At 38.4% G+C, this 57,671-nt stretch carries 49 protein-coding genes and 1 pseudogene (2 of these 50 cut by a window edge); 42 read left to right on the plus strand and 8 right to left on the minus strand.

The window, feature by feature from the left end; all coding sequences use genetic code 11:
* The 6 genes from FQV30_RS04105 to FQV30_RS04130 all read left to right on the plus strand — a co-directional run.
* Positions 1 to 256, plus strand: the 3' end of a protein-coding gene (locus FQV30_RS04105) for a S8 family serine peptidase (RefSeq protein ID WP_146498856.1). The gene continues 2,783 nt to the left of window position 1, outside the view; only the last 256 of its 3,039 coding nucleotides appear in the window; the start codon falls outside the window, past its left edge; the stop codon is at positions 254 to 256.
* A gap of 529 nt (positions 257 to 785) precedes the next feature.
* Positions 786 to 3,833, plus strand: coding sequence for a S8 family serine peptidase (locus FQV30_RS04110; protein WP_146498857.1), 3,048 nt, complete (start codon positions 786 to 788; stop codon positions 3,831 to 3,833).
* A 289-nt stretch (positions 3,834 to 4,122) separates the two neighbouring features.
* Entirely contained in the window at positions 4,123 to 6,081 is a 1,959-nt protein-coding gene (locus FQV30_RS04115) for a bifunctional 2',3'-cyclic-nucleotide 2'-phosphodiesterase/3'-nucleotidase (protein WP_146498858.1), read from the plus strand.
* Positions 6,082 to 6,665: 584 nt separating this feature from the next.
* Positions 6,666 to 9,656, plus strand: coding sequence for a S8 family serine peptidase (locus FQV30_RS04120; RefSeq protein ID WP_483312750.1), 2,991 nt, complete (start codon positions 6,666 to 6,668; stop codon positions 9,654 to 9,656).
* Between the two features lie 331 nt (positions 9,657 to 9,987).
* Positions 9,988 to 10,929: a trypsin-like peptidase domain-containing protein gene (locus FQV30_RS04125; RefSeq protein WP_146499565.1), complete on the plus strand. Its 942-nt coding sequence runs from the start codon at positions 9,988 to 9,990 to the stop codon at positions 10,927 to 10,929.
* A gap of 255 nt (positions 10,930 to 11,184) precedes the next feature.
* Positions 11,185 to 11,400, plus strand: a complete 216-nt coding sequence (locus FQV30_RS04130; protein ID WP_146498860.1) for a hypothetical protein — start codon at positions 11,185 to 11,187, stop codon at positions 11,398 to 11,400.
* Positions 11,401 to 11,474: 74 nt separating this feature from the next.
* Here the strand turns inward: FQV30_RS04130 and tagU are convergent, their stop codons facing one another.
* Together tagU and FQV30_RS04140 are read right to left on the minus strand one after the other, a co-directional pair.
* On the minus strand, positions 11,475 to 12,392 hold the full coding sequence (tagU, locus tag FQV30_RS04135) for a polyisoprenyl-teichoic acid--peptidoglycan teichoic acid transferase TagU (RefSeq protein WP_146498861.1): 918 nt from the start codon (positions 12,390 to 12,392) through the stop codon (positions 11,475 to 11,477).
* Positions 12,393 to 12,406: 14 nt separating this feature from the next.
* On the minus strand, positions 12,407 to 13,201 hold the full coding sequence (locus FQV30_RS04140; RefSeq protein ID WP_255473300.1) for an SGNH/GDSL hydrolase family protein: 795 nt from the start codon (positions 13,199 to 13,201) through the stop codon (positions 12,407 to 12,409).
* A 167-nt stretch (positions 13,202 to 13,368) separates the two neighbouring features.
* Here FQV30_RS04140 and FQV30_RS04145 point away from each other — a divergent pair, with 167 nt between their 5' ends.
* The 19 genes from FQV30_RS04145 (at position 13,369) to ilvA (ending at position 31,928) form a co-directional block, all read left to right on the plus strand.
* Positions 13,369 to 14,097 carry a YveK family protein gene (locus FQV30_RS04145; protein ID WP_146498863.1) on the plus strand — a complete coding sequence of 243 codons (729 nt, stop codon included), beginning with the start codon at positions 13,369 to 13,371 and terminating at the stop codon, positions 14,095 to 14,097.
* Between the two features lie 3 nt (positions 14,098 to 14,100).
* Complete coding sequence (locus tag FQV30_RS04150) at positions 14,101 to 14,802, plus strand: CpsD/CapB family tyrosine-protein kinase (protein WP_146498864.1); 702 nt, start codon at positions 14,101 to 14,103, stop codon at positions 14,800 to 14,802.
* A gap of 48 nt (positions 14,803 to 14,850) precedes the next feature.
* Positions 14,851 to 15,618, plus strand: coding sequence for a tyrosine-protein phosphatase (locus FQV30_RS04155; RefSeq protein WP_146498865.1), 768 nt, complete (start codon positions 14,851 to 14,853; stop codon positions 15,616 to 15,618).
* A gap of 357 nt (positions 15,619 to 15,975) precedes the next feature.
* Complete coding sequence (gene galU, locus FQV30_RS04160; RefSeq protein ID WP_146498866.1) at positions 15,976 to 16,860, plus strand: UTP--glucose-1-phosphate uridylyltransferase GalU; 885 nt, start codon at positions 15,976 to 15,978, stop codon at positions 16,858 to 16,860.
* A gap of 58 nt (positions 16,861 to 16,918) precedes the next feature.
* Positions 16,919 to 17,563 (plus strand): sugar transferase, encoded by a 645-nt coding sequence (locus FQV30_RS04165; RefSeq protein WP_255473358.1) that lies wholly within the window; start codon positions 16,919 to 16,921, stop codon positions 17,561 to 17,563.
* 84 nt (positions 17,564 to 17,647) lie between these two features.
* On the plus strand, positions 17,648 to 18,769 hold the full coding sequence (gene glf, locus FQV30_RS04170) for a UDP-galactopyranose mutase (protein ID WP_146498868.1): 1,122 nt from the start codon (positions 17,648 to 17,650) through the stop codon (positions 18,767 to 18,769).
* Positions 18,762 to 19,532, plus strand: coding sequence for a DUF4422 domain-containing protein (locus FQV30_RS04175; RefSeq protein WP_146498869.1), 771 nt, complete (start codon positions 18,762 to 18,764; stop codon positions 19,530 to 19,532). Before glf ends, FQV30_RS04175 begins: the two co-directional genes overlap by 8 nt.
* 3 nt (positions 19,533 to 19,535) lie before the next feature.
* Entirely contained in the window at positions 19,536 to 20,912 is a 1,377-nt protein-coding gene (locus tag FQV30_RS04180; RefSeq protein ID WP_146498870.1) for a DUF6418 domain-containing protein, read from the plus strand.
* 27 nt (positions 20,913 to 20,939) lie between these two features.
* Entirely contained in the window at positions 20,940 to 21,908 is a 969-nt protein-coding gene (locus FQV30_RS04185) for a polysialyltransferase family glycosyltransferase (RefSeq protein WP_146498871.1), read from the plus strand.
* A complete protein-coding gene (locus FQV30_RS04190; protein WP_146498872.1) occupies positions 21,901 to 22,947 on the plus strand; it encodes an N-acetylneuraminate synthase family protein in 1,047 nt (348 codons plus the stop codon). The genes FQV30_RS04185 and FQV30_RS04190 overlap by 8 nt, the downstream gene beginning before the upstream one ends.
* Positions 22,948 to 22,958: 11 nt before the next feature.
* On the plus strand, positions 22,959 to 24,095 hold the full coding sequence (neuC, locus tag FQV30_RS04195; RefSeq protein WP_146498873.1) for a UDP-N-acetylglucosamine 2-epimerase: 1,137 nt from the start codon (positions 22,959 to 22,961) through the stop codon (positions 24,093 to 24,095).
* 5 nt (positions 24,096 to 24,100) lie between these two features.
* Positions 24,101 to 24,805, plus strand: coding sequence for an acylneuraminate cytidylyltransferase family protein (locus FQV30_RS04200; protein WP_146498874.1), 705 nt, complete (start codon positions 24,101 to 24,103; stop codon positions 24,803 to 24,805).
* 22 nt (positions 24,806 to 24,827) lie between these two features.
* The gene (locus FQV30_RS04205) at positions 24,828 to 26,057 is read left to right on the plus strand and encodes a flippase (RefSeq protein WP_146498875.1); all 1,230 of its coding nucleotides are present in this window, start codon (positions 24,828 to 24,830) and stop codon (positions 26,055 to 26,057) included.
* A gap of 148 nt (positions 26,058 to 26,205) precedes the next feature.
* A complete protein-coding gene (gene galE / locus FQV30_RS04210) occupies positions 26,206 to 27,216 on the plus strand; it encodes a UDP-glucose 4-epimerase GalE (protein ID WP_146498876.1) in 1,011 nt (336 codons plus the stop codon).
* A 285-nt stretch (positions 27,217 to 27,501) separates the two neighbouring features.
* Positions 27,502 to 27,747, plus strand: a complete 246-nt coding sequence (locus tag FQV30_RS18315; protein WP_370512354.1) for an LCP family glycopolymer transferase — start codon at positions 27,502 to 27,504, stop codon at positions 27,745 to 27,747.
* Positions 27,722 to 28,171, plus strand: coding sequence for an LCP family glycopolymer transferase (locus FQV30_RS18320; RefSeq protein ID WP_370512366.1), 450 nt, complete (start codon positions 27,722 to 27,724; stop codon positions 28,169 to 28,171). The genes FQV30_RS18315 and FQV30_RS18320 overlap by 26 nt, the downstream gene beginning before the upstream one ends.
* Positions 28,172 to 29,085: 914 nt before the next feature.
* Positions 29,086 to 30,048 carry a family 43 glycosylhydrolase gene (locus FQV30_RS04220; protein ID WP_146498877.1) on the plus strand — a complete coding sequence of 321 codons (963 nt, stop codon included), beginning with the start codon at positions 29,086 to 29,088 and terminating at the stop codon, positions 30,046 to 30,048.
* A gap of 422 nt (positions 30,049 to 30,470) precedes the next feature.
* Positions 30,471 to 30,626, plus strand: a complete 156-nt coding sequence (locus FQV30_RS18325) for a sigma 54-interacting transcriptional regulator (protein ID WP_370512367.1) — start codon at positions 30,471 to 30,473, stop codon at positions 30,624 to 30,626.
* Between the two features lie 12 nt (positions 30,627 to 30,638).
* Positions 30,639 to 31,928: a threonine ammonia-lyase IlvA gene (gene ilvA, locus FQV30_RS04230; protein ID WP_146498878.1), complete on the plus strand. Its 1,290-nt coding sequence runs from the start codon at positions 30,639 to 30,641 to the stop codon at positions 31,926 to 31,928.
* A gap of 220 nt (positions 31,929 to 32,148) precedes the next feature.
* On the opposite strand, the gene FQV30_RS04235 is transcribed toward ilvA, so the two are convergent.
* Both FQV30_RS04235 and FQV30_RS04240 read right to left on the minus strand, forming a co-directional pair.
* A complete protein-coding gene (locus tag FQV30_RS04235; protein WP_146498879.1) occupies positions 32,149 to 32,577 on the minus strand; it encodes a hypothetical protein in 429 nt (142 codons plus the stop codon).
* A 2-nt stretch (positions 32,578 to 32,579) separates the two neighbouring features.
* Positions 32,580 to 33,509: a hypothetical protein gene (locus FQV30_RS04240; RefSeq protein WP_146498880.1), complete on the minus strand. Its 930-nt coding sequence runs from the start codon at positions 33,507 to 33,509 to the stop codon at positions 32,580 to 32,582.
* A gap of 423 nt (positions 33,510 to 33,932) precedes the next feature.
* Here FQV30_RS04240 and FQV30_RS04245 point away from each other — a divergent pair, with 423 nt between their 5' ends.
* The 7 genes and pseudogenes from FQV30_RS04245 (at position 33,933) to FQV30_RS04265 (ending at position 38,935) form a co-directional block, all read left to right on the plus strand.
* Positions 33,933 to 34,892: a GNAT family protein gene (locus tag FQV30_RS04245; RefSeq protein WP_146498881.1), complete on the plus strand. Its 960-nt coding sequence runs from the start codon at positions 33,933 to 33,935 to the stop codon at positions 34,890 to 34,892.
* A gap of 374 nt (positions 34,893 to 35,266) precedes the next feature.
* Positions 35,267 to 35,764, plus strand: a pseudogene (darT, locus tag FQV30_RS18070) (type II toxin-antitoxin system toxin DNA ADP-ribosyl transferase DarT).
* 13 nt (positions 35,765 to 35,777) lie between these two features.
* Positions 35,778 to 36,152: a macro domain-containing protein gene (locus tag FQV30_RS18130; RefSeq protein WP_255473302.1), complete on the plus strand. Its 375-nt coding sequence runs from the start codon at positions 35,778 to 35,780 to the stop codon at positions 36,150 to 36,152.
* Between the two features lie 6 nt (positions 36,153 to 36,158).
* Positions 36,159 to 36,818, plus strand: a complete 660-nt coding sequence (locus tag FQV30_RS18135) for a hypothetical protein (protein ID WP_255473303.1) — start codon at positions 36,159 to 36,161, stop codon at positions 36,816 to 36,818.
* Positions 36,819 to 37,016: 198 nt separating this feature from the next.
* Complete coding sequence (locus FQV30_RS04260; RefSeq protein ID WP_186725514.1) at positions 37,017 to 37,301, plus strand: hypothetical protein; 285 nt, start codon at positions 37,017 to 37,019, stop codon at positions 37,299 to 37,301.
* Positions 37,302 to 37,328: 27 nt separating this feature from the next.
* Entirely contained in the window at positions 37,329 to 37,499 is a 171-nt protein-coding gene (locus FQV30_RS17870; RefSeq protein WP_186725515.1) for a hypothetical protein, read from the plus strand.
* A 263-nt stretch (positions 37,500 to 37,762) separates the two neighbouring features.
* On the plus strand, positions 37,763 to 38,935 hold the full coding sequence (locus FQV30_RS04265) for an acyltransferase family protein (protein ID WP_146498883.1): 1,173 nt from the start codon (positions 37,763 to 37,765) through the stop codon (positions 38,933 to 38,935).
* 170 nt (positions 38,936 to 39,105) lie between these two features.
* On the opposite strand, the gene FQV30_RS04270 is transcribed toward FQV30_RS04265, so the two are convergent.
* On the minus strand, positions 39,106 to 40,479 hold the full coding sequence (locus FQV30_RS04270; RefSeq protein WP_146498884.1) for an LA2681 family HEPN domain-containing protein: 1,374 nt from the start codon (positions 40,477 to 40,479) through the stop codon (positions 39,106 to 39,108).
* Positions 40,480 to 41,418: 939 nt separating this feature from the next.
* On the opposite strand from FQV30_RS04270, the gene FQV30_RS04275 reads away from it, so the two are divergent.
* From FQV30_RS04275 to FQV30_RS04300, 6 genes are all read left to right on the plus strand, one after another.
* Positions 41,419 to 42,120: a zinc-ribbon domain-containing protein gene (locus FQV30_RS04275; RefSeq protein WP_146498885.1), complete on the plus strand. Its 702-nt coding sequence runs from the start codon at positions 41,419 to 41,421 to the stop codon at positions 42,118 to 42,120.
* 709 nt (positions 42,121 to 42,829) lie between these two features.
* Positions 42,830 to 43,033 (plus strand): hypothetical protein, encoded by a 204-nt coding sequence (locus FQV30_RS04280; RefSeq protein WP_146498886.1) that lies wholly within the window; start codon positions 42,830 to 42,832, stop codon positions 43,031 to 43,033.
* Between the two features lie 595 nt (positions 43,034 to 43,628).
* Positions 43,629 to 44,693, plus strand: coding sequence for an exodeoxyribonuclease VII large subunit (locus FQV30_RS04285; protein WP_186725516.1), 1,065 nt, complete (start codon positions 43,629 to 43,631; stop codon positions 44,691 to 44,693).
* 14 nt (positions 44,694 to 44,707) lie between these two features.
* Complete coding sequence (locus tag FQV30_RS04290) at positions 44,708 to 46,063, plus strand: hypothetical protein (protein WP_146498888.1); 1,356 nt, start codon at positions 44,708 to 44,710, stop codon at positions 46,061 to 46,063.
* 468 nt (positions 46,064 to 46,531) lie between these two features.
* Positions 46,532 to 49,345, plus strand: coding sequence for an Ig-like domain-containing protein (locus tag FQV30_RS04295; RefSeq protein WP_146498889.1), 2,814 nt, complete (start codon positions 46,532 to 46,534; stop codon positions 49,343 to 49,345).
* A 219-nt stretch (positions 49,346 to 49,564) separates the two neighbouring features.
* Entirely contained in the window at positions 49,565 to 51,358 is a 1,794-nt protein-coding gene (locus FQV30_RS04300; RefSeq protein ID WP_146498890.1) for a TcaA NTF2-like domain-containing protein, read from the plus strand.
* Between the two features lie 163 nt (positions 51,359 to 51,521).
* Here FQV30_RS04300 and FQV30_RS04305 read toward each other — a convergent pair whose 3' ends face one another.
* The 3 genes from FQV30_RS04305 to FQV30_RS04315 all read right to left on the minus strand — a co-directional run bounded on the left by FQV30_RS04305 (position 51,522) and on the right by FQV30_RS04315 (position 55,117).
* On the minus strand, positions 51,522 to 52,766 hold the full coding sequence (locus tag FQV30_RS04305; protein WP_146498891.1) for a hypothetical protein: 1,245 nt from the start codon (positions 52,764 to 52,766) through the stop codon (positions 51,522 to 51,524).
* A 2-nt stretch (positions 52,767 to 52,768) separates the two neighbouring features.
* Entirely contained in the window at positions 52,769 to 53,542 is a 774-nt protein-coding gene (locus tag FQV30_RS04310; protein WP_146498892.1) for a hypothetical protein, read from the minus strand.
* Positions 53,543 to 53,698: 156 nt separating this feature from the next.
* Positions 53,699 to 55,117, minus strand: a complete 1,419-nt coding sequence (locus FQV30_RS04315; protein WP_146498893.1) for a TcaA 3rd/4th domain-containing protein — start codon at positions 55,115 to 55,117, stop codon at positions 53,699 to 53,701.
* A gap of 677 nt (positions 55,118 to 55,794) precedes the next feature.
* On the opposite strand from FQV30_RS04315, the gene FQV30_RS04320 reads away from it, so the two are divergent.
* From FQV30_RS04320 to FQV30_RS04335, 4 genes are all read left to right on the plus strand, one after another.
* The gene (locus FQV30_RS04320; protein WP_146498894.1) at positions 55,795 to 56,352 is read left to right on the plus strand and encodes a hypothetical protein; all 558 of its coding nucleotides are present in this window, start codon (positions 55,795 to 55,797) and stop codon (positions 56,350 to 56,352) included.
* A gap of 18 nt (positions 56,353 to 56,370) precedes the next feature.
* The gene (locus tag FQV30_RS04325; protein ID WP_146498895.1) at positions 56,371 to 56,586 is read left to right on the plus strand and encodes a hypothetical protein; all 216 of its coding nucleotides are present in this window, start codon (positions 56,371 to 56,373) and stop codon (positions 56,584 to 56,586) included.
* Positions 56,587 to 57,087: 501 nt separating this feature from the next.
* The gene (locus FQV30_RS04330) at positions 57,088 to 57,570 is read left to right on the plus strand and encodes a hypothetical protein (RefSeq protein ID WP_146498896.1); all 483 of its coding nucleotides are present in this window, start codon (positions 57,088 to 57,090) and stop codon (positions 57,568 to 57,570) included.
* A 7-nt stretch (positions 57,571 to 57,577) separates the two neighbouring features.
* Positions 57,578 to 57,671: the 5' end (the start) of a hypothetical protein gene (locus FQV30_RS04335; RefSeq protein ID WP_146498897.1), read on the plus strand. It continues 1,607 nt past the right edge of the window; only the first 94 of its 1,701 coding nucleotides appear in the window; it begins with the start codon at positions 57,578 to 57,580; its stop codon lies beyond the right edge, outside the window.

Here is a 57,671-nt window from a genome sequence, read left to right on the forward strand (position 1 = left end):
CAAAGTGGCGGACAAATATGTCGACTATATCCCGGCGCTGCAGAACTACAACGCGGAATACGCCATCAATGAAAAACTGAGCGCCAGCTATATCATCACCCGGAACGGTGCAGCGGAAGAAGCGGTGCCATTCAACCTCGAACAGGACGGCTCGTTCTCCGTACCGGTAGCACTGGATGATGCAGTAGAAAGAATCACCGTCGAAGTCACGGACGCCGCGGGAAATAGGGGTGAAGCAGTCATTTACCAAAAATAGCGGAGCGGGAGGGGGATCCCTCCCGCTTTTTTGTTTTCCATGCGGGAAGTTGGAAATCGGGGGTGGAAAGTTGTAACCCGCAAGGAGAAAGTTGTAACTCAGGCAAAGGAAGTTGGGACTCGAAAGCAAAAGGTTGTAATTCGACTGGAAAAGCCACAGCTCACTCCAACCAAGCCAGGAAAAGACAGGTTTGAAAGCTTTTCGCCAAGGCGGAAAGCCCTCACCCCAAAAAGAAGGCATTCGCCTCCGCGAACGCCGATCAAAACTCCTGCTATTTTTATGAAAGTTGGAACTCACGCCCGAAAAGTTGGAACTCATCCGAAAAAAGTTGCAACTCGCTCAATCCAGCTCGAAATGCATCCGGCATCAAGCTGAGTGACGATAAACTTTAAAATCCAATCCCCTTTTCCCTGATACTTTATTATCCTTTATGACGATAAAGTGATAAAAGTATCAAATAATTATGATAAAATAGAAGGACTCAAACGTTCAGATTTCCATACATACCTTGTTTAAGGAGGAGTTGGAAGTGAAAGGACGGGAAGCAAGAAAACTCTTCAGCAGCATATTGCCAGTGGTTTTGGTCTTGTCATTTTTATCACCGTTATCCCTATCAGCGGCAGCAGGCCAAGAGGGCGAAGAAAGTGAAAAACGGGCGACCATCGCAACGGCCATTGAAGAACAGCTGAAGCTGGCGGCCAAGGGACCAAGGCTCCATGAAGATTTGCAGAACGTTTCCGGCGACCAGGAAGTGGCAGTCATTGTCCATTTAACCGAAAAGCCTGTGGCATTTGAGGAAGGGATCCAAGCATCCCGTGGCCGAACGTTTTCACAAGAACGAGCAGTTGATATCAAAGCGGATGTCGAAGCGCAGCAAGCACAAGTCAGAAGCGAACTGCAGGAAAACAACATTCTATATGAAGAAACCCATTCCTACTCCACTGTCCTGAACGGCTTTTCAGCTCTTGTCAAAGCAGGTGATTTAAAGAGGATGCTCGAGCTGCCGACAATCCAAGGCATTGAACCGGACCAGACAGTCCGAATGGCTGAAGACGCAGCACAACTAACAGCAACGACCCAAGCAGCCAGCAGCGCCGTTTCCGTTCCAGCATTCTTAGGCATCGATAAGCTTTGGGCCGAAGGATTCCGAGGGGAAGGCGTCAAAGTGGCGGTGCTTGATACCGGCATTGACCCGGACCATCCGGAGTTTCAAGGCATTTACAAAGGCGGAAAGAACTTTGTCAGGCATTCGTTCAGATATACAAAACCGCGGGCGGACAACGACCCGTCTGAAACAAAACCATCAGAGCGGCCGAGTGATCAGCCCGAAATCAATGGACGTGGAACTCCATATGCGACATCGCACGGAACGCATGTAGCAGGAGCGATTGCTGCCATAGGGGCGAACCCTTTTGGATTCCAGGGATTAGCCCCTAAAGTGGATCTGTATGCTTACCGCGTCATAGGGGCATATGAATCCGCTCAATTGTCATGGATTCTTGCGGGAATTGAAGAAGCGGCGGAACAGGATATGGATGTCATCAACTTATCCTTCGAATTTTGGAGTTCGTCCGAATCCAACAGCATTGCCTATGCCATCAACAATGCAATGCTTGCCGGAACGATTCCGGTATTGGCAGCGATAAGTGATAGTCCAGACCGCTCAACGATTTCGCCTCCTGCGACTTCCCGGCTTGGCATTGCAGTCGGAAATACGACGCTTCCTGAAGAAAAGCATAGCGGGGCCTTAAATGCTGCAATCGGTGATTACACATTGAAAAGAACCGCCAATCTCATAGCTTCAACATTCAATGAAAATCCGGCAGAGAAGTTGACGGGTCGCTATGAACTGGTAGCGGTTCCGGAAGAGGGGCGGCCGGAAAATTATCAAGGCATCGACGCAGCCGGAAAAGTAGCAGTTGTAGCTATGGGCCGGACAACGCCGGAAGAAAAAATACGCGCTGCCAAAGCGCAAGGGGCAGCAGCCATTTTGCTCCATAACGTTGCGAATGAAGAAAAGGCGCCTGAACCCTCGGGCACCTTCTTAGGAGAATCTTTCGATTATATTCCGGCATTCGACCTGTCCCAAGCGGACGGGGAAGCGCTTCGTCTGCATCTGAAAGAAGAAAAAGGAACCGTCGCATTTGACGGGTTCCAAGCAACGCTGACCCAAGGCGATGAAGTGGCTGAAAGCAGCGGCCAGGGACCGGTCAATCCGGATTATGATATCAAACCGGATATCCTGGCGCCCGGTATGCACATCCTGACGACAAAGCCGATTTACCTCCCGGATGCAGAATACAGCGAAGCATATACAAGCAGATCCGGGGCTGCCATGTCCGCTGCCCAGGTGACCGGCATTGTGGCGTTATTGAAACAGGCCCATCCGGACTGGACACCGTTCGACATCAAAGTCGCACTGTCGAACACAGCGAAAAGGCTGGATCCAAAGAAATACGATGTTTTCGCACAAGGTGCGGGGCGTGTCCAAGCTTATGCAGCAGTCCATCCTGAAGTGCTGGCCTATGCACAGGACGAAGCGGTGCAAAACGAGACTGGGGTTTTAACCGATAATTTGAAAGGAACCGTCACATTCGGTGTCCAGTCGATAAAAGAAAAGAATATCAAAGTATCAAAAAAGATTCTCGTGAAAGACATTTCAGGAGCGGGAGGGGAATTCGAAGCGACAGCCGAAGTGACTAAGCCTTACGGCGATGCCGAAGTGACTGTCGATAAACCGGCGTTCACTTTATCGGGCGAGCAGGAGCTGACCGTCACATTGACCGCTTCCAAAAATGAGAATGTGGAGCTTGAAGCGGAAGTCCTCGGCTATGTCCACCTGTCAAAAGGGGATACGACGATTTCCTTGCCCTTTGCGGCAGGCCTCAGCGACCTGGAATATATAGAACTTGAAAATATTCGTTTGACTGAAACCGATCTGTCCCCAAATGGGGATGGAGTGAAAGATCAAGCGGAAATGAGCTTTGGGTTGACCGATGATTTGAGCAGCTACAAAGCGACGATATTCAATCTGAAGGATGACCCTGAAGGAGGGACTCCTTTCTTTTCCGAAATGGGAGTCTTGTTCGATGGACAAGCGCTGAAAAAAGGCAAGCATGCCTTCACCCTCGACGGCACTTACAAGCCGTGGTACGGAGATCCGCGAACGGTCATCCCGGAAGGAGTCTATTCGATTCAATTTATAGGCTTCACACCTGCTGATGATGAATTTGCATCACTTTATGCGTCTTACATGCCGTTCTTCGTCAAAACTTCCAAACCGGAGATTACAGGATCGGTTTCATCTGGAACAGCAACCGGCAAAGTGGCGGACAAATACTTGGACTTCAACCAACTGCTGGCAGTGTATGAATCCGATTACGACTTGAATGAAAAACTTGACGCCTCCTATACTATTGCCCGAAACGGTCAAGCAGAGGGGCCGGTGCCATTTAATCTCAATCAAGACGGCTCCTTCTCCGTACCAGTGCCAACGGATGACACCATCGACAAGATTACTATTGGGGTAACAGATGCCGCAGGAAATAGGGGCGAAGCGGTCATTTACGAAAAATAAGCAGAGCGGGAGGGGATATCCCTCCTGCTTTTTATATCCTATGTGGGAACTGGAACTTAGAAAGTCGCAACTCGTCCATACACGCATCCCAACCTTCGAAAAGGTGATTCCAACTGATATTTCCCAGGAAATAAAATCTGACAATTCGAAATTCATTTCCCGGGAAATGAATTGTAAAAACAATTAAGAAAACATTTAATTATTACATCTTAATTACAAAAAGCAATTATTCAATAAATTCTATATATAATGAAAGCGTTGGACAAATCACTTTTAGGGAGATGAAACAATGTCGATTCAGAAGAAAGCGGCGATGACTGCTTCAGCAGTGGTTCTCGCGGTAAGCGGTTTAGTAACAGCGGACACAACGGCACTCGCAGCAAAAAATGCAGTGGACAACCCGGGTAAAGGTCTCGAAAAACAGGAAGTATCGCTTCGCATTCTCGGCACATCCGATATACACACAAATTTCGTGAACTATGATTATTACCAGGATAAAATCTCAAATAGCCTCGGATTAGCAAAAACCGGGGTTCTTATAAAGCAGGCACGCACAGAAAGCAAAAACTCGCTGCTGTTCGACAACGGCGACTTGATCCAAGGAACACCGCTTGGCGGCTACAAAGCGACTGTCGACAAATTGGAAGATGGCGAATTGCATCCGGCATACGCGGCGCTCCAGTCGCTGGATTTTGACGCATCAACGCTCGGAAACCATGAATTCAACTTCGGCCTCGATTACTTGGACGAAACACTGGATGACGCACCGTTCCCGGTATTGAATGCCAACGTCTACGACGCGGAAACAGGCAAAAACCGCTTTACGCCTTACACAATCATCGACAAAGAAGTGGTCGACAACAAAGGCAAAAAACAGACGATCCAAGTCGGGGTTATCGGAGTCGTTGCGCCGCAGATCATGAAATGGGACCGCGTGAACTTAGAAGGCAAAGTGGTCGCGAAAGACGCTGTGGAATCCGTCAAGAAGTTCTTGCCGGAAGTGAAAAAAGCGGGCGCTGACGTGGTTGTTGTCCTTTCCCACTCAGGCATGGGCGATGCCGTCCATGAAGTCGGCGAAGAAAACGTCACGTATCAGCTTTCCGAAGTTGAAGAAATCGACGCCATCATCACCGGCCACAATCACGAACAGTTCCCGGGAGCATATAGTGACTTGCCGAACGTCGACCAAGAACAAGGAACGATCAACGGAACGCCAGTCGTGATGCCAGGCAAGTTCGGCAGCCATTTGGGCGTAATCGACTTGACGCTGATGCCAAAAGGGAAAGAATGGACTGTTGTTGAAGAGGAAGCGGAACTTCGCGCCATCGACACAAAGAGCAACGACGTGGCTGAAGAAGTTGTCAATGCGGTAAAAGAAGCGCATGAAGCGACAATCAATTATGTCCGCCAGCCGGTCGGCGAAACATCTGCGCCGATCAACAGCTATTTCTCATTAGTGAAAGATGATCCATCTGTCCAAATCGTCAACAACGCACAAAAGTGGTTTGTTGAAGAGAAAGTCGCAGGAACAGCCAACGCTGATTTGCCGCTCCTGACTGCGGCCGCTCCGTTCAAAGCAGGCTCACGCAACGGCGCTGAGTATTACACAGATATCGCAGCAGGCAGCATCGCCATCAAAAACGTCGCAGACCTTTACGTTTTCGACAACACTGTATTTGCCTTGAAAATGACTGGAGCAGACGTGAAAGAATGGCTTGAAATGTCAGCGGGGCAATTCAACCAGATCAACCCGGCAGCGGCAGGCGAACAAGCATTGATCAACAACGACTTCCGCACATACAACTTTGACGTCATTGACGGGGTCACGTATGATATCGATGTAACCCAGCCAGCGAAATACGATGTAGACGGCAACTTGGTAAACGAAGGGGCAAACCGCATCAAGAACCTTACGTATAACGGAACACCGGTAGCAGACAAGCAGGAATTTTTGGTTGCTACAAACAACTACCGCGCGAGCGGCAACTTCCCGGGCGTCCGCAACGCCTCTGAAGCCATCGACTTTGCGTACGAAAACCGCCAAGCCATCATGGACTACATGCTGGAAACCGGCACGATAAACCCATCCGCTGACGGCAACTGGAACTTCGCGCCAATCGGCGGCGACGCAACACTCACATTCGAAAGCTCGCCAAAAGCCCAAGACGTGATCCCGGCAGACAGCGGCATCAAATACTTGGCACCAGCTACTGACGGGTTCGCTAAGTTTATTTTGGAAGTTGAATAAGTAGATAAGGAAGATAGCCATTCACTTTCGGAGTGAATGGCTATTTTTTTTTTGCAATAATGATCAAAATAGCTATGAAGGGAAAAGAAAGTTACAACTTGCAGATAATTAGGGGTCACAATAAAAGATAAATAAGATTTTTGCTCCTGAACTGTAACTACCAACATTAAAAAAGCGCATTATAAGCCCTCATATTAATAGGATTAAAATGATTAGTTGCTTCTGGTATCAAAGACATATAAATAGTATTTTTATCGGACAAAAAATACTATCTATTTTCTCAATAATGGGCAATAATGGTTATTAAAGAGGTTATTAGAAGGGGGTTATTAGAATATATTTACCCTATTGATAGTAATAATAGGTAAAGAAACAGATTAGAGGAATTTTGAATTTTTTAGGTTGAGCGTTGAACAGTACTAAAAAAACATAAGAGGTATTCGAAGGGTTGTTGAAATATGAAAGTGAAATTTTCTTTTTTAATAATCATCAGTTTTTTGGTGTCCTTTTTCATTTTTTCAACTAGTGCTTTAGCAGATAAAGTGTTAGTTGAGCCGAAGATTTCTAAAAATGATACGGTTACCATGTTTGATGATAACAAGGAATATAACTACAATGAATTGATTGTGAAGTTTAAAGCAGGAGCAACTGTGGCGGAGAAGAAGAAAGTTTTAAGCCTAATTGAAGGAACGGAAGTTTCGAGTATGTTGAATGGCGAATTTTCTCTCGTTTCGGTTCCGAAAGGTACTCAACTTGTCGTTGCCGCCGATAAGTTGCTTGAACAAAAGATTATCGAGTTCGTACAGCCGAACTATGAAGTTGAAAGTGCTTATGTACCGAGCGATTCAGGCTATAAAAAACAATGGCATTTGCCTAAGATCCAAATGCCGAAAGCTTGGGATACAACAAAAGGATCGAGCGCTATTACAGTTGCTGTTATTGATAACGGCGTTCAAGTGAGCCATCCGGATTTAAAAGGAAAGATTGTTTCTCCATATAATGCTGTGACAGGCGGAACTACTTTTTCTGCTCAACCGCATGGAACACATGTAGCTGGCATTATCGCCGCTTCGATCAATAAAAAAGGAGTCGCGGGCGTTGCTCCAAATGTGAAAATTATGCCGGTCAATGTATTCCAAACATCAGGAGGGGCATATGCCTATGACGTTGCTGTGGGCATTATCTATGCAGCTGACAAAGGCGCTAATGTCATCAATATGAGTCTTGGCGGTTATAACTATAGTTACGTGCAAGATGTTGCAACAACTTATGCGAAAAGTAAAGGGGTTACTATTGTAGCGGCGGCTGGGAATGATGATACATCCACACTTACATATCCTGCATCGTTGCCCTCTGTTATCGGAGTAAGCGCCACTAACAGCAGTGACAGAATAACCGGGTTTTCAAATTATGGCTCTCATATTGATTTAGCCGCACCAGGGCAAGATATCTATTCTTCGGTATCAGGAAGTTCTTATATGAATATGAGTGGAACGTCAATGGCATCGCCAGTGGTAGCGGGAGTAGCTGCATTGGTCTTATCGAAGAATCCATTGTTAAGCCCGGATCAAGTTGAAAATATCCTTACTGGATCAGCCGCTGATTTAGGAAGCGAGGGATGGGATTATTTTTATGGATATGGCCGGGTAGATGCCTTGAAGGCCCTGAAAAAAACGTCAGCACCTATGTCCGACATTTCGGCCTCTTCCACTTTTACAACATATGGGACAAATAAGAGCGGAATCAGCTTCACTGCACAAAAAGGGACCACGGTATCTGTTTACGTCCAAAACTCTAAAGGGACGACGATTAAGAAGTTGGTTAACCCGAAAAAGTGGAATGGCGGAAAGGTTACTGCAACTTGGGATGGCAAGCGGGACAATGGGTTATACGCACCTTCAGCCTCCTATACCGTTGTTGCCAAATTGACAAACGGCAAAGAAAACGTGTACAAGAAGAAAACAGTTAAACTTACAAACAAAGTGAAGCCGACTATTAAAATCGACTCATCGGTCCTATATTCGCCGGCAGTATCGAGCAAGCTGACACTTTCGTATGATGTTAACCAAACAACAAGCATTACCGCTAAAATTTATGATAGCAACAATACTTTAGTCAAAACTATATTTAGCGATAAAACCGTAACAGGCAAAACGAACAAAATAGAATGGAATGGGACTAACAGTAAAGGGGCCAGAGTGAAAGACGGTACGTACAAACTGGTCGTATCAGGAATTGGCGCAAATAAGATCAAGGCATCCAATGCCAAAGTGTCCATAAAGACTGATACCACTAAACCGACTTCCCAACTCGAAATTTTAGCGTCTCCATTCAAACTGGATGGGACTTCAAAATCTGCACTGAAAGTTACCCTTAAAGAAAAAGTCACTATGACCACTTATGTGACAACTGATAAAGGGGTAAAAGTAAAACGATTGACTAATAAACAAACGTTCAATGCAGGTGCAGCCACACTTGAATGGGACGGAAAAAATGATCAAAGCAAGTTTGTTGCCGAGGGCAACTATATGTATCAAACGGAAGTTAAAGATGTTGCAGGGAATGTGCTAGTGGCAAAGTCGAAAGTATTTTCTTTGGAAAACTGGCAAAAACCAGTCATTACTTCAACGAAGGACGTCACTTATAAGACGGAAGGAACTGCCTCCTTCAACTATAATTTAAGCAAGTCTGCATCGGTGACCGTTCAACTATTGAAAGATGGACAAGTTGTCCGGACAATAGAATCTGGCATCTCTAAAAATGCCGGAGCAAACACATTTGTCTGGGATGGCAAAGACCAAGAGGGGAATCTTCTTGCAGATGGAATATACCAATACACAATTACTGCAGTCGATAAATACAAAAACACAACTTCCTATACTGGAAACATGACAGTGACTGTTGCAGCGGCATTGGAAGCCGTGGAAATTTCGTACCCTTCGGTCGTGAATTTCTATGGCTATAATTATGGCAGCGATGTGTATTATAAATTATCGCATGATGCAACTGTAACGGTTGAAATCTATGACAGCAGCAACTACAAAGTACGGACAGTCGAAACAACATCCCGCAAAGCCGGCATCAATCATTTCAACTGGGACGGTTATGATGATGATGGATATCGTGCATATTGGGAAGGCGAGTTATATTATTATGTAGTCAAAGCTGAAAATTCAGCAGGAAATGAAACGACGGCCAAAGGGAAAATTACAAATGAGGAAAATCCTGCTTGGCTTACATCTCATAAATATTCCTTTACTCCGTCAAGCTACTATTATTGGGAAAATACAAAACTTAATTTGACGATAGACGTGAAAGAACCGATTACAATGACTTTGTATGTATATGACGATTACTATAGTTATACGGTAGAGGATGAGGCTGTCTACAAATTAGCCACAGGAACCAATCAAATAACCTATACTAAGAAGTCTACTTATGATTTGTATTATACTGTCCAATATGAAGACCAGTTGGGCAATCAGTACTTTTACGGAATAGATGAATCCGATTCCCAGTCATATAGTACGGAAAAACCCGTACTTTCTCCAAAAATAACGACACCTAAAAAATAATGTAAAAGGAAGTGGTCTTTTTAAAGATCACTTCCTTTTATTGTTTATAACTGTTTTGATCAAGCAAGTCCGAAAGTGCTGCTCCAGCAAATGCCGCCCCTCCATTTGGCAATTTCATTCGATCCTCTTATAAAACGCCACCCCTATCTTAGAAGAAATAACCAGCTTATTAGTCCTTTCAATTCCATACGCTTTTCAAAAGCAGTTCTATTGGAAAGTGGAATAGGTTTTTCGTATAAAAATACATCTATAAAATAGATTTATAATTCAGAATTATTAGTATATAAACGGGTATACGATCTATAACTAAGTCCAGTAGGAGGAGACCGCTATGTTTTGTTCCAATTGTGGATACAAAAACAAAGAGGCAGCGCGATTTTGCATAGACTGCGGCCGACCAATGGATCGAATCACCCGGATTCTTAAGCAACGAAAACGCAACAAACTGCACGCAATTGTCCTATCCTTCATGCTCATCGGGGCAGGATTCTCCGTCGCCCAGCTTAACGAAGAGGAAGCCGCACAGCCCGCGACCATAGAAGCGACCGCCAGCACCAAAGAGACACACGGCCAAGAACCGGCGCCAAAAACGGAAGCAGCCCCTCAAACAGAAAATGCCAATGAAAAAATCAATCTGATCGAAGAAACCCGGAACAAAGTCTTCACGATCAAAACAGACGAAACGTCCGGCACTGGTTTCCTGTTCACCGATAGCGGCATACTCGTCACTAATGCCCACGTAGTTGCCAGTAACGACAGGTTGATCGTGCGCAGCGCAGAAGGGGAAGAGCAACCGGGACGAGTCATCGGTATTTCAGTCGTAGACGACGTAGCGCTTGTCCTAGCGGAAGCCTATGCCGGCAACGCGCCGATCGAAGTGGAGGCAAACCAAACAGCAGTCGGCACAGAAGTCATCGCCTTCGGCAGCCCGTCCGGTTTTGAAAACTCGGCTTCCATCGGCTACGTCACCGGAACGGGCCGCGACTTCGAACACAACTTCATCTATAAGGACATGTACCAGATCGACGCCCAGCTCGCACCCGGCTCGAGCGGCGGTCCGCTTGTCGACGCCGCAACCGGGAAAGTCATCGCCATCAACTCGATCCAATACACAGACGGCAATTCCATCGGCTTCTCGATTCCGATGCACACAGTCGATAGTCTCCTTACGGACTGGCTGAACAACCCGATGTCTCAGGAAGAAATCGAACAAATACTCGGCCACTTAGACGAAAATGACTGGAGCAGCAAGCAGGACAGCGATACTTACTAGAATCCCTCGGTAAAAAGAAATAAAACCTAGTGTCCTGGTGTACAAATTTTCAGTTTATTAAAATCAAAAAGCCAATCAATTGGGATAGGAAAAAAGGCACGACACGTCTCTGGTTTTTATGTTTTTATAAAAAATCTATAGAATATATTAAAATAATGTGTATTTTAGACTAGTCAAAACGTCATTATACCTATATACTGGAAATAGAATAACAGACAGAAAGAAATCTTATAAGGGAAGAAGGTTGAATGGGCCATGGGAAATTACAAATCCTATAAAGACAAAGTTGAAAAGAAGTACAACCAAGACTTGAAAGAGATTTTAACCACACTCTATATTACAAATGAGCAAGGGCCATCCGTGAGCGCCAAACAACTCGGCATTCCACGTCAGGTATTCATGCATTTTGTAAACCACTATGGGTTAAAACCACTTAAACTAGACGACATTAAAAAAAAAGTTCTGGTTTAAAAAATTAGCCATAGTAGCTGCCAATTAAAACCAAGTCGCAAAAAACCGCGTTCTCAACCGAGAACGCGGTTTTTTTATACTCCTAAGTGGTTCTTTAACGTACTTTGGATTTCGGTCAACTCAGCATCATCCATCATGTAGTACCAAATGCCGTTGATTGTTTCGCCGTAACCTTCTTTTACAATAATCTGATCGACTGTGCCGACTGCGTCCCGGTAATTAGCTTGCACGTCAACCATTTCATCAAATGTCATGTTCGTGCGAACGTTGTCGCCAAGCGCACCAAAGATATCTTTGAAATTGACCAAACTGTTAACCGATGCGCCTTCGCGCATGATGCCTTGAAGCACTTGCTTCTGGCGGTCTTGACGGCCGAAATCGCCGCGTGGATCCTCATATCTCATACGGACAAACGCTAACGCCTGCTCGCCAGTCAGGTGGATATTGCCAGTTGCAAAGTCATCAAATGCCAGTGAATTATTCACATCCACACCACCGACTGCATCGACGATATCTTGGAACCCTTCCATGTTTACCTGCACCACATAGTCAATCGGGATATCCAATAAATTCTCGGCTGTTGCAAGTGACATTTCAATGCCGCCAAATGCATACGCGTGGTTGATTTTATCTGTCGTGCCATGTCCGACAATTTCCGTATACGTATCACGCGGTATGGAAACCATTTTCGTCGATTTTTCTGTTGGGTTAACTGTCATGACGACCATTGTATCCGAACGTCCTTGATCGCCTTCGCGCTCATCAACGCCAAGCAGGAGGACAGAGAATGGATCTTTATCCTCAAACACGACTTCTTCCGTCCGTTTTTCCGAGACTTCACGGTCAATCGGTTCGTGCATTTCTTCTAATGTATTTGATAAACTGTTGAAAACCATAAATACGTAAATGCCAATCCCTACAGCAAGCAATCCCAATATTCCAACAACCCAAGGCCAAATTTTCTTCTTGGCCTTTTTTCTGCTTTGTTCCATCAATCTTTCCCCCGTTATTCAGCTATAAAATAGCCTTCTAATTCATTTGTCCAAGTCAGTGCGCCAGTGTCGTTCGGATTTCCTTCTTCAGTTAAATAATCCTGGAGTGCTGGATCGGTAGTACCAGGCCAAGCAGACCAGTGATTAATATACACAATATTGCTTAAAAGAGCAAATTCTTCCAAAGCGTTTACTTGAGTCAAGTAAAACCCGGCACCGAAAATCGGTTGAGGAGGCTGCAGCAGCAAGACCGTATCACTCACTTTACTTTGAATTTGGTTATAAAATGCCAAGATATGTTCATGTTCCACTTCGATTTCAACCAAGCCGTTATTATTTAACGTAAACGGCTCAAGGAGTACTACATCGTATCCGCTAGACAAATCAATGTCTTCCTCCATAAACTCAGCGGAAGTCCCATTAAAAGGAACTCGGTCCACTTCAACAAATCCCGCGTAAGCTTCTTCAATTGCTGCTTCTAGAGTTTCCCCGTACCCCGGCTCGCCCGCATCCATTGCTTCAGACCCGGCAATTAACAATTGAACTTTCTCATCCCTCTCAAATCGGTCCAAGAAAATTTCTTGAACTGAATCATCCATACCAGTTATCAAATTTTCTAGTTGATCCTTCGTTATGACTTCCTCAATCGAGTCCGGAGTTTCCTCCATTTCCTCTTTTTCTTCTATAAGAGGAGCAGCATCCGCCTGCTTTGTGCTAGCAGATGCCAACTTGTCTTTCCATGTTATGTAACTGAATCCTAATATTGCAATGCATGCAATGATGAGCAAAAACACGCCTAATTTTCTCAATTCCTTACTAAACTCCTTCCGTAAATTCATCATTTCTATCCCATAACATATCATAATTAAATCTATTAGCCTATAAAACTTTTTAAAAATGGAAGTTCCAAAGGGAAAACATTGTGCTATACTAGCTAAAGCTATTTAAAAAGACCATTAAAGGAGCCACCACGTACATGGAAGAAACCATCAGTTTACAAGATTTACTCAAAACGTTGAAAAAGCGCCTTGGAATGATTGCTTTGCTGACAATTTTGGCTATTACCATTGCCGGCGCTGTATCATATTTGTTTTTGACGCCAATCTACGAAACATCCACACAAATTCTCGTTAACCAGGAAAAAACAGATGCTGCTCAAATGATCAACCAAAACATCCAAGCCGATTTGCAATTGATTAACACATATAGCGTCATCATTAAAAGTCCGGCTATTTTAGACCAAGTAGAAGAGCGGCTGAATCTCGGACTAACAACAGAAGAACTTACTGAAAAAATCACCGTTGCGACAGCGGAAGAATCTCAAGTTGTTAACGTGTCTGTGCAAGATCCGGACCCACAAGTTGCTGTAGATATCGCGAACACAACGGCTAACGTCTTCCAAGAAGAAATCCAGGAACTCATGAGCGTCGATAACGTATCGATCCTGTCTCCTGCAGTATTAAAAGAAGATTTAGCACCTGTTGCGCCGAATCCAATGATGAATATGGCAATTGCAGCCGTTATCGGTTTGATGCTCGGGGTAGGGATAGCGTGCTTGCTTGACTATTTAGATACAACAATGAAAATTGACCAAGATATCGAAGACATTTTAGGGATTCCATTGCTTGGAGTTATCTCGCCAATCCAGGAAAAAGCAGAGTTAACTGAAAAAGCAGCAACATCTTCCAGAAGGAGAGCGGGTTAAACGATGGCTAGACAGAAAAAAGTATTGCAGCAAACTGCTCGTAAACTCATTGCGTTTACAACACCAAAATCATACGTAGCTGAACAATTCCGGACACTTCGGACAAATATTACCTTCTCTTCACCGGATAGCGACATCCGGACGATGGTCGTCACTTCGGCGGCACCATCAGAAGGCAAGTCGACAACTTCCGCAAATTTAGCTGTAGTCTTCGCCCAAGAAGGAAAAAGGGTTTTGCTAGTTGATGGCGATATGCGCAAACCGACAACGCATTACACATTTCATATGGGGAATACAATCGGCCTTTCAAGCATCTTGACTCGCCAAGCGGCGGCAGAAGAAGCTATCCGACCAACGGCAGTTGAACGACTGGACCTTTTGACATGTGGACCGATTCCCCCAAACCCCGCGGAACTTTTAGCGTCAAAATCAATGGACTTGTTAATCAAACAACTAAAAGAAAAGTATGATCTTATCATCTTTGATGCACCACCTGTTCTTTCTGTAACAGACGGCCAAATTATTGCCAACAAATGTGATGGAACCGTATTGGTCGTCAATTCAGGAAATACAGAGAAAGAAATGGCGTTAAAAGCGAAAGAGGCCATCACTGCCTCCAACAGCAAAATCATTGGCGCTGTCTTGAATAATTACGAATTGGCCAAAGATAGTCACTATTATCAGTATTATGGCACAACTGAGTAAAAAGGATTTCCTTTTTGCTCTTTTTAAATGCCGTAAGGAGGAAGCGACATGATCGATACACATTCACATATACTGGCCGGGTTGGATGACGGTGCTGAAACGATGGAGCAGACCCGAAAAATGCTTGAAACAGCGGTAAAAGAACAAATTACTGGCATTATCGCCACGCCGCATGCCTATCATCCGAACTTCAAAACCGACTTAACAGCACTAAACAATCAATTGGAAAGAACGAATGCATACATATCGGAACAAGGATTGCCGATAAAAATTTACAGCGGGCAGGAATGCCGCCTATCTGAAAAACTACCTGAACGTTTGAAAACAGGTGAAGCGTTAACGCTTGCCGGTTCTCAATACGTTTTACTCGAACTTCCGTCTTCAGGAGTTCCTGCATACACGATTCAAATTATTCAGCAGTTGATTACGAGCAATTACGTGCCGATTATCGCGCATCCGGAACGTAACCAAGGAATTATTGAAAAACCGGAACGGCTGCGTAAATTATTGCTTCACGGTGCATTGGCACAAGTAACAGCAGGATCCGTAGCGGGTGGTTTTGGTAAAGCGATTCAGCGGACCGCAATGGACTTGATTGATGCCAATCTTATCCACGTATACGGCTCGGACATCCATAACTTGACAACTAGACCGTTTCTTTTTAATGAAGGCTTGGACTACTTAGAGAAGAAGAACTACCATGAAATCATTGATATTATGTTAGAAAACAATGACCGTATTTTATTAAACGAAAACTTGCATGTACTGGAACCTCAAACAGTGCGAAAGTCCAAATGGTGGAAGGTTTTTAATTAAATTGTTTGTCAATTTATTAGTAAATTCAGTATGAAAGCGTTTTATGCTATTTCGTTAAAAAAAGTATAATATTGATAAAAAAACTATATCAATTCCCATAAATAGTATGTTAGAATGAGTTTAGAAGACGACGAACAGGGTATAAGTAACGTTTGGGTTTAGAAGATTAGTCTTTTTACCTAATCAAATTCTTATTAAAAAGTCGATTCGCTGATTGTTTAAGACAATTTGCATCGATTTTTTTTATGAATTTTTATTCCAATATTTAGTATAAAATAGAATCTATATACCTTTATTGATGTAAGTATATTTACTTATATAAAGGCTAGTGAAATTATATTTATAGGAGGAAGAAAAATGAAAAAAGTAACTAAAGCTATTATACCAGCAGCAGGACTAGGAACACGTTTTCTGCCGGCTACAAAAGCAATGCCGAAAGAGATGTTGCCGATCGTCGATAAACCGACAATCCAATATATTGTAGAAGAAGCGATTGCTTCAGGGATTGAAGACATTATTATCGTTACAGGTAAAGGGAAACGTGCTATCGAAGATCACTTCGATAACAATTTTGAACTGGAAGCGAATCTTCTTGAAAAAGGGAAACTCGATCTTTTGGAAAAAGTGGCTCAATCATCTAAAGTTGAAATTCACTATATCAGACAAAAGGAAGCAAAAGGCCTTGGCCATGCGGTATGGAGTGCACGTAAATTCATAGGGAATGAACCGTTCGCTGTTTTACTTGGGGATGATATTGTTCAAGCTGATAAACCTTGTTTAAAACAATTAATTGAACAATATGATGCTACTCAAACTTCCGTTATTGGAGTTCAGCAAGTTCCTGATGAAGACACGAATCGTTATGGGATTATCGATCCTAGAAAATCTCTAGACAGACTTTACCAAGTTAACGAATTTGTTGAAAAGCCGGCATTAGGTACTGCACCATCAAATTTAGCTATTATGGGCCGCTATATTTTAACTCCTGAAATTTTTGACCTTTTAGAAAAACAAGAGGTTGGAGCAGGTGGGGAAATTCAATTAACCGATGCAATTCAAAAGTTAAATGAACTTCAAAACGTCTTCGCTTATGATTTTGAAGGGAAGCGATATGATGTTGGAGAAAAGTTTGGATTTGTAAAAACGACAATTGAATTTGCGTTGGAACATCCAGAACTAAAAGAAGATTTAATACAGTACATTATGCAATTGAAAAATCAATTTACTAAAGAGATGGTATAAGAGCTAAAAGGAGGAATACCAATTGAGAGGTCAAGAAGAATTAATATACAACACAGCAATAAATCAAGATGAAACCATTGCTATAAAAAGTAGTTATAAACTCATAAAAAGAACAATAGATATTTTAGGAGCGATAGTCGGTTTATTCATATTGCTATTGTTTTTAATTCCGTTAATTCCTTTTTATTTAATAGGTAGTAATCGTGGGCCTTTATTTTTTAAACAACAACGTATTGGGCAAAATGGAAAGCAATTTGGTATTTATAAATTTCGCTCGATGATCCGGAATGCTGAAGAAGTTTTGAAGGAAGATAAAGAGCTATACGACAAGTATGTAGCAAACAGTTATAAACTTGAACCAGACGAAGATCCAAGAATCACTTCTTTTGGAAGATTTATTCGTAAAACTAGCTTAGATGAGCTTCCACAATTTTTAAATGTTCTTAAAGGGGAAATGAGTCTAGTTGGACCAAGACCAATCGTCCAAATTGAATTAAATGAATATCGAGATAAAAAGGATTTATTTCTCTCTGTAAAGCCAGGTATAACTGGATACTGGCAGACTTGTGGAAGAAGCGAAGTTAATTATCCTGAACGTGTTGATGTTGAGCTTCACTATATGTATAACCAGTCGCTGATACTAGATTTAACTATTTTATTTAAAACAGTTGTTCAAGTATTGTTGAGAAAAGGGGCTTATTAATAGCAAAGACTTTAGAAGTGAAATCTTATATAAGTTTTTAAATTTAAGACGTGAAATCTATATAAATTAGAATAGAGGATTATAATGACTAACAATAAAACTTATGATTATTTGATTGTGGGTGCAGGATTATATGGAGCGGTATTTGCTTACGAAGCTTCTAAACGCGGTAAAACTTGTCTGGTAATAGATAAAAGATCTCACATTGGTGGAAATGTATATACTGAAAAGGTAGATGGAATAAACATACATAAATACGGGGCACATATATTTCATACCAACAGTAAAGAAATATGGGATTACGTAAATGGGTTTGTAGAATTCAATCGGTATACAAATTCCCCGGTTGCAAATTACAAAGGTGAAATTTACAATCTTCCTTTTAACATGAATACTTTTAATAAGCTATGGGGCGTTATAACTCCAGAAGAGGCTAAAGAAAAAATAGAAAAACAGAAGAATGCAAGTGGAATAAAAGAACCGAAAAATTTAGAAGAACAAGCCATCTCTCTTGTAGGAACTGATATTTATGAAAAACTTATTAAGGGATATACAGAAAAACAATGGGGAAGAGCTGCAGCAGAATTACCCGATTTTATTATAAAAAGACTACCTGTAAGATTCACTTACGATAATAATTATTTCAATGATAAATATCAAGGAATACCGATAGGTGGCTATACAGCTATTATCGAAAAAATGTTTCAAGGTGTGGAAGTAAGATTAGAAACAGATTTTTTTGAGGATCGAACAAACTTTGAAAATATCGCTCAGAAGATTATATTTACTGGAATGATTGATGAGTATTTTAATTACCAGTTTGGGGAATTAGAATATAGAAGTTTAACTTTTGAAACGGAAAAGATGGAAATTCCAAATTACCAAGGAAATGCTGTAGTAAACTACACGGATCGAGAGACTCCTTATACGAGAATCATCGAACATAAACATTTTGAATTTGGCACTCAAGATACAACCATTGTGACAAAAGAATATCCGTCAGAATGGGAAAAAGGAAAAGAATCATACTATCCTATCAATGACGAAAAAAATAGCCAACTTTATAAGAAGTATAAAGAATTAGCGGACAATGAAGATGATGTAATATTTGGCGGAAGATTAGCTACATACAAGTATTACGATATGCATCAAATTATTGGAGCTGCTTTAACTCAAGTAGAAAAGGAATTCAAGAAAAATGAATAATATTAAAATTTTAGTAGCTACCCATAAGAAGTATAAAATGCCTGATAATGATATTTATTTACCTTTACATGTGGGACGAGAAGGAAAAGAAGACTTAGGGTACCAAGGGGATAACACGGGAGATAATATCTCTATAAAAAATCAAAGTTATTGTGAGTTAACAGGACTTTACTGGGCTTGGAAAAATTTAGATTGTGATTATATTGGTTTGTGCCATTATAGAAGATATTTTACTACCAAAAAAGCGAAAAGAAAATCTAAAACAGAATTTGACAATTTTAATTCGATTCTAAATGAACAAGAAATTAAAGAATTAATGGGGAATAGTGAAATTTTACTCCCTTCGCAAAGAAATTACTATATTGAAACGATATGGTCTCATTATAAAAATGCTCATCATATAAAAGATTTACAAGAGACTCAAAATATTATTGAAAAACTTTATCCAGATTACTTAAACAGCTTTAATGAAGTAATGAGTGGAAAAAAACTTCATTTATACAATATGTTTGTAATGAAAAAAAGTGACTTTGATTCTTATTGCGAATGGTTGTTTACGATATTATTTGAGTTAGAAAAAAGAACTGATTTAACTACTTATGATGCATATCAGAAACGAATATTTGGTTTTATGAGCGAAAGATTATTTAATGTTTGGATACATAAAAAGGGGTTGAAAATTAGCAAATTAAAGATTTTAAGTTTAGAAGGAATAAAATGGGGAGATAAAATTTATAAATTTTTAGCTCGAAAGGTAAGCTGATTTATGAAATACCAATATGGCTTTACTCATATGCTTTTGTTTCTTATTTTAGAATTTTTTTATATAAGCTTTGACTATTTAAATCATTATATTGTTTTAATTATATTTTTATCTTATATAATTAATGTTTTTATCTTTAATAGAAATTTTATGCTCAGATATATTTATATAATTTTTTACATTGGTTCAAATATAATAGGAATTTTCTTGATTGAAACAGATTATTTTTACTTATCCGAATTAAGAACATATTCTTTTAATAATAACTCCTTTTTGATGATTATTTTAGCTCATGTTTTTTTTATTGAAACCCTAAGATTTTTAGATTCAAAGAAAAAAGAGAGTAATTTTATAAAAAAATCTATAATTCAATACAAAAACTTTAGGATTGAAAAATCTCAATTTCTGCAAATACTTATATGGATATTTCTTATTCTATTTTTATTCATGTTTAGTCGGGTGATAGATACACCTTTCTTTGAAGTTAAGCTTGATCGGTTTTTATATAAAGATCAATATTTAGGGATATGGGATAAAATTTCTAATTCGATACTATATTTTTCTGGGCTTATAGGGTTATATTATTTTCATACAAAAGATAAAAAAGTATTGATTTTCCTTTTCATGATTTTTACTTACCTATTTTGGATAGGTCATAAATTTTCTATTTTTCTAAGCTTAGGTTATATAATATTTTTGCCATTTATATGGTACGTTTCAAAAAAAGTTGTTAACAAAATAATTATAGCAAGTATTGGAGGAATCCTTCTTTTAATAATTATAGTATCTCTCCAAAGTTTTATAGTATATGAGAGAAACTATAGCGAAAACAATGAATACATCAAAATGAGATTAGCTCAACAAGGGCAATTGTGGTGGGCTACCTACGGAGTAGAAAAAGGAAAAGAAAATAACCTTCAAGAAATTTCAGAAGAATTTAATACTTTTTTTAGAATAAAAACTGACAAAAATGACCTGTATAATTCTGGAATCTATAAGATTATGAAACTTACAACTCCATATGATGTATTTGTGCAAAAAGTAAATTTAAAAAATAGTAGATATGCCTATTCTACTCAAGCAACAATATATTATTATTTCAAAGGGTTAGGTTTGATACTTTTTTCCATAATTTCTGGAATAATATACTTTTTTGTAATTAATAAATTAATAAAAAATATTCAATTATATAGAATTATTCCTACTATTTTATATACTAGATTATTATTAATTTGTAACAATGTTTTATTACAATCAGACTTTAATAAATTTTTTTCTTTGGAAGTTATCTTGATAATAACTATTCTAGCTGTTCATTCTATAATAACTAAAAATTTAACGAAGAAACATGTTAGAACTAGTAATATTAGTAAAAATTAAATCAAATAAGTAAAACGAGGAAATAAAATGAATTTATTTGTATGTTCCACGCCTTATCATATATTTGTAAGTATATGTTTGCTTAATTCGAAAAATGAAAAAGGTATATTCTATTTAACTACACATGATAGTCTTTCTGAAAAAAACTTTAACAAGTATAAAGAAAAGCTTTTAGAACTAGAAAATGTTGTAGAAGTATATATTAGAAAAAGAGACAAAATAAAGGAATGGATGCTGATAGAAGGAATAATAGACAAGTTTGAATATATTAAATTGAAAAAAGTAATAAAAACAAGTACGGTATATATTTTTCCTTGGAATCCATATTCTTTATATACAATTACAAATTTTATATATACCAAATCGAAACAATTGCATCTAGTCGAAGATGGATCAAATCTCCACCAATATAAAAAGCCTAGAATTATTAAAATTATGGTAAAGAAATTTGTTTATGGAGTAAAAACAAATTTCTATAAAGACAAAAAATTAAAAAGTATACTAGTTCAATACCCTAGTAAATATCCGGATTTTCTTAAACCAAAACTCACTCTGTTAGATCTAAATAATCTTATGAATAAGTTAGACCAAGAATTAAAAAACAAAATATTAAATGTCTTTTTGTCAACTAGATCGACTAATGCTATAGCAAGTTTGAAAAATAAAAAAAATTCCATTATAGTATTAAGCCAACCTTTATCAGAAGATGGATACTTAAGTGAAAAAGTGAAAATAGGCTTATATCAAGAAATAATTGATCGCTATAAAAACGAATACTCTATGATTATAAAAAAGCACCCTAGAGAGAAAACAAATTATAATCTCGAAAATGTAATTGAATTAGATGGTGAATTTCCTAGTGAAATTTTTGCTTTATTGAATCTAAAATTCAATAAAGCAATCGGAATTTGCACAAGCGCAATCGACACAATAGAAGCTGATGAAAGAATAAATACTAATAGTGAATTTTTTAAAAGGGGAAATATAAATGAGTAAAGCATATATAGAAATTGCAGAACGAAAAATTGGCGAAGAATATAAGCCAGTAGTAATTGCTGAAATTGGAATAAACCATGAAGGCAACTTAGAGCTAGCAAAAAAAATGGTTGACGCTGCTTATGGAGCGGGGGCAGAAATTATTAAGCATCAAACCCATGTAGTGGAAGATGAAATGAGTAAAGATGCAAAAAGTGTAATTCCAGGAAATACCGATGTATCAATCTATGAAGTTATGGCTAGATGTGCTTTGGACGAAGAAGATGAAACAGCTTTAAAAAATTATGTAGAAGCCAAAGGAATGATTTTCTTAAGTACACCATTTTCAAGAGCAGCAGCTGAAAGGTTAGAAAGAATGGGTGTTTCTGCTTACAAGATTGGATCAGGAGAATGCAATAACTATCCTTTAATTGAACTTATAGCATCTTATGGAAAGCCAATGATTGTATCAACAGGAATGAACGATATTCAAAGTGTTCAAAAGACAGTTGATATATTAGAAAAATACAATGTTCAGTATTGTTTGTTACACTGCACAAACGTTTACCCTACTCCAGCGTCGCTAGTGAGATTAGGTGGAATGCAAGAATTGCAATCTGCTTTTCCTAATGCAGTTATAGGATTATCAGATCATACGGTAAACAACAATGCATGTTTAGCTGCAACGGCTCTAGGTGCGTCTGTTTTAGAGCGGCATTTTACAGATTCAATGGATCGCCCGGGACCGGACATAGTTTGCTCAATGGATCCTAAAGCATTGTCAGAACTAATCAAAGGAAGTGCTGAGATTGCAGAAATGAGAGGCGGAAAGAAAGAGGCCGCTGCTGAAGAAAAAGTAACTAGTGATTTTGCATTTTCAACTATCGTTGCAATCAAAGATATTAAAGCAGGAGACGTTTTAAGCGAAAAGAACATTTGGGCAAAGAGACCTGGAACGGGTGAAATTAAAGCAGAGCATTTTAACTCAATTATAGGTAAGAAAGTTTTGGTTGATATAGTAAATGATGAACATTTAAAATGGGCTGACATAGCAAAGTGAGTGAAGTAGTTATGAAAAAAGTATTGTTTCTAACAGGCACCCGTGCAGATTATGGAAAAATAAAATCGCTTATGAAGCAAGTTGCGAAAAGCGAAGTTTTGGAACTTAATATCTTTGTAACCGGGATGCATATGCTATCTAAATACGGTTCTACATGGAAAGAGATAGAAAAAGATGGCTTTAAAAATACTTATCATTTTATAAATCAAAGTTACAATTCTACTATGGATATTGCTTTAAGTAATACAGTTTTAGGATTAAGCAATTATGTTCATGAGCATAAACCTGACTTGATAGTGATACATGGTGATAGATTAGAAGCACTTGCTGGTGCAATTGTGGGAGCTTTCAACAACATTAAAGTCGCTCATATAGAGGGTGGAGAAGTATCTGGAACAATTGACGAATCTATTAGACATGCTATTACAAAGTTTTCCCATATTCATTTTGTAAGTAATGAAGAAGCTAAAAATAGAGTAGTTCAATTAGGTGAAGATCAAGAAAGTATTTATGTAATAGGGTCTCCAGACATGGACATTATGGTGTCTGATACCCTGCCAGATATTGAAAAGGTAAAAGAAAGATATGAAATACCATACGATGAATATGGTATTCTTATGTATCATCCTGTGACTACTCAGGTAGAAGAACTTTCAAACAACTCAAAGGAAATTATTGATGCATTGATTGAGTCGAACAAAAACTATGTTGTGATTTACCCAAATAATGACTCTGGAAGTTCGATAATATTGAAAGAATACGAAAGAATTATTAACAATGAACGTTTTAAAGTATTCCCTTCCATGAGATTTGAGTACTTTCTAACTTTATTAAAAAATAGCGACTTTATAATAGGGAATTCAAGTGCAGGTATAAGGGAAACAGGTTTATATGGAATTCCTTCAATTGATTTAGGTACTAGACAGAAAGGCAGATACAGTATCGAAGAAGAAGGAAATATCGTGCATGTTAAGGAAGAAAAGAATCAAATATTAAATGCTATTCAACAACTTAACGGAATACAATATTTTCCGGTTAATTTTGGAGACGGCAGAAGCGATGAAAAATTCATAGAAATAATAGAAAAAATACTTGGGAGTAATATTGATATACAAAAAACATTTAGAGATGTTTATTATAAGGTGTGATGATTTTGTATCAAAACAAAAAATTATTAGCAATTATTCCTGCGCGCGGTGGAAGTAAAGGAATCCCAAATAAAAATATTATTCAAGTTGTAGGGAAACCCTTGATAAAATATTCCATAGATGAGGCGTTAAAATCAAAATATCTTGATGCTATTGTTGTATCTACAGAAGATGAAGCTATAAAAAAAGTAGCATTAGAGTGCGGAGCAGAAGTACCCTTTCTACGACCTATAGAGTTAGCAGCAGATACTTCTAGAACGATAGATGCCCTTATCTATACTTTGAGAAAACTAGAAAAAGAAGGAAGAAAATATGACTATATAGTCTTATTACAACCTACTCAACCTTTAAGAAAAAGTTGGCATATAGATGAAGCTATTGAGAAGATAGTCGAGGTAGATGCCGACAGTCTTGTAAGTGTTTCAGAAGTTAATGAACATCCCATATTAATGAGAACTATCGATGAAAAGAATAGAGCAAACAATCTATTAGAAATAAAGAGCACTGTTAGAAGGCAAGATTTTTCGAAAATTTATAAGGTTAATGGATCTGTATATATAAATAAAATCAATGAAAATTTCAATTATGATACTAGCTTAAATGATAATAGCCTAGCTTATATAATGGCAAGAGAGTTTGATGTGGATATAGATGAAATATTTGACTTGGAAATTTTTAAGCTACGATTAGAAAACAATTCTCCAAGTTAGGATATAAAAAGGAAGTAACAGTTTGATAAATATATTAAAAGCTAAAAATATAAACAGAAGTGATTTTAAAGCAAAGTTAGTAGAATCATTTTTTGGAAAAGTTTCGTTCATATTATTTACTATGGTTTTTTCATTAGTTTGTACCCGTTTATACGGAGCAGAATTATTTGGTCAATACACTTATGCTTTCTCAATTATTACTCTACTGATGATATTTGCAAAAGCAGGATTTGATAACAGTTTAGTATATTACATTCCAAAAAGCGGAAACAAATATATTAGCTTTAGCTTTTTAGTTAATGCTGCAGTTTCTTTTATTCTCGTATTAATATCTATGTTTTTTATTTGGGATCATTTTGTTAGAGTAATGTTGCCTTTAATTTGGTTAGTATCTGTAGAGCAAATATTTTTCGGAATTTATAGAGCAAATGGCAATTTAAAAAAGTATTACTATATTAATGGTTTTCTTTCATTAGTAATAAGAATACTCATAATAATTTCATTCTATTTCATATTTGGAAAAAATTTCGTTGGTATTGTAGTTGGTGTATATTTTTCATACTTATTGTCTAATTTTCTTTACTTTTTACAAAATAGACATATTTTTGGAAAAGTAGCTTATGATAAACAGTACTTATCGTATTCTTTATCCTTAGTACTTGCAGCAGTTATGGGCGTGGCGATGGATAGAGTAGATATAATTATGCTAGGGAATATGACCAACATGGAAAATGTGGGTATCTATCAAATAGCAATACAAGTAGCAAATATACTTTTCATGGTTTTAGTTATATTTGATACAGTATTTGGTCCTCAAATATCAAATCTCTTCCATACCAACAAATTAGAAGAATTAAGAAATTTATATGTAAAGTCTACTCGTATATTAGGTCTGATATCTTTAATTTTTTTTACAACTCTATTATTAGGAAGTCCAATTGCTCTTTCTCTATTTGGGCCAGAATTTATTGAAGGTAAAAGTGCATTAATTATGCGATCTTTTGGTCAATTTATCAATGTTGCAGTAGGGAGTGTTTGGCTAATGTTAGCTATGACTGGAAGACCAAAATTCCATATATATGCTAACTTAACCGCATTTTCAATAAATATAATTTTAAACTATATGCTGATACCGAAATATGGAGTTGATGGTGCTGCTTTTTCGACAATGCTGTCAATGGTTCTTGTAAATCTCATAGGCTATGTAATGGTATCGAAAGTTTTTAAGCTGAAAGTATATAAATATTTCTAGAAAATTTATTAGTATAGTATTTCGCGTATTCCGATATTAATAACTGATAGTAATTATATTTATAAGCATTTACAAATTAGTGTGGAAAGTAGAAAATATTTATTTTGATATTAATGGTTTGTTAAAAGACGAAAAGAGGAGATAAAAGATGACTATCTTAGTAACCGGCGGTGCTGGATATATCGGTAGCCACACAGTACTTTACCTAACAGAGCAGGGAGAAAAAGTAATTGTACTTGACGATTTTTCTACTGGCCATAAAAAAGCGATTGAAGGAACTGTGTGCTACGAAGGGAAAATACATAACTCTGAATTACTAGATAAGATATTCATTGAGAACTCTATTGATTCTGTTATTCATTTTGCAGCAAGTTCTTTAGTAGGTGAAAGTGTTACCAATCCTTTAAAGTACTATGAAAATAATGTAATGGGAACTTTTAACTTAGTTAAAAAGATGGCCGAATACAATGTGAAAAATATTGTTTTTTCTTCTACAGCAGCTACGTATGGTGAACCGAAATCAATTCCTATAAAAGAAGAAGATGCTACAGTCCCTACTAATCCATATGGTGAAACAAAACTAGCAATTGAGAAACTATTGAAGTGGAGTGATGAAGCATATGGTTTAAAATCCATCGCCCTTCGCTATTTTAATGCTGCCGGTGCTGATCCAGAAGGAAGAATAGGAGAAGATCATAATCCAGAATCTCATTTGATTCCCATTGTTTTACAAGTGGCTTTAAGAAAACGTAATTCTTTAAAAATATTTGGGGATGATTACTCTACTGAAGATGGGACTTGCATACGAGATTATATACATGTTTTAGACTTAGCGCAAGCTCATTACTTGGCAGTAAAAAAACTTCGAGAAGAAAAGAAAAGCGCTATTTATAATTTAGGAAATGGTACTGGATTTTCAGTAAAACAAGTAGTTGATGCATGTGAAAAAGTAACAGGCCGTTCAATACCTACAGAAATTGCACCGAGAAGAGCAGGAGATCCAGCAATACTCATCGCTTCTTCTCAAAAAGCGCAAATTAATTTACAATGGAAACCTCAATACTCTGATTTAGAGTCGATGGTTAAACATGCTTGGAATTGGCATCAAAATAATGTGAACGGATATAATGAAACCTTTGTTTATAATTCAAAGGTATAGAATCTTTAGTAAAGATTTGGATTGAGGTTTAAGGAATGGAAGAAAAAAGTTTTACTAAAAAAGGAAAACCTAAACACCTTTGGAGTAAAATTAGCTTAGCTGTAGTATTACTAATTTTTATTGGAGTAGGAGCTTATACATTCTCGATTTATACTCATACAAAACAAACGATAAATGAAGAGATGCAGAGGAATTAAAGGAAAAGATCGGTAGAAAACGCCATTAAATATGTTATTATTGAATGTTGATTAGCGCCCAGGAAACAGTGGACACTCAGATGTTCTAATGGTAGTATCCATTAACCCTGCTGATGACAAAATACAAATTATTAGTATTCCTCGAGATACACGGACGCTTATTGTTGGAAAAGGAAATGAAGGTAAGATTAACCATGCTTATGCTTTTGGCGGAACCGATATGTCGATAGTTACTGTAGAAAACCTTCTTGATATCGATTTAGATTATTACATTGAAGTGAATATGGAAGGTCTATCTGATATGGTTGATGCTTTGCGAAATTACGGTCAATAATGAACTGGATTGGTATGACGAAGGATATTATAAAAAGAATTCTCATAATAAACAGGGGAAAATTGCGCTAGATGGTTCGAAATCTATGGGCTATGTCCGGATGCACCATCTAGATCCCGATGGTGATTTTGGACGGACAAAGCGTCAACGACAGATTATTGAAGCAATTCTAACAAAGAGTGCAAGTGTAAAATCTGTCAGTAAAACAAATGAGATGCTTGCAGTGCTAGGGGCGAGCATGTCAACAAATACGGATTTTAATGATATGAAAAATCTTTTAATTAACCATGCAGATGTACGAAAAAATGTAACCAGTTATAGGATAAAAGGTGATGGCAACATGTTAAATAGCATCTATTATTTAATTATATCTAAAGAGGAAATTTCGAAAGTTCATGAAATGATAAGTGATATAAAATTTTAATAAAAGCTTTATCAAAGCTCCACTTTCTAATTTATAGAGAGTGGAGCTTTTACTATTAAGTTACAGATTATTAATTCGAATCTAGGTCAAATGTTGTGATTAATAAAAATATGCTAAGTATATATAACTCTATTGAGTTTTAAATGTTTATAAGAAAATAAAAACAGGTAAGATAAAAAAAACAAAAGATACATAAATAAGAGGTGTTCTTATGTGGATAATTTTATCAATAATAAGTGTAATTCTTTTAACAGTAGTTTTTTCATTAGTTAGCACAAGTTCTCACGCAGAAGTGATAAGCGAAAGACAGCGAGAAGAATTGAGATCTAAAAAATATGATAAAGGTCTAAATTGACTAAATAGAAACCTAAATTTTGAAAAAAATCTCTAGTTTAATAGAATATTTTTTGAGTTTGGTAATATTATCTCAGCTTAATGCTTAGATAGAAACTATATGTTTCTACCATGCAATGACATAGTATCTACTAAATGAAATGGTACCTTTATATGATTAATGTATATACCCAATGGTGTGACATTTTTTATAAGAGGTATTTTTTATATTCTTTAATATTTTTTAGCATTATGAGTTTAAAGAGCAAAATTTCTATCTATAAATATTGTTTTAGTTAAGGACAATTTAAGACTGCTTGCGGCGGAGGTAGTTGTACAGGCTGAAAAAAAGGAACTGAGAAAACTTTTAGAAAAAAGATAACTCATAATGGAATTGAAAAGATTTTAATTTCTTATAATATTAAGGAATTTTAGGCAAGAAATTAATTCATTTTTGTTAGGTTTAACTAATAATATAAATTTGTTTATCTAGCCTTTTATAAAATACAGAAGATAAATTATATCTTTAATTTTTTTGAAGAAAATAATGATTATATAAAACTGATTGGGGGAATAGATTTATGATTAAATTAGCTAAAATTTATATTATATTGATAGTTTTATCAATCAGTGCTATAGAAACAAATGTAGACTTTACTCAAAAATCATTTGCTGCTACATCAACTAATGTTAAAAAAAAGTCTGATGAGTATATAATATATTCTTTTTTTAAGAATAATTCGGACACGAATACTGGAATATATGTATCGACTGATGGAGAAAGAATCAATAAGATTAATAAAAAAAAATTAAATCTTGCTAATTTACGTGATCCGTCAATTACTTTTTTCGGAGGATGGTTTTTAATTGCTTATACAGGATATAATCCGCAAGATTTTAAAATTTCAAAGTCAAAAGATTTAATTAATTGGACTACAGAAGAAATTGACTTAAATTTATATCAATCTGATTACAATAAGATATGGGCTCCAGAATTTTTTGTAGACGGCAATAAACTTTATGTTTTGCTTTCTAATCGCGAAGGTGCTGATATTAAAGATATTAAAGGAAAAAGCATACCAAAGTTTAAACCATATATTACGGAATGTCTCGATATTAAGAGTTTAAAGTTTTCAACACCAAAACCTTTAAAATTAGACAACGGTAATAAAATTGATCCAAGTATGATTAAACATAAAGGCGAATACTATATGTTCATTAAAAATGAATATGATAAAAAAATAGAATTATGGAAAAGTAATAGAATAACAGGAAAGTATAAAAAAATTAGCAATAGTATTGAACCATTATCTAACACAGAAGGTATTTCGATTATTAAATATAATAAAAAATTTTATTTATATGGTGATAGCTTTGAAAATGACGCAGGAGTCTATTATTTTACTACAAGTACAGATTTAATAAAATGGAGTGCTAAAAAGAAATTAAAGGCACAAGAGCGCATTAGGCATGGTAGTGCTTATGTAGTATCTAACAAAAAGGCGAAAGTTAGTGTTAAGAATTTTATTAATATGGAAAAATGATTATTTGTGTAGTAGAGCATATTAATTTTTAAAAAGGTGCGCACTCCATTTGTAGTGATAGTTAGTTAACAAGTTTAGCACTTTGGATAATTTATAATGATGTGTTAATATCGATAAATTAAAATAAATTTAAGATTGTTATCTTTTCTCTTGGAACCTCTAGTTATGAACCACTTATAACAAGTAGTAAATATTTCTGTATTGATGGACAGGTTATTGGGGTAGTTAAAGAAGTAAATTGAATTAAATGAACTGATGGCTACGTCTAGGAACCTTTTAGTTTCCGGATGTGGCTTTTTCTATGTCTGTTTTTTAGAAGTTTATAAAGAAACATATAAAAGCGTGTAAAAGTTTAGAAAGTTATAAAGAAACTTAAAAGTGGAGGTAAAAGTACGAAAGTTTCATAAGAAAAAAAGAGGCTGATTGAGGTGGCTAATCACGGAACTTTATTCTTCGATAAAATTGAAAAACTTTCTTTGCGGACGCAAGCAAAGCGGCTTCAAGTGCAACGATATTATCGAAATTTTCTTTCCAATTATGCAATATATTATGGTAGAGTAAGGAAATACAAAAAATAAGAGGTGACCCATATGGCTAGAAACAACATCGAAGAATTGGAAAGGAAAGCAACCTCGTCAAAAGTATCCATTGAAGAGATCATAGTGGCGAATCAAGCGCTCAAGGACGTTGTGATCAAAACGCCGCTGCAGCGAAATGAACTTCTTTCTGTCAGGTACGGCTGCAATGTCTATTTGAAACGGGAAGATTTGCAGGTGGTGCGTTCATTCAAGTTGCGCGGGGCTTATAACTTCATCCGCAGCCTGTCGATAGAAGAACGAAACAAAGGCGTTGTTTGTGCCAGCGCCGGCAACCATGCCCAAGGCGTTGCGTATTCCTGCTTTGCGCTGGGAATTGAAGGAAAGATCTTCATGCCGCTGACAACCCCAAGCCAAAAAGTTTCCCAAGTCAAGCGCTTTGGCGGCGATCGCGTATCGGTCGTCCTTACAGGAGACACGTTTGACGATGCCTACACAGCGGCTGTGGAATCTGGTGCAGCCGAAGGAAAGGTGTTTGTCCATCCTTTCGATAATAACCTGGTTATCGCCGGCCAAGGTACCGTGGCAGTGGAAATCCTAAACGACATGCAGGAGCCGGTCGACTATGCATTTTGTGCTATCGGCGGCGGCGGGTTGGCGTCTGGCATCGGAACGTATTTAAAAGGAATCAGCCCGTCCACGAAACTGATCGGTGTTGAGCCTGCGGGAGCTGCCAGCATGAAGGCATCGCTCGACAGGGGCCAAGTGACCCGTCTCGATTCCATTGATACATTTGTCGATGGCGCAGCTGTTAAACAGGTCGGCGAGTTGCCAGTAGCCATCTGCAGCGGCGTTTTGGATGATATCGCCCTTGTACCCGAAGGCAAAGTCTGCACGACCATCCTGCAGCTGTACAACGAAAACGCGATTGTAGCGGAACCGGCGGGTGCCTTGTCGGTGGCGGCGCTGGATTTCTATCAAGAAGAAATCAAAGGGAAAAATGTGGTATGCGTCATCAGCGGCGGCAACAATGATATTGAGCGGATGCAAGAGATCAAAGAAAAATCGCTCATCTATGAAGGGCTGAAGCATTATTTTATCGTCACGTTCCCGCAGCGTGCCGGCGCACTGCGCAAATTCATGGACCAAGTTCTAGGCGAGCAGGACGACATCACGCATTTCCAATACACAAAACGGACCAACCGCGAAGCAGGCCCCGTCATCGTCGGCATTGAACTGAAGAGCCGGGAAGACTACGTGCCGCTTCTGAGAAGGATGGACGAAAACGGATTTCCTTATAAGGAAATCAACAATGATCCGATGTTATTCAACTTGCTGATTTAATCAGGGAATCTTCTTCTGAAAAGATCTATAAGGCGCTTAGGTAGAAGCCGGAGTATGAATTGGAAGCAATTATTGAAAGTGCTCGGAAGTGGCATTCTAAGTAAGTAGACAAATTAAAGTGTGAACTAATTATTTTCGATGAAATTGAAAAAAGCATCCGCTTTCCTATAACTTCTAGGAACAGCGAATGCTTTTTTACTTTGTAAAAACATGGCCACTCTTATATTTCAATCACTCGATTGCCTTCAATCGTTTTTGTTAATTGGTCCAAATTAGCAAAAGGACTAGTGGAAACAATTTTACTCAGTCCCTGCATTCCTGTACTAATTAATTCCTTGTCGTTTTCTTTAAGTCCTTTGTCAATAATCTCAAAAGATTTATTGATTACGGCCTTTCTTTCATTGAAAAGTTGTTCGAAGATATAGCGGTAAAGATCATATTTTTTCTCGATCTCTGTTAAGAGAAATTCTTTTTGGGCTTGGATTTTTGCGAGTTCACGTTCAGTAACTTTGTGTTCTACATAAGCATCCGTTAGTTTAGAAAATATATCTACTACGTCAGCATTCGGGAGTACATGAGAAACTTCATTTAGCCTCTTTAAGGCTTGAGAAGAATTCTTTTTTGATGAACCCTTGGATAATTCAAACATAATCATTGCTCCTCTTCTTCGAAAACTTTTGTGTCTATTAAAAGTGCAAAGTTGCTTGCAATGCCGCCGATGTAAGCAATGTTTTCGTAATCTTTCTTTGAAAAGTAATTTCTTCTCAGCAGTGTTTTCCGCATCCATTTCACGGACCTGGATATGAACGGCACTCTATATATTTCTTTGAAAACTTTTTGGAACTCTTCTTCAAAAACTTGATTTGATTTCTCTAAAGAGAGGATCAGTTCTTCGGAGCGCTTGTTTATTAAGTCCATTTTTAATATATTGGCTTGGACTTGATCCATCAACTTTATCACTTCTGCCATATTCTTTTCAATTTCAGTAATTTTTTTATTGGCTTGGATATGACTGATAACTCCAGTTAATGCAAGAGCGGGAATCGCAACCAATCCTCCGATAACTGCAGTTCCTGCTGCCATGCCGCCACCGCCAGCAGCTAAAGCGCCGCCTCCAAACCATGCCAAAGTAGCATTTGTCGCTGCTGCTCCGGATAGCCCGGCTAATGCAGTTCCAGTTGAAGCGGTTCCAAAGGTCGAAGCCAAAGCCCAGGCGCCGACCGCTGTGCCTACACCGGTGGATAATCCTTTAGAAGCGTTCATTGCCATGGTGCCGGCTGTGATTGTTGCATCAATTTGATTGAAATTGGCTGTACCCATACTATTCTCAAACTTTTGGTCAACGATATCTCGTTCTTTGCTTTGAAGATTTTTAGAAAGCTTGCTGATCTTTTTAAGGGATTTAACTGCAGCGATTTTAGCTTCTATCACTTCTTCTAATTTGTCATTTACTTGTATCCTTTTGTCTTCCATTTTAGCGTGTAACTGCTGATATTTACTCTGCAAATCATCGTTTTCTTCAATTTTTCTTTCGATTCTTCCATGCGCTCCAAAACTAACGATATTCTTTAAAACTCCCATTGATTAACTTCCCCTTGCCTTAGTAGTAGCACGCAAAGCTATAAGATTTATGTGTGTAGTTTAGCCTATTATAGTTTACATATTCTTCTTTTAAAAGAGGTATTAGAAATAATTGGTGAAACGTGTTCCTGTGCTGGAAAAAAATTAATAATTAACTGCATTGCATAGGAATAAATCTCTTTCTAATAAACTTGATGGCTTTTGGAGATGATTTTTTGTTTTTGCAATTAACATGAGTTGTCCCAATTTAACGGCATACAAAATATTAGTGAAAATATGCTGTTTTTTTTTGATTTTTTCAACCAGCGTGTTCCATTAATTTAACCAGCTTTTAACCTGCTGGGTCTAGTATTCGTCTTAACAATGGAAAGACTGGGGCCATAAAGAGCCAACGGGATCCTTCAAAGGAAAGAGGCTAGGACGATGGGAGACTTGTATGTTGATCAAAGCTTTGGCCGGCTGCATGAAGCGATGGAAAACGGGACGTGCGAGGTGTTTGATTTCTTTCATGCCTTAGGAACGGTGAAGCATGTATTTATCAAGCGGGAGATTCCAATCAGGATGGGCGGAAAGGCTTTCTATGAAATTGTGACGCCTTGTGGATATGGGAGGCCGATGATTGCCGGCTGCAAAGAAGGCGATATACGGAAGTTGGTTTATGAATTCGCGCTTGCATTTGAACGGTACTGCAAGGACCACCATATTGTCTGGGAATACGTGCGTTTTCATCCGGTGATAGGCAATGCGGAAGCGTTTGCCGACTGCTATGATCTCCATTATATCGGCGAAGCATTCGGTACCGATCTGCAGGGGTTTGCAGATCCGGTGCAGGAGGAGTTTTCCGAAAGTGCTAAAAGGGCTGTCTGGAAAGCTTTAGAGGCAGGCGTCGAATACCGGATTACGGAAAAGCCGAAAAATCTCCACCAGTTTCATAAGTTCTATTCTTCCTTTGGTGGAAAAGGCGAAAAGAAATTTAAGGCCGACTTTTTTTGGGAATGCGGGAATTCATTTCGCGAGCAGATTGTGCTTGTGGAAGCGGTGTACAAAGGGCAAGTGATCGGCATGGGTTTGAACTTTCTTGCCAATAATATTTTGCATACTCATCTATTTGTGGTCGATCCTTCTTCTTGCTATCTATCACCGGAACATGTCATGCACTTTGGCCTCACGTTATGGGGAAAAGAGCAGGGCGTGGACCTCCTGCTCGATGGCAGCTGGCTGATCGATCCTAAAGCAACCGGCATGCACATCTTCAAAAAGCAATTCAGCCAGAACACCAGCTTCAAGTATTGCATCGGGCAGCGGGTGTGGGATAGAGAGGTTTACCGGAAGTTATACGGCGTTGCGGAAAACGGGGAGACGGATGTGTATAGTTTTGCTTAAGTGCCAGCGACTAATCATTTATTTCCTATGGCCGATCGAAGCTGACGAGGAAAACCTGGAATGTACCGGATTGTAAAGGTAAAAAGATCTAAAGGTTGTATACGGCTATTGTTTTGGCCGAAGTAGAAAAAGAGGCTCATTCTATCGACCGGAATTGAGCCTCTTTTTTAGCTGCTATTACAGTTCGTAACAGGGAAAGTTATATCGAGTTATGGTTAAATTAATCAAAAGAATCGATAAGGTTGGACGTGGCATTTTAAATGAAGAAATTGCTTTTTCACATGACTCATATTGAAAATTTACAGTCGATCTTTAAAAATCAAGGCTTACTAGCTTACTCAGAACTAGCATCACTAAACAAAACCTAACAGGATATCGCTAATGCAAATATTCAAGACCGGCGATCGACTACACTTGTTCCGCTTGCGCCGGGTGGCGTTCTACATGAATATGTCCCTTTCTATTTTGCACCGCGCTCACCTATGCTATATTCGGTGAAGCACAGTGGAGTGGATTAACAGGACATCGTTTATCTGGTAACCGATACCGTAAAAGTAGAGCAAGGGAATTTGCCTTATCTATTTACAGATGGGCACGCGATTATGTACATAACAGAATTTTACTCGCAATTGAGTGATTTGGATAAAGTGGATTGGGCCATCATGGAAGATAAGTATTGGGGCGATACGGAAGAAGATCCTGACAGAAAACGAAGAAGGCAAGCAGAATTTCTAATTCATCGCCAAGTACCGTTATCTGTTATTGCGGGGTTCGGCGTTATGAACAACCTAGCAAAGGGAAAGGTTGAAAACTTATTGAACTTTTATCAAATCGACAAGCCAGTATTTATACGCCCGCATTTTTATTATTAAGGAGGTGAATAGCATGATTATATCAAAGACAGGGAATTTACTGGAAGATCAAGCAGAAGCTTATGTAAATACCGTCAATACGGTAGGTGTAATGGGGAAAGGAATTGCGTTGCAGTTTAAGCAGGCATTTCCAGAAGTATTCAAGCAATATGCGAAAGACTCTAAGTTTGGAAACTTAAAGATTGGAAAGATGCACGTTGTACAGGTGGAATCTTTGACAAATCCTCAATATGTTATCAATTTTCCGACGAAAAAGCATTGGAAAAATCCATCTGAGATGGCCTATATCGAATCTGGTCTCCAGGATTTGGTGAAAGTGGTAAAAGAGTTGAGCATTCAATCAATTGCAATACCTCCACTTGGTTGCGGAAATGGCGGGCTGGCTTAGGAAGAAGTGCAGCCGAAAATTGAGCAGGCATTCCGAGACGTCCCTATAGACGTTCATTTATATGGTCCTGCCGGTTCTCCTCTTGCTAACCAAATAAAAATAGGAACTGCTGAACCGAATCTGACAAAAGGCCGAGCGTTATTAATATCCCTCATGGACAGTTATTCTGTTCCTGGATATCGTCTTTCTCATTTGGAAATCCAAAAATTGGCGTATTTTTTGCAGGAAGTGGGAGAACCCATGAAATTGCGTTTTGAAAAAAATAAGTATGGACCTTACGCTGAGAACTTAAATCATGTTCTGCAAAGAATCGAAGGTCATTTTATTCGCGGATATGGTGACAGAAGTAGAGAAGCGGAAATCTATCTTTTAGAGGGAGCGGCTTCCTGGGCTGAAACGATACTTGAAAAAGATCAAGATTCTTTAGAGCGATTAAAAAAAGTAAAAGAACTCATTCAAGGTTTTGAAACACCTTACGGACTGGAGTTACTGGCAACTGTTCATTGGGTGATGAAAAATAACTCTGAGTCAGCTAGGGATTTAACTTTTGTCACAAAAGAAGTCCAAAATTGGAACGAGCGAAAAAAGAAATTATTTTCAACAAAACACATTGAGAAGGTATGGCATTACCTTCAATCATTAAAAACGGTATCAATATCGGTATAACAAGCAGCACTGGGATTTCCAGTGCTGTTTTTTTATGTGAAATTCTAATTGAATGGAAGCTGCCTACGCTGCTTCATTCCTCTTTAGTAGATTTTAAAATTTCCTGCCCAAGAATCCTTTCTCTTTTAAAAGTAAACATTCGTTCGTTGTTACATCAAAGCTTCTTAAAAAGATGTATTGGCTTCTGCAGAAGAAGGCGTGGAAATCATTATAGAAAAGGCTAAAAAGAAAGAGGTTAGTACAATATCCAATTCAATGTTATCGTTATTACAGCCCCAAACGGCTGAAGCCGGCTGGTGGAGCAACTTTAACGATTGCCTGTCAAGCCAAGGGATTGCTGGTTGGGCCATAACTTCCCTTTCTGTCATTTGCGGGTTTGCTTGTATTGGATCCGCAGGGGCAGGATGCGTACCGTGTCTGTTGGGAGCGGGTTTATTGACTGAGGGAGTCATTGCCTACTGCATCGGCATGGCTGGAATGTAAGAGCGTTAAAAAGGAGGTATCGAAGCATTGAAAAATCTATTATCAATTATTCTTATCCTGCTGGGTGTCTTGCTGGCCTTAAGCTTATTGGAGATTATTAATATCCCGCTATCAATTGTGTACGTTGCGATTTTCGTAGTAGCTATCGTGCTTTTGATGTTGATGTTTTTCCGGGATGGAAAAACTAAGAACACGTAATTATAAAGGGTTGTTCAAAAGATTATTTCAACGATCTTTTGAACAGCTCTTTTTTGTTAACAGTAAAAGTTTAGCGGGAATACTAAATAGCAATCATTTGGCCGTAAAGGGATGAAATGGAACTCTCGAATGATAGCAAAAGTAAAAGACAGAAGTCCAGTAGAGATAATATGATAATTATCTGAAAATTTAAAAAATAACTATTTTAATTCCTTAAAATGTAATAAAATTAAACTTATTCTATTACATTTGGAGGGGACAAAATGGATCAACGTTTTCAAGAATTGGATTCCTTGCGGGGAATTGCGGCTCTTATTGTAGTATTCCATCATTTTTTATTTATACTTCCTGCTTTCAAAGATGATGCATCGCCTGAAAATCTCTGGATCGATCTCTTCACCCATACACCACTGCATATTTTGTGGGCCGGACATGAAGCGGTCATTTTCTTTTTTATCTTGAGCGGTTTTGTGTTGTCCCTGCCGTTCTTTAAAGAGGGAAGGGAATTTAACTATACGGACTATGTGGTCAAAAGATTTTTCCGCATCTACATTCCCTATATCGTCTCGATTTTTATAGCAATCTTGTTAAGGTTGATTGTCGAGGAGAGGGGAATCTCGGGTTTAAGCAGCGGATTCAACGAGTTGTGGGAAAATGCGATTGATGCTGGAATCATTCTTAGCCATATCCTTTTCTTAGGCGAATATACGACTCGGACATTCAACTCGCCAATCTGGTCGTTGATCCACGAAATGCGCATTTCGTTGATTTTCCCTTTTGTCGTAATGTTCATGAATAAGAACAAGTTATGGAAAACTGTCGGGGCAGCGGCTGCTTGTTCTCTGGTTGCTATAGTCTTGATCAAACTTACGGGAGCTTCAAGCAAGAGTATTCTCTATTCCTTTCATTATTTGCTGGTATTTGTTGTTGGAGCCCTATTGGCAAAATATCGTTTTCTATTGCTCGAACTTGTCGACAAATTCAAGGTTAAAAATTATGCGCTGTTCATAGGCGGAATCCTGTTACTGACATACCCTTGGTGGTTCTTCAGGGATTTTCGGATCATCCATGTTCTGGATGATTGGGTGATCATTTTAGGAGCGTCTTGCATCATCCTCTTGGCTTTTACATCTAAAGCATTTTCGCGTTTTTTGAATTTGAAAACCAATTTGTTTTTGGGTAAGATTTCTTACAGTTTATATTTATATCATATGCTGGTTTTATTGCCGATGGTTTTCTTGTTCTATGGAAAAATCCATATAGTAGGCATCTTCTCGATTTCCTTGCTTTTGTCGATCATCGTTGCAGCGATTGCTTACTATTGGGTTGAAGAACCTTCCATCAGCTGGGGGAAAGTTGCCATAAGGAAATTAAGGGAACGCAAATTGGAAATAAGGCAAGTTTCGAAGCCAGGGTTGGATGAGACTGCTGATTAAGGATTTCACTTGCAATGCAATATCGGCGGGTATGAATATGGAATGATTACCGCAAATGAACGGTCCATAGGAAAATGGAGGTGCTGCAGAAAGCCGCACCACCAAACCCGGGGCAATGAAAAAGAGCGCGGACAGCTGGCAGGCTGTCCACGCTCTTTTTTGTTTCAACCTTATTTCTTCTCCAACCCGAGCGCAAAGCCCAGGTACATCAATGCATTCCTGGCCTTAGAGGCCATCGACATTGCCAGACGCTCAAGCTCAAGCCGCGTCATCTGATGCTTTCGGAGCTCGGCTTCTTTCGCCACTTCTTCCGGCGAGTCGATGACCTGCACAAAGCTTCGCTCCATCTGGTGGCGCAAGCCAAGCGCGCGGAGCATCGGGAGACTTTGCTGCTCGGACCGTTCATAGCCGAACACTTCCTTCGAATGCCAATAGAGCGCTTTTAAAGCGGCATTTTTTGAGTCCTGGATAAAGGGCTTGAGCGGCTTTTTCGGATGTTCTTCCTCGAACCAGATGCGCTGCATGCCGACGCGCTGCTCCGGCACTTCGAGCTGGTAATAGTGGTTCAGGAAAGACGCTATCTTATCGAACAGTGAAAACGCCTGGCGGAAAACGCTCTTCAGCCGCTCGCTGCGGTTCGGATCCTTTGGGTCCTGTTCGAGCGCCTCGAACAGCGTCCAGCGGAGCGCCGTGAATTCCGAGACGAGTGCGTCCATATAGCTGGAAAGGAAAGCGCCGTGAATTTTGTCCTCGCCCTTATGGCGGTAACTGAGCGTATCAAGCTTCATCATATTATCTGCATCAAACTCGTTCGCGCCATTCAAGAGAAGCCGGTGTTCCGCGCACCAATCGCGGTATTCCTTCTCGCGGCCTTCAAAGAAGTTCGGTTTATAGCCCGAGGTCACATCGACCGGGCCAAGTTTATCCAGCATATTTTCCGCAAGTTTCAACCGCTCCGCGTAGAGTGCGCGTCCGCTTTCATCATGGATTGCCTCGAGCGACTGCCGCAGGAAATCACGCGCTGCATGAAGCGCCTCTGCTTTTTCAATCGTGTCTTGCAGTAAAGTGGAATAAAACAACAGGCCCCATCCCCGTTCGCCGTCTTTTTTGGCGAACGAAGGATCATCGGCCGCCTCGACCATGGCCTCCGCCACTTGGATCCCCTCAATCGCACGTCCGACGTAAATCAGCGTCTCCGCATAGTTCAGGCAGATTTGATTCCATACGGGCGCCGGCACTTTGCCGCGGAACTGGAAGTGGAGGCTCTCGAACAAAAACAGCTGGCGCTGCTTCATCGGGCTGTTCCAGTCTTTCTGCAGCTGGTGCCGGATGCCGAGCTGGCTACATTCCAGAAGCACCGGGAAGGGATATGCCGCCTGGCCTTCAAGCCGTTTTTTCAAATGGGTGATCAAGTCTCCCAGTTTTTCCGGTTCCTGCTTCGTCTTCTGGAACTCCTGCAGCAGCAGCTGTGCTGCCTGATAGATTTCTTTTATTTCAAACTGTCCATAGTCCTCTGAAAGGATGATGTCGTTTATTGTCGCCATGGGAACCCTCCTTGGAATATGCTGATGAGTTTTGGTTGTCTTTAACTATTTTCTAGAGAGCAACCAAGCTTCTGTATGTCTATTGTAAAGGAAAGGAACAGGTACAAGTAAAGCGATAGGGTGAAGATAAAAGAAAAAACTATATTGTGGTTTTTCTTAGGAGAAATCTATTCGATACTATTTCAGGTGGAAAACGATCACATGAAGCATGCGGAAGATGCAAAATATACAAAAGGGGAGTTAACTGGCAGGAAATACATGTAGAAAGTTTAGAAAGTCACGAAAAGAACTCGGAAGTTCATGTAAAACGCTGTTAGTTCATGATGAAATGCCAGAACTTCATGAAGAAAATATTAGTAGCAAAGCATTGCAGCAAATTAAAGCGGCATTTCCACTTCAATTGATCCGAAAAAGGTCAATTGGAAGCGAACTCGGTTATTTCTGGTAATTAAGGGTGAAATTTAATAATAGATTCTAAAAATGAGAAATTACCAATGACGAGAAAAGGCACATCGGGTTGATTACCAAATCGAACGTAGGCGCCATTGTCTGGAATACGTGCGTATTCACTCAATTATAGGAATTAAAAGAGGCGCTTGTGGAATAAATCTTACACTTAATTAAAAAACATAGTAAATAGTGGTTATTATAATTTTATAAACATTTATTTAATGGAAAAAAAATGATAATATATTACCGAGACTATGTAACTACTTAATGGAAGGTTGAAAACATGATATTTTAAGAGAAATAAATAACTCAAATGCTGCATTCACTGAAAAATAGTAGCTATGAATATAGAAGTTATATTCTATAGATACGTATAGATGAAACTTCTCATGACTAATAGGCTTTTCTAATATGTAGATTTATAACATCTAAAGTTGATTAAAATTTAACAAAAATTAGATTGAAATAGAGAAGAGTTGGAGGTTATTTATGGGCTTTTGTACACAATGCGGAAATTCAATCGAAGCCACTTCTCGTTTTTGTGGGAAATGTGGCTCAGAAATAAAGAGACAAGAACCAAATCAATCACTTCAAGCTGAAAACAAGCAGTCAACTAATAGCAGTGGCAGCCGTTTACAAGATCCAATGCATGGCCAAAATACGCCAAAAAGAAAATATGACAAAAAAGCAATCGGCATTATCCTTGCTATATCAATATGCCTCATAATTTATCTAGGTTCTCCCAAGAAATTGACGGAGCAGGAATACCAAGATTTGGCTATTGAGATACTAGTTAAAGACAAGCTTGCTATGGATAATTTTTCAGATGCAATCGATTACTCAGGTATATATATGGGGTTAGAACCAGAATGGTCAGAGGAGTATAAGCAATTAATAGAACCTGCTAAAAATCTTGAGAAAGATTTCGAGGATCTCAGTGACAGGTTGGAAAAGGTAAAACCTCCGGAATACTTTGTGTATGAACATGAAAATCTGTTAAAAGTGTTAAATGCGCATAAAAATATGGCTTCTAATATTGGCTCTTATCTAATAGCAGGTGACGAGGAATATATGGAGTTATTCGAAGAATATGAAAACACAGCAGACGAATATTTAGATGAGTCGATCTTTGCAAATGAGAAATACGAGGAACAAGTGATGGAAACGTATAGAAAGATGACGATTGATTGAAAATGAAGCTAGACTCGAAAGATTGTATCAAGGTATTAGGCTAGATGGAACTAGAATTTAAAACCAATGTGCGTATTGGGTGAATTCGTTGGAAATCGTAAGCTTGTTTGTTGAAAAAAGTGCATGCGTCGAATCATGAGAAAGATAAAGGGGAAAAGTAATTAGAAATTGCTTGTATATGCAGTAAAGTAAATAGTCAAAGCAAAGAACGGCAGTATAACCCCTTGAAGTTGAAGTTTTCTTTATACGGCTGATTGGCTGGCATGAACCCGGTAAGTTACTGGCTCATGCCAGCCGATTTTTGTTCAATGCGCTCGTGGCTGTAGTAGAGGATGTACTATTCAGGCCGCCATTTAATGTGGCATCCAAAGTGTAGATAGGTGTCCTTTATTTCAAATTGCCCATAATCCTCCGATTGAATGAGGTCATCGATTGGCGCCATGGGAATACCCTTGGAATAACTGGTGAGGATTGATTGTTCTTAAGCGATTGCTATTAAGCAACCAAACTTCTGTAGGTCTATTGTAAAGGGAAAAAGGGGGAGGTTCACTCTTATGAATTGCTCTTCTGAAATGTGCGAAATTTTAGGAAGGGGGCGGCTAGTAAATAAGTAAATTCCTTCTGCGTTTTTAGAGTTGCAGTTAATGCGGTTATTTCTGGTTAATGCGGGTAAACTCTAGTAATAGAATTTAACTAGGAGGGATTTCGAATGACGAGAAAAGGCACAGCGGGTCGAATGCCCCAATCAAATGTAGGCGCTAATGAATCTTTGACCGACAAAGCCACGATGAAGATAAAAGAAGTGTTCGACGGCGAAAACGAAGCGACAAACTACGATGACATTGATCATGATGCAGGTGCAATCGAGTACAGCAAACGGAAACAGGCAGAGGAGGATCGAGAGAAAGAATAATGTGGAATTGCATTTCTGTGTTAAGAACTATTTAGTTTAGTTACTACATGCGGCGCGCTTAGCAATAGATTCAAATGTCCTAGTACGTCGCTGGAGAAATGGCTTGGCCGAAGGTATGTGTATCACAACAAAGTAATCATCGTAAAGGCAAGGCCGAGCGAAATTTGATCTGTTCAACGAAGACGTTTCATATAAAGCCTTTAATGTTTTCTTGAAAAAGCAAGCAAATCTTCTGAGAAACTGTAATACTAAGCTTGAAAAAAATTGTAGATGCAGTTAGCGGAAAAAGATTTACAGTCCAAACACAACGATCGCTTCAATCAGATTATAGAAGAGTGTCGCATCCTTGCGTTATGAAAAAACTTAATGCCTACAATTGCAGGCAATATAAATCCTAGTCTAGAAAAGCTTGGTAGCTTTCGGGTTGGGATTTTTTTATGGTTTGCGGAAGTACGGATAGCAACGCGAAAATGCATACAGAGCACTGAGAAAGTCAGGAAAAGAAAGAAAAAAGATGAAAATGTATTCGCTGTTAGGTAACTCGTCATGATAAAATAGTATTAGTATTGTTAAGAAAAAGGGGTGCAAAAGTGCAGTGAAGCAAAAAGGATTGTTTATTTTTTCGTTACTGGCCGTATTGGTGATTGGAATTGGAGGTTTTCTTTATCAAGAAAATTATTTATTTTTTGCAGATTCCGCCACAGGTGCTAAAAACACGGAAGTTGAAGCCGTAGTATCTGATAGCGGGACTGGCCAGACGGTCCAACAAGCAGCAATTCAGATTGAAAGTGAAGTTATTGAAATCTCGGCGATAGACAGTAGCTATGTTGGCAAGACGGTTACTGTTCAAGGGTTGGTTGCTTCGCGCCAGATCCACAGTAAAGGACATGTATTTCTGACGGTGAAGGATGAAACAGGCGAGCTGTCTGTACCGCTTTTTGCCGATAAAGAAATCGATTCTGAACCTTATCAGGAAGGGAAAACGGTGAACGTAACAGGAAAAGTCCAAGAATATCAGGGGAAATACGAAGTGGTTCCTGCGCTTCCTGAAGACATTCACCTGGAAACTGCTTTGAAGGAACCGATTACGGAAGCGGATTTGGGAAAAACGGTCGTTCTGAAAGGGGAAGTTGTTTCCCGGTATGAGCATCCGGATGGGCACCTGTTTCTGACGCTTCGTTTAACGGATGGCCAGGAATTGGAAATGCCTATCTTCAATTCTCTTAAACCTGATATAAATGCTTTTCAAGCTAATGCCGTTATCGAAGTCGAAGGGGAGATATCCGAATACAAAGGAAACCTGCAAGTGATTCCAAGCAATCTGCAAGCTATAAAGGAAATTACGGCAGGCGAGCTGAATGAAGCGGCTTTTAAAGAAATCGATGCTATTTCAGCAGAAGACCGCGGTCAAAAGCTTCTGACGGAAGGAAATATCTCGGATGTATCTGAAAGCAAGGACGGCCATCTGTTTTTCACTTTGGAAAAAGACGGCAAGAAAATCGAAACGACCTTGTTTAAAGCCGATACGAATGAGCTCGAAGGAAGAAAAGAACGGATTCTGCAAGCGGAGTCGGCTAAGTTTCCAGTTCGCATCGTAGGTGTTGTGGAAGTATATGAAGATCAGCTGACGTTGATCGTCGATAAAGTATTAATTGATTAGAGGTAGGCGATACAATGAACAAATATGAAATTTCAATCATTGCACTCAGTGTTTCACTGCTTTCACTTGTGTTGCCGCCAATTGTATACTGGCCTGTGGCCATTCTCGCAGGTATCGGGTTACTCATAGTGCTGAAAAAAGCTTTACGGAACAAGGACAATAAAAGAGACGCTTTTTACTTTCTTTTTCTGGCAGCTGGTTCTATCGGCATTTTTCTTTTCCTATTCCCGCTCCCTCACGCTGCTTTGTTCTGCATGTTATTGTTTGCCTGCGCTTCTCTTATGGAGTTGTACGGGACAAGAAGGATAGCTGCAGAAGAGCGTCAAGAACATATTGCACCGGCAGTTAGACTTTCAGATGAAATTGCGGTTGCAGAAGTGGAACTGAAAACTGAAGAAATGATGAGGAAGTTACTGGCAGAATCGAATATCGAAAAATTATTTACCAATCTGAAAGAAGAGCTGGCACAACGGATGGAAAGCTTGGACTTTTCACTGAATAAGCAGGCAGCCAACTCCCTGCAGCTTGAAATAGAAACGAAGAAATTAGTGGAAGAGTTTAAAAAAGAGCAGCTTGGTGAAATCGATTCGAAAATCGATCGAATATCCCGGTCTGTAAGCAATACCTTAACTTTTCAGCAAGCAGAGGAATTACATAAAAAAATGTCTTACTTCATCGATGATAAAGCGAATCATTTAGTGGGGGATGTGACAGCGGAAATCAAGAAGCAAGGAGACCGCTCATCGAAAGAATTAGTGGAAATGAATTTAGGGATTTCGGAAGTTAAAGAGGGCGTAAGAGAAGCAAATCAATCGTTGGTCAAACTTGTTCACTTGCAAAATCAGTATACTTATACGAAAAAAGAAGAGGACCTAACAGAGGAAGAGTGGAGGGCCATTCTTAACCAAATCCATGAAATTGCACTTGAGATGAAGGATAGAAGCAAAACGGATACTGTGGACTATCAAGTGATTAAAATAGAGTTTAAAGTCCGCTATCCAAAGTTAAGTGAAAAAGGGCTGAATTTCTTAAGCACAGGGGAGTATCTGTATCAGGTTCACAAAGGCATAGACTTTGATTATGCCCCTATTATGGTGGAATTTTCAAAAGTTATTGAAAGGGAACTGAATCTGCTGCTTGAGAAAATGCAGCTCGGCAAAAACCTTACATTGGGAAATATCAATTACCTTGTAGCAGATAAAAAAATATTAGTAGACAAGCTCAGAGGAATTGGAAGCTTTCTTACTGAACTGGTTAAGTATCGGAATGGAAGCGCGCATGTAGGTGAGTCGACTCAGGCGAAGGTGGAAAAAGTCAGAAGCCTGCTGTTTGACGAAGGTTGGATAGAGCGGATTATTAAGGAAAAGTAATTGAATTTGGTTAATATCAAATTTCATCTTGTTGACACAAGAAAGTGTAATGGTTTTGTCAAAGCGGGAAAGAGAGTTATCTAAATATGAGAAAACTAGATGGCAACTTGTAGCAGCACTACCAGAAGTAAGAGAAGCGGTTCCCGTGGTGATGTTGATATTGAAACGAAATACATAAAATGCATTTTCAAAAAGAGAAAAATAACTATATTGTAGAGTGGTCCATCGGCCACTCTTTTTTTGTGCAAAAATTGAAGCGCAGAACTATTCAACTTACAGGAATGTTATTGTCTTAGCATATAAACTCTTAGTTAGAAATACTATATTTTTTACTGCTGAAATTTATAATTTATGAATAAAAAGAACTAAAATAATATTAAGGTGTGATATTATTTAACTATTAAAATTATTTCGGCTTTCTGTTTTAGAGTTAAGCTAAGCAGGCCGAATTTTAGGGGGGAGTAAAGAGTGAAAAGATTAAGAGTTCCACTTGTAGTGGTAATAGCAATGGCTATAGGTTTTTTTGTGTTTAGGGCTTTTAGTGAGGACAAAGAGGTGGAAGGAGAAGCTTCAAATATTGAAACTGAAACAAGTAAGATCGATATTAAGACTTCTATAGAAACTCATACACCTCTCGATAAGACTTTTGAATTTTCTTTTAGCGAAAAATTAGATGAGTCAACTATGACGAAGGATATTATCAAAGTGTTGGATGAGGAGCAAAAGGAAGTGGCAATTCGGATTGCGCTTTCCGATGACAAAAAAACAATGAAAATACAAGCACCTAAAGATAAATATAAAAAAGGGTCTGTTTATGAACTTCAAATATTAGAGGGCATCAAATATGAAAATGGCGATCCAGTTAAGGAAATATACCATAAGGAATTCATTACGGAAAGAGACGAAGTTGAAAAAGTGGAACTGAATGAGGGCCTTGTCTTTGTAGAGCCGGAGCAAGTGAAAGCTTTTGGCGAAAATGAAGTAACAGTAGAAAAAAGCACCAAGCCGGATCTAGCAGTCGGTGATATTGTCATTGTTCCTTCGAAAGAGAACCCTGAGGGTGCGGCATTAAAAGTCCTTGAACTGGAGGAAGAAAAGGGGACGTACCAACTAATCGTTGAAAAGCCTGATTTCGCCGAGTTATTCAACGAGCTGGATATTTACAAGACATATGAAATCAAAAAAGAACATATCGAAATTGAGGAAGGCATTAAAGGGCTTACGGTGACGGATTTTGCAGGCATGAATCTAAATACGATGCTTGCAGCAAGTAATGGAACAGGATGGGATTTTGAATTTAAAACACCGGAAGCTCCAAAAGGGATAGAGTCTGTCAAAGGAATTGAGTTTACATTTGAAAATATGCCTCTTGGAAAAGATAAGTACAGCCCGCTAATAGACGGTTCTTTAAGCTATCAAAATGCCGTTACTAAAACCGATATGCAGTTGGGAAAGAAAACAAGGTATCAACTAAGCATGACTAGTTCTTCTGCCAGTAAATTTGTAATTTCCCCTCCAGCAGCAGAAGGAAAAGGTGGAAAGACCAGCAAGAAAATAGAAAAAGAACTCAAGAAAACAAATGAAAAAATAAAACTGGCGAAGCTGAAAATGCCAACAGCTGCTCCGGGAGTATTTGTAACGGGCGCTTTTTATCTGAAGGTGGATTATGCATTTTCCTATCAGCCGGAAATCACCGTCGTCTTTGAAATCGATGAAGAACGGGGCGTTATATATGACGGGAAAACAGCTAAGCCGATCAATAAGTTTGTCCCTACATTAGATGCATCTCTCAAAGGAACCGGAACAGTAGAGACTAGCGCGGGAGCTGCAGCGAGCGTTAGCATAGAGGCGTTTGCAGTGGCCGGAGTTGGCATAGAAGCGTTTGGTGGAGGCGGGGGAACCGGTGAATTCCATACAGGGGTTAATAAGGAGTACGGTGCCTATTCCTGTTACAAAGCGGCATTTAATCCTATTTTACAAGGCAATCTTTTTGTGGATTTTTTAGGGGAGGAAATATACAAGGGCACTCTCGCTAAAGCAAGTCTTAACCCTAAAATCATCAAAGGAAATTGCGATGTTTTCCAAAAGCTAGAGGTGAAAAAGAAACAAGTCAAACTCGCTGCAGGGGAAACAATACAAATTTCCATAAAAGGGCTTTATACAGACTTGGGAAGCGGAAAATCACGAACTTTGGATCTGAAAAACAGCAAGAGTTTAAAAGCGGTATCGGCAGACGGAAAAGTAGCCGAGGCAAGCCTGGAAAATGACAGGCTAGTGCTGACGGCGGATGATGCTCCAATAAAAGAAAATACGGTGGTCACGATTGAATATGAAGAAAAAGGTGAAGCTTTTGACAAGCCAGTTGTTTCTAAAATAGAACTTCCTATAGTTATTAAAGGTTTCAAAAAAATCAAAGAAGAAAACTTGTCTGAGGATGAGTCTTTGGCAATTGCCAAAACCACGATAGACAAGATTTTGCGGATTTTAAACGAGGCAGGAGAAAAGCACAAACTTTTCAATGAAGTACCAGGAAAGTATAGCCTAGTAGAATCAGAGCTCAGCACTCTTATTACAGATAGGTTTGTGGAAGAGCAAATGAGAAACTACGTAGAAAAAGAATATTATTGTGAATGCGATACAACATTGTCGCCGCGAATAGATGACACGATGATTCGGGTTAACGTAAAAACGATTGATTCCGAAACTTTTCGGGTAGAAGGAATCTTTTTAGCAAATATCATGGATTATAATTCGCGGAAACAAATTCTTGAATTTAAAAAAGAGAGAACAGAATGGAAAATGAATGACTGGTTTTATGAGTTAGATAACGAAGATTTAAAACTGCTTGCAGAGGAAGTGGAAGCTTCATACGCGGCTTCCCATCCAAATGATGTTGTAAAAGTTACAAGGGAATACACGAATGAATTTGGACAATCTGCTTATATCGTAGAGGTGAACGGTTCTAACATTTATAGTGTCGATAAACGAACTGGAGAAGTCTGGCTCGAAGGGCCTCCCGAGGGAGAAGAAGCGGAAATAGAAGAAGAACCAAGTGGAAAGATTACGCCAGAAGAGGCAGAGCTTCTAGTCAGGCAGTATTTAGGCACGGAGCAAAATACGGAAAGGTCATTTATATATGACCATGATAATGAATTGGGGGATTATGTAATCCATGTATATGATGTAGTAAAAGATGATATAAGTTCTCATAATTTTACTTATGGATGGTATGGTGTAAACCCAGAAACAGGAGAAGTATACAATGATCTAATGAGAGAATAATAAAACAGGAAAATGGAGTATCGATAAAAGATTTATAAGATAGTTCTCATACAAACCTGCTTTTCAATTATCCATCGCAAAAAGAAACATAAGCGAAAATATTACATTTTAAGGATGGATAGTAAGAAAAAAGGAATAATAAATATTTATAAAACGTAAAAACGTGGTATTATTTATCTAGTATTTTAAACTTACTATATGAAAGTAGGAGAGACTTCAATGGAGAAATTTTGCACGAACTGTGGCCACTCCAATAACAGCACAAATCAGATTTGTGTTGAATGTGGAACGTCATTAACAAAAGAGCCGAAACAGGCATCGGCCCCACAGGGACCGAAAAAGCCGCTGCCTTTCAAAACGAAATTGCTTGCAGGCATCGCCATTGTGTTACTGGCTTCAATAATAGGCTTGTATACATGGGGAACCCAAACCGCATCTGCTGAAACGGCAGTATCGAAGTTTTTTGAAGCTTTGCAGGAAAAAGATGCAGCTACGTTAAGCAAGTATGCTGTTCTATCGACTGGCGAAGAACTTACTGAAAAAGAAGCGTCTGCTTTTATTGATTTATACCAAAATATAACGCCAATTGAATTGGAAGAAATGGCGACAGTAGAAAAGAATGGAAAGTTCGCCGGCATTTTTGATGCCCATAAAGTAATTTTGACTCCTCAACAAGTATCTTTTTACTTTCCGTATGACGGGTTGAATTTGAATTTGAATGGGGAATCCGTTGAAGCAATGCAAAACGCTGATGGCGAGTATGTTTTTTCAGGAATTGCGCCCGGAAATTACGAAGCGGAATTTGCCTTTGATGATGGAGAGACAGTTTTTGCTCATCTGTTCGATTTAACTGTAGAATACCAGGAAGATACTTCGTATGTAACAACAATTGAAGAAGACCTGCCAATAGGATCGACTGTTTTCCAAGTGACAGTAGCTGAATATTCACCAAGTTACACGACGAAAATAGTTATCGGTGAGAAAGAATATCCAGTAGATGAAAGCGGGAGCACGGAAGATATCGGTCCGTTTCTTCTTGATGGAAGCATGAATGTTCAAGCTAAAGTGGAATTTCCTTGGGGAGCAGTCACTTCGGATGCTGTTCCAATTGACGGAGAGTATATCAATATAGATATTGCTAAATTGGATAAAAAAACGGAAGGGAAATTGATTGATCAATTCGCTGCGTTTCTTGAAGAAGACATCAAAGCCGCTGGTACAAGGGATGCATCTGTGTATACGTCTTTAACACCAGGCAAGTTGAAGGAAGTTACAGATACTCTCGATAGCTGGAAAGAGAATGAATACTTCTTCAAAGGCTCTTTAACCAAAATTAATTTTGATGGAGAGTCGGTCCAACTTTTGTCGGACGGTGTAAGTGTAACAGGGGAAGTGGTAATTGAAGGCGCCTATTATTACCAATCGGAAAAGCCAGTAGTGGAAACGGAAAAATACCCGCTTTATGCCAAATTCATCTATGATAGTGAAAAGAAAAAGTGGCTGGTGGAAGACTTTGATCAAGACAATTACTATGACGGCGATTTTACTGTTGAACCACTCCAAACAGTAGAAGGCTCCAAAAAGGTATATGAAGTCAAAGGCTCTACTGATGCAGTAAAAGAAACAAGTAGTGAATCTGTAAGTTCAGATGATCAAGCAATGGAAATTGAAGATTTTATGAATCAATACAATTCCTTAAGTGTCATGGCCATGAATTCTGGTGACTTTTCACATGTTTCTTATTTGATTTCAGAAGATGGACCAAAATATCAGGAGTCTGCTGACTATGTCGATTATGTCTATTCTAAAGGAATCACAGAAGAGCATCTTGGAACTTCATTGGAAAAAGTGGAGAAAATCGATGCTAACCAAGTGAAAGTTACAACAATTGATCGATTTATCATTCACAAAGAGGGCGATAGCAGTGAAAAAGAATACCGATCAGTAACCATTCTAATCAGTGATGGTGATGGTTGGCTTGTTAAAGAACTAGTTTCTACAAAAGAAATTTAAAAGTTGATATAAGTGGTCTTTGTGCTGAAGATGGAAGTTAAAAGAGCTGTTTTAGTGCAAAAGTGCAAATTCATAATAAGAGTATAAAAAAATCCGCTCCTGTAAGTTCAAACTTACAGGAGCGGATTTTTATTAACCTTTCTTCTTCAAATAAACCATTGCCTTATTCTTTTTTATACATACCATCAAAATTAATCGCCATACCATGCCAATATGTGCATTCGTATGATTCTGCAATGCTGACTTCCTCCCCGTCAAATGAGAAGTTTATCGTACAGCCAACTTCATCTTGGAATACCGCAGTGCTTCCATCAATTGTAGAAGTGCCTTCTATATCCCCGACATGGCCGCCACCTTCTACATGGATAGTAAAATCAAAGGACTGCCCGGTTTCATTTGAAATGGACAATTCTCCTGTTTTTCCTTCTTGGATTAGCCAATCTCCGTTTAACCCTGAAACCGAGCTTTGCTGGTATTCGGGAGGCAGCCATTCGTTTGGAACGTCAAGAACAATTTCTGTGCTGTCGGCGTACACGCCTTGTATACCAATGCCACTGGAATCAGAAATAATATAAACTTTCCTTCCGCCATCCATGACTTCATTGATCAGTTTTGCTGTATTGTGAGAGTATTTTTCATATTCCTTCCACGTTACATTCATATTCTCATCAGCAGGAGAGACGGAGTCCCAGCTATCTAATCGCCATTTCCCATTCTTTTTTATAGCTGTAAAATAAATCGTTTCTCCATTGTAAGTAAGAAGATCTTCAAATTGGATAGAAGAAGCTACTAACTTGTTGGCTGAATTTTCATGGATATCAAAACGAATGTCGAAATCCACGCCTGGTGTGACAATAAAGTCGCACTGGCAATACATATCATCTGCTATGGTCTTCAGTGTTCCGTCAGTAAGGTTAGGAGTAGCATATTTTAAAAGTTCCGGCCGGAGTATATCGAAATCTGGCGGATTATTCATCTTCGTCCAATTGTATTCAACGCCTAAATCTTGATAGGTTTTGATAATACTTCCGTATAAATCCTTCATCACTTGTTTGGCTTCTTCTGGAGGCAATTTTTTCTGGACCCCTGTTAAAGTGACTGGAATTTCTTTTTTGAACTTGCCATCGTAAGTGACGGTAATGGTTGTTTTATCGTCTCCAGGATCTTTTGGTATTTTCACTAAAACCTTGTAATACTTATCGGCTTTCAATTTGATTTTTGTATCTTTGCTCGATTTGCTAATGTTGGCAGAAGAAATTGAAGATATAGTTTCTCTTATCTTAACAGTTGAGACTTCTGGATTGTCCGTCGTAATTTCAAATTTATTTAGGGATTTTTCTCCAATCAGTAAATTCTTCTTAGAGTCGGCACCTGTAGATGTATCGAGATATTTACCTTTTATCTTCAATGTTACGCTATCACCTGGTTTTGCTTTAATCTCTTTAGGGGAAACTTCAATATCTTGTTATAGATATCGATTTCTTCAAAGAGTTCTTGGAATTTTGGTTGAGAATAAGTGATTGTTACTTCACCATTTGAACTTTTTATCTCATCAATTTTAATAGCTTCTTCTTCAAATACTTCATGCGTAATTGGTATTTTCAAAATATCATCTTTAGCCAATTCAGTTTTCAATTCGGCTTTCTGAAGAACCAAGATTTTTTCTTTGTTAGAAATGATAGCTTTTTCGCTGATAGGAATAATGGCATTGTTAAAAGTAACGTTTTCAACTTCATCGCGGGCGACAAAGAACCCCATTTTATAGGCTTTAGATACTGTATCGCCATCTACATACTCAAGTGAATTTGCCATATGGACTTCGTAATATGAGCCTTTCGCATAACCATTGGCAGGAGGTTCAATCACCACAGAATGTCCGTCGTCCTCTAAAGTTACTTCCAGTTCGATATGGTTTTCATCGTTATCTAAAACATATACAGTTTCTTCTGTAATAGATTTCGGATCTAACTTTCCATCAAAGGAAATTTCCCACTTGTGATTTATAGGAACTCCGTAGTTGATAGGGAAATTATCTTCATCGGTAATCTCCACTTCTTTTATCGTTTCTGCAGTTTCGTCTGCAAGAACCGGTGTTGACTCTTTCGGGAAGAATTGAGGATAAAGAAAATATCCTGAAGCCCCTAAGATTAAAACCAATAAACTGATGAAGCCATACTTTTTCATTATTGTCCTCCTAGAATATCAAATATAAAAACCTTACAGGTATATTATACTGCCTATTTATAGGTATTTATAACTTATATTTGAAAAAGGAAAGAACTTAATCGATTGCCGATTAAGTTCTTAGGGAAGGAGTAAGTTCTTTTATAAATTTCGCTATTACAATTCGTTGTAATCACTAGTTACTTCTTTAATAGCTGTAATATAGTAGCCGCCGCCTATTTGTATTTCAACTGTATATGCTTTTGTTTTGTGATAGTTGAATTCATCTTCATCCAACGTATAGTTGAAAACCTCATCGGTAATCACTTGAAAGGTCTGTTCGTCAACCACTTCAATATCAGAAACTACAGTGGAGGTGAAATCATACTCGTAATATCCTTCAAGCTTAGAGTGCTCTTCCATTTTAGCTATGTATTCTGCTTCTATTGGGCTAGCAGCAGGGAAAAAGCTCGAGATATAGGAGAAGTCGGCATAATTCAAAGCTGATTCAAATTCATATCGGAAAGAACTAATCAGATCTCTAAGGTTCGGTTCATGCAATTCAATAAATGCTCGGAATTCCTCTTCTTCCACTGTTTCCTGACGGTCGCTTTCAAGTTTTTCCTGTACGGACGGGAAAGTGATGTGGGCAGAACCAGTTTCAATTGCTACAGGCTCTCCTTTGATAACTTGACCTTTTTCATCTTTCGATTCAGCCGAAATTTCCACGGATCCATCAAACGCTAATGGTCCGATCAAGCTCATTTCTTTTACTGTTTTCTTAGTGGATTTTCCATCTATCCATAAAACCGCATCCTCAACATCCGAAGTGATGGAAACCATGCCACCTTCCAATTCAGGATCGATTAAATAGGAGTTGCTTCCATCTCCTTGAATATCCATCGTACCTTCTGCCTTGATAGGAGAAAACTCACTTTCGGCTGAAGCTTTCCAATCGTAGCTTCCAGGGACGAATTCTCCAACAGAAACGAGTTCTCCTTGGTTACCGGAGACTGTTTTGGTTCCGATATCCACACTTGTTTTATCCAAAGGCATTTCTGCTTCTACGGTGACAGGATGGATTAAAAAGGTAGCTTTGTCATATAGACCAAATAAGACCGGTTCACTAACGACTGATATAAGTTTATTACCTTTTGAATCTAAGATAACATCGGACATTTCATTGTTTTTCAGCAATGCTGTTTCGGTTTGCAATTGGTCGCGCAGGCTTTCCCATCCTTCGTTTTCTACAAAATCATAAAACGCTTTTTCATCTGCTGCTGCATCTTCCGGAACAGTAAAAAAGAAAAAAAACGTATCCGCATCATTTTGGCTGAAAGCTTGGTTCATAGCTACGATGCTTTTTGAGGCGTCATATTTTGACTGAAGAAGCAAATGGGTACCGACAGTAGCAAGTAAAACTACCGCTGCTGCAACGAATCCTGCTTTTTTAATCTTAGAATTTTTAGGACTATGTTGTTTTGGTCTTTCATTAGTGGAAGCTGAAGTTATAGGATCATCAAATTTTTCACCACAATTCAAACAAAACAAATTAGAATCTGTTCGAGCCCTACCGCAATTTCGACAATTATTCATGCATATTTACCTCCGATAATTTCCTTTAATTATTTGAATATATCATGATAATTAAAATAAAGTAAAATTTTTGTAAAATAATTGATTATTTTTTCATAGGTTTTCTTAAAAAAGATTAGTGAAACTTTATATTAAGCAATTATAAAGTTCTTCCAAATATTAAATAGAGGCTGATGAAAGGAAATTGATAAAGCATAGTAAAGAGAACATATGCCTAATATTATTGTTGGGATATTAACATTCAAGATATTTTATTTTGTATTCCAATACAGAAAGAGGTTAATGTGATTTGGACTATATGATAATATATTTTTTAGTATCTTTTACCTGAATACCTCGACTTAAGTAATAGAAATAAAGATGAAGAAAAGTTATTGTAAATTGCATAGTAAGGAGCGGATAAAAAGGTGTAAAAATTAAAATGGAGCAAAGACAACATTATAAAAAGAGAGAATAGAGAGGAGTGCAGTTCATTGAGAAAGATTTTTTACACCAATTTGTTTTTATATTAACTTTATTTTTGGGTGATTCAGTTTTTGCTGAAACAACTAATTTGAAAGTGGGTACGCTCATTACAGCTAAGGCCACATCTAGCAGTAAACAAGAATACAAATTTACCACATCAAAAGATGGTGAATTCTATATTACAGATCTAATGAACATATAGGAGTGATTTTTTGAAGAAAATATATACTCTTTTATCTATAGTTTTCCTGGTGCTGCTTCTTACCGGTTGTGCAAAAGAAATGATCCTAAAGGATTTCCAAAAGAATCCTGGAGAAAAATTGGAAGATACTAAATCGACCTGGTTCGAATATTCAGATGAACAGAAAGAAAAACTAATTACTGAAAAGTTGAAGAAAGAAGAATTAGACGCTCATCCGTTTAAGGAAATTGTAGAAGGCATTAATCACCTTTATGCCAATACAGAATATACGTTGGGTGATCTTGATGCTGTGTTTGATGAATCAATAGAGAGTTACGAGAGAGTTGTAGCGTTTGAAGAAGAAAATTCCTCTCCAGCTAGGCTAGTGGAAAAAACAGTGGAAGAAGAACAATCTGAAAAAGATTTGCAAGAATTTATTGATATTTATACTCAAGCTTTTAGAAATGAAGATGCTGAAACAATTTATGATACGTGGGACTCATCTATAGATAGCGATGCAGAAGAAAGAGAAGAAGGGATCAAGGAATGGGAGGAAGAGCTGAAAGTTTATAAAATAAAAGAATACTGAGCCAAAGTTATAAAAATCATGGAAGATTCGCCAGTTGAAGAGCATGGAATAGAATACATAAAAGTTTTAGTGGACTTAAAGATGCAAGGAGATTACCAAGGAGAAAAAGAAAGCTATGAGGGATTAGTGGTTATGTACATTACGGAATATGACAACGAGTATGGGTACCTCATTGAAGACGATATGGATTATTTGAACGAAGAACAAGCTGAACAAATTTATGAAACGAAATAAGTATTGTGAAGGATATTATTGTGATACTTCAAGAAACTTTATATTTAGTATTTACTATATAGATGAGAGAAATAACTTTATAACAAAATAAACTGCACTCAAGCTGGTAAACATATTTTACAGTTTCAGTGTAGTTTTCTATTTGGTGAAATTTCTAGAAAATTTTATAGGATTTAGGAAAAAGTCTTAATGTTGCATATGAGTGTTATAAAGGTTATTTAGATATGCAGAAATATCTAATGCGATTTTGCTTAAACCTAATTTCTGAGTACTTTCAATGAATATTTATTTATTGAAAAGACTGAAAAAAATATATACGGTTATCTGTTATTTGTGGTATTATTTACCTGTTATTTTGTAACTATAATAAAGGTAATACAAGGAATATTTTATGATAAATAGCATGTAAAGAGGAGGGAGATAAAGGCTAAAGAATTAGTTGATAGCGGAACACTGATTTCATTGTTGACCGATCAGTTGACATTCAAAAGGAGGACTAAGATGAGAAGGCCTTTAATTAACACGAACACCAGCCAAAAAATCAATGTAAGCATATCGCCTAGCAAGGTTTCTTCAAATAAGGTAGAACTTACCGGTTTAGCTCTTGATAAACGGTTAAGGCAGAAACGTTCAAAAGAATATATAAATGGGATTACCAAACTGGATGCTGGCGGTGTGATATGCAGCCACAGCGATATTGAAGAATTGAAGCAAACAATTCAAAACGAATTTCCGGATTTATCGCCATCTCAATATCTGATTGGCATTATTTCTAAGTGTTATCTAGGAAAGCCTTACGTTGTACATACTCTTGACTTGAATCTAGATATTGTAAAGCATTATGAAAAAGGGGAATCATTGCCAGCATCCATGGATCGAGGGAAAGGCTTGGCATTGCATCCGAGATATGAATTTATAGAAGTTTATAACGATTCGCTACGGGCTGTTTCTGAAAACGGTGACGTAGCAGTGATTAAGGGGTGAAGAAAAAATGTCATCAGAACAATCGATTAGTAGAGCCAATTTAACTTATATAGAGAATAGCCTTAATTCTTTAGAAAATGGCGTTAACTATGTCTCGAATC

It is taken from the genome of Planomicrobium sp. CPCC 101110, from assembly GCF_007859395.1.
GTDB lineage: Bacteria > Bacillota > Bacilli > Bacillales_A > Planococcaceae > Planococcus.

Coding starts and splice junctions, on each gene's coding strand:
- FQV30_RS04115 (WP_146498858.1), top strand. CDS start 4,123: ATGTCGATTCAGAAGAAAGCGGCGATGACTGCTTCAGCAGTGGTTCTC.
- FQV30_RS04120 (WP_483312750.1), top strand. CDS start 6,666: ATGTTTGATGATAACAAGGAATATAACTACAATGAATTGATTGTGAAG.
- FQV30_RS04125 (WP_146499565.1), top strand. CDS start 9,988: ATGTTTTGTTCCAATTGTGGATACAAAAACAAAGAGGCAGCGCGATTT.
- FQV30_RS04130 (WP_146498860.1), top strand. CDS start 11,185: ATGGGAAATTACAAATCCTATAAAGACAAAGTTGAAAAGAAGTACAAC.
- tagU (WP_146498861.1), bottom strand. CDS start 12,392: ATGGAACAAAGCAGAAAAAAGGCCAAGAAGAAAATTTGGCCTTGGGTT.
- FQV30_RS04145 (WP_146498863.1), top strand. CDS start 13,369: ATGGAAGAAACCATCAGTTTACAAGATTTACTCAAAACGTTGAAAAAG.
- FQV30_RS04150 (WP_146498864.1), top strand. CDS start 14,101: ATGGCTAGACAGAAAAAAGTATTGCAGCAAACTGCTCGTAAACTCATT.
- FQV30_RS04155 (WP_146498865.1), top strand. CDS start 14,851: ATGATCGATACACATTCACATATACTGGCCGGGTTGGATGACGGTGCT.
- galU (WP_146498866.1), top strand. CDS start 15,976: ATGAAAAAAGTAACTAAAGCTATTATACCAGCAGCAGGACTAGGAACA.
- glf (WP_146498868.1), top strand. CDS start 17,648: ATGACTAACAATAAAACTTATGATTATTTGATTGTGGGTGCAGGATTA.
- FQV30_RS04175 (WP_146498869.1), top strand. CDS start 18,762: ATGAATAATATTAAAATTTTAGTAGCTACCCATAAGAAGTATAAAATG.
- FQV30_RS04180 (WP_146498870.1), top strand. CDS start 19,536: ATGAAATACCAATATGGCTTTACTCATATGCTTTTGTTTCTTATTTTA.
- FQV30_RS04185 (WP_146498871.1), top strand. CDS start 20,940: ATGAATTTATTTGTATGTTCCACGCCTTATCATATATTTGTAAGTATA.
- FQV30_RS04190 (WP_146498872.1), top strand. CDS start 21,901: ATGAGTAAAGCATATATAGAAATTGCAGAACGAAAAATTGGCGAAGAA.
- neuC (WP_146498873.1), top strand. CDS start 22,959: ATGAAAAAAGTATTGTTTCTAACAGGCACCCGTGCAGATTATGGAAAA.
- galE (WP_146498876.1), top strand. CDS start 26,206: ATGACTATCTTAGTAACCGGCGGTGCTGGATATATCGGTAGCCACACA.
- FQV30_RS18315 (WP_370512354.1), top strand. CDS start 27,502: ATGGTAGTATCCATTAACCCTGCTGATGACAAAATACAAATTATTAGT.
- FQV30_RS18320 (WP_370512366.1), top strand. CDS start 27,722: ATGCTTTGCGAAATTACGGTCAATAATGAACTGGATTGGTATGACGAA.
- FQV30_RS04220 (WP_146498877.1), top strand. CDS start 29,086: ATGATTAAATTAGCTAAAATTTATATTATATTGATAGTTTTATCAATC.
- ilvA (WP_146498878.1), top strand. CDS start 30,639: ATGGCTAGAAACAACATCGAAGAATTGGAAAGGAAAGCAACCTCGTCA.
- FQV30_RS04235 (WP_146498879.1), bottom strand. CDS start 32,577: ATGTTTGAATTATCCAAGGGTTCATCAAAAAAGAATTCTTCTCAAGCC.
- FQV30_RS04240 (WP_146498880.1), bottom strand. CDS start 33,509: ATGGGAGTTTTAAAGAATATCGTTAGTTTTGGAGCGCATGGAAGAATC.
- FQV30_RS04245 (WP_146498881.1), top strand. CDS start 33,933: ATGGGAGACTTGTATGTTGATCAAAGCTTTGGCCGGCTGCATGAAGCG.
- FQV30_RS18130 (WP_255473302.1), top strand. CDS start 35,778: ATGATTATATCAAAGACAGGGAATTTACTGGAAGATCAAGCAGAAGCT.
- FQV30_RS04265 (WP_146498883.1), top strand. CDS start 37,763: ATGGATCAACGTTTTCAAGAATTGGATTCCTTGCGGGGAATTGCGGCT.
- FQV30_RS04270 (WP_146498884.1), bottom strand. CDS start 40,479: ATGGCGACAATAAACGACATCATCCTTTCAGAGGACTATGGACAGTTT.
- FQV30_RS04275 (WP_146498885.1), top strand. CDS start 41,419: ATGGGCTTTTGTACACAATGCGGAAATTCAATCGAAGCCACTTCTCGT.
- FQV30_RS04280 (WP_146498886.1), top strand. CDS start 42,830: ATGACGAGAAAAGGCACAGCGGGTCGAATGCCCCAATCAAATGTAGGC.
- FQV30_RS04290 (WP_146498888.1), top strand. CDS start 44,708: ATGAACAAATATGAAATTTCAATCATTGCACTCAGTGTTTCACTGCTT.
- FQV30_RS04300 (WP_146498890.1), top strand. CDS start 49,565: ATGGAGAAATTTTGCACGAACTGTGGCCACTCCAATAACAGCACAAAT.
- FQV30_RS04310 (WP_146498892.1), bottom strand. CDS start 53,542: ATGAAAAAGTATGGCTTCATCAGTTTATTGGTTTTAATCTTAGGGGCT.
- FQV30_RS04315 (WP_146498893.1), bottom strand. CDS start 55,117: ATGAATAATTGTCGAAATTGCGGTAGGGCTCGAACAGATTCTAATTTG.
- FQV30_RS04325 (WP_146498895.1), top strand. CDS start 56,371: ATGGAAGATTCGCCAGTTGAAGAGCATGGAATAGAATACATAAAAGTT.
- FQV30_RS04330 (WP_146498896.1), top strand. CDS start 57,088: ATGAGAAGGCCTTTAATTAACACGAACACCAGCCAAAAAATCAATGTA.